The sequence below is a fragment of the Streptomyces blattellae genome (genome assembly GCF_009709555.1).
Lineage (GTDB): Bacteria > Actinomycetota > Actinomycetes > Streptomycetales > Streptomycetaceae > Streptomyces > Streptomyces blattellae.
In genome coordinates, this window is sequence record NZ_WJBG01000183.1 from 1 (window position 1) to 53,245 (window position 53,245).

49 protein-coding genes and 1 pseudogene are annotated in these 53,245 nt (G+C 70.0%); 35 read left to right on the plus strand and 15 right to left on the minus strand.

Annotated elements, in window-relative coordinates; translation table 11 throughout:
* Nucleotides 1-2,316 (minus strand): (Fe-S)-binding protein, encoded by a 2,316-nt coding sequence (locus tag GFH49_RS24095; protein WP_155058171.1) that lies wholly within the window; start codon nucleotides 2,314-2,316, stop codon nucleotides 1-3.
* Nucleotides 2,317-2,512: 196 nt separating this feature from the next.
* On the opposite strand from GFH49_RS24095, the gene GFH49_RS24100 reads away from it, so the two are divergent.
* The 5 genes from GFH49_RS24100 (at nucleotide 2,513) to GFH49_RS24120 (ending at nucleotide 7,797) form a co-directional block, all read left to right on the plus strand.
* The gene (locus GFH49_RS24100) at nucleotides 2,513-3,532 is read left to right on the plus strand and encodes an MraY family glycosyltransferase (protein ID WP_155058172.1); all 1,020 of its coding nucleotides are present in this window, start codon (nucleotides 2,513-2,515) and stop codon (nucleotides 3,530-3,532) included.
* Nucleotides 3,533-3,626: 94 nt separating this feature from the next.
* Complete coding sequence (gene dnaK, locus GFH49_RS24105) at nucleotides 3,627-5,483, plus strand: molecular chaperone DnaK (protein ID WP_155058173.1); 1,857 nt, start codon at nucleotides 3,627-3,629, stop codon at nucleotides 5,481-5,483.
* Nucleotides 5,480-6,124, plus strand: coding sequence for a nucleotide exchange factor GrpE (gene grpE / locus GFH49_RS24110; protein WP_155058174.1), 645 nt, complete (start codon nucleotides 5,480-5,482; stop codon nucleotides 6,122-6,124). Before dnaK ends, grpE begins: the two co-directional genes overlap by 4 nt.
* 33 nt (nucleotides 6,125-6,157) lie before the next feature.
* Entirely contained in the window at nucleotides 6,158-7,345 is a 1,188-nt protein-coding gene (gene dnaJ / locus GFH49_RS24115) for a molecular chaperone DnaJ (RefSeq protein ID WP_155058175.1), read from the plus strand.
* A 5-nt stretch (nucleotides 7,346-7,350) separates the two neighbouring features.
* Entirely contained in the window at nucleotides 7,351-7,797 is a 447-nt protein-coding gene (locus GFH49_RS24120) for a heat shock protein transcriptional repressor HspR (protein ID WP_155058213.1), read from the plus strand.
* Nucleotides 7,798-7,902: 105 nt separating this feature from the next.
* On the opposite strand, the gene GFH49_RS41025 is transcribed toward GFH49_RS24120, so the two are convergent.
* Nucleotides 7,903-9,888, minus strand: coding sequence for a PA14 domain-containing protein (locus GFH49_RS41025; protein WP_155058176.1), 1,986 nt, complete (start codon nucleotides 9,886-9,888; stop codon nucleotides 7,903-7,905).
* Between the two features lie 296 nt (nucleotides 9,889-10,184).
* Here GFH49_RS41025 and GFH49_RS24130 point away from each other — a divergent pair, with 296 nt between their 5' ends.
* A complete protein-coding gene (locus tag GFH49_RS24130; protein WP_196218108.1) occupies nucleotides 10,185-11,291 on the plus strand; it encodes a sugar ABC transporter substrate-binding protein in 1,107 nt (368 codons plus the stop codon).
* Nucleotides 11,292-11,375: 84 nt separating this feature from the next.
* On the opposite strand, the gene GFH49_RS24135 is transcribed toward GFH49_RS24130, so the two are convergent.
* From GFH49_RS24135 to GFH49_RS24150, 4 genes are all read right to left on the minus strand, one after another.
* Nucleotides 11,376-12,218 (minus strand): transglutaminase family protein, encoded by an 843-nt coding sequence (locus GFH49_RS24135; RefSeq protein WP_155058178.1) that lies wholly within the window; start codon nucleotides 12,216-12,218, stop codon nucleotides 11,376-11,378.
* A 2-nt stretch (nucleotides 12,219-12,220) separates the two neighbouring features.
* Entirely contained in the window at nucleotides 12,221-13,153 is a 933-nt protein-coding gene (locus GFH49_RS24140; protein WP_155058179.1) for an alpha-E domain-containing protein, read from the minus strand.
* Entirely contained in the window at nucleotides 13,150-14,694 is a 1,545-nt protein-coding gene (locus tag GFH49_RS24145; protein WP_155058180.1) for a circularly permuted type 2 ATP-grasp protein, read from the minus strand. Before GFH49_RS24145 ends, GFH49_RS24140 begins: the two co-directional genes overlap by 4 nt.
* Nucleotides 14,695-14,849: 155 nt before the next feature.
* Entirely contained in the window at nucleotides 14,850-15,296 is a 447-nt protein-coding gene (locus GFH49_RS24150) for an ATP-binding protein (RefSeq protein WP_155058181.1), read from the minus strand.
* Nucleotides 15,297-15,558: 262 nt separating this feature from the next.
* Between GFH49_RS24150 and GFH49_RS24155 the strand changes: the two genes are divergently transcribed.
* The 3 genes from GFH49_RS24155 (at nucleotide 15,559) to GFH49_RS24165 (ending at nucleotide 18,124) form a co-directional block, all read left to right on the plus strand.
* Nucleotides 15,559-16,446, plus strand: coding sequence for a helix-turn-helix domain-containing protein (locus GFH49_RS24155; protein WP_155058214.1), 888 nt, complete (start codon nucleotides 15,559-15,561; stop codon nucleotides 16,444-16,446).
* Nucleotides 16,447-16,450: 4 nt separating this feature from the next.
* Nucleotides 16,451-16,636, plus strand: a complete 186-nt coding sequence (locus GFH49_RS24160; protein WP_155058182.1) for a DUF397 domain-containing protein — start codon at nucleotides 16,451-16,453, stop codon at nucleotides 16,634-16,636.
* Between the two features lie 465 nt (nucleotides 16,637-17,101).
* On the plus strand, nucleotides 17,102-18,124 hold the full coding sequence (locus GFH49_RS24165) for a helix-turn-helix transcriptional regulator (RefSeq protein ID WP_155058215.1): 1,023 nt from the start codon (nucleotides 17,102-17,104) through the stop codon (nucleotides 18,122-18,124).
* Here the strand turns inward: GFH49_RS24165 and GFH49_RS24170 are convergent.
* Nucleotides 18,087-19,067 (minus strand): helix-turn-helix domain-containing protein, encoded by a 981-nt coding sequence (locus GFH49_RS24170; protein ID WP_155058183.1) that lies wholly within the window; start codon nucleotides 19,065-19,067, stop codon nucleotides 18,087-18,089. The genes GFH49_RS24165 and GFH49_RS24170 overlap by 38 nt on opposite strands.
* A complete protein-coding gene (locus GFH49_RS24175; RefSeq protein WP_155058184.1) occupies nucleotides 19,064-20,035 on the minus strand; it encodes a helix-turn-helix domain-containing protein in 972 nt (323 codons plus the stop codon). Before GFH49_RS24175 ends, GFH49_RS24170 begins: the two co-directional genes overlap by 4 nt.
* 353 nt (nucleotides 20,036-20,388) lie before the next feature.
* Here GFH49_RS24175 and GFH49_RS24185 point away from each other — a divergent pair, with 353 nt between their 5' ends.
* Nucleotides 20,389-20,727, plus strand: a complete 339-nt coding sequence (locus tag GFH49_RS24185; protein WP_155058186.1) for a Rieske (2Fe-2S) protein — start codon at nucleotides 20,389-20,391, stop codon at nucleotides 20,725-20,727.
* 138 nt (nucleotides 20,728-20,865) lie between these two features.
* Here the strand turns inward: GFH49_RS24185 and GFH49_RS24190 are convergent, their stop codons facing one another.
* Entirely contained in the window at nucleotides 20,866-21,282 is a 417-nt protein-coding gene (locus GFH49_RS24190; RefSeq protein WP_155058187.1) for a pyridoxamine 5'-phosphate oxidase family protein, read from the minus strand.
* 120 nt (nucleotides 21,283-21,402) lie between these two features.
* On the opposite strand from GFH49_RS24190, the gene clpB reads away from it, so the two are divergent.
* Both clpB and GFH49_RS24200 read left to right on the plus strand, forming a co-directional pair.
* Nucleotides 21,403-24,051: an ATP-dependent chaperone ClpB gene (gene clpB / locus GFH49_RS24195; protein ID WP_155058188.1), complete on the plus strand. Its 2,649-nt coding sequence runs from the start codon at nucleotides 21,403-21,405 to the stop codon at nucleotides 24,049-24,051.
* 136 nt (nucleotides 24,052-24,187) lie between these two features.
* Nucleotides 24,188-24,715 (plus strand): YbjN domain-containing protein, encoded by a 528-nt coding sequence (locus tag GFH49_RS24200; RefSeq protein ID WP_155058189.1) that lies wholly within the window; start codon nucleotides 24,188-24,190, stop codon nucleotides 24,713-24,715.
* 203 nt (nucleotides 24,716-24,918) lie between these two features.
* Here GFH49_RS24200 and GFH49_RS24205 read toward each other — a convergent pair.
* Nucleotides 24,919-25,357 (minus strand): annotated as a pseudogene (locus GFH49_RS24205) (aminotransferase class I/II-fold pyridoxal phosphate-dependent enzyme); the annotation flags it as partial.
* Nucleotides 25,358-25,530: 173 nt separating this feature from the next.
* On the opposite strand from GFH49_RS24205, the gene GFH49_RS24210 reads away from it, so the two are divergent.
* The 3 genes from GFH49_RS24210 to GFH49_RS24220 all read left to right on the plus strand — a co-directional run bounded on the left by GFH49_RS24210 (nucleotide 25,531) and on the right by GFH49_RS24220 (nucleotide 27,315).
* Nucleotides 25,531-26,085 carry a Uma2 family endonuclease gene (locus GFH49_RS24210; RefSeq protein WP_155058190.1) on the plus strand — a complete coding sequence of 185 codons (555 nt, stop codon included), beginning with the start codon at nucleotides 25,531-25,533 and terminating at the stop codon, nucleotides 26,083-26,085.
* Between the two features lie 73 nt (nucleotides 26,086-26,158).
* Nucleotides 26,159-26,644, plus strand: a complete 486-nt coding sequence (locus GFH49_RS24215; RefSeq protein ID WP_230396462.1) for a hypothetical protein — start codon at nucleotides 26,159-26,161, stop codon at nucleotides 26,642-26,644.
* Nucleotides 26,569-27,315 (plus strand): UPF0158 family protein, encoded by a 747-nt coding sequence (locus tag GFH49_RS24220; protein ID WP_230396463.1) that lies wholly within the window; start codon nucleotides 26,569-26,571, stop codon nucleotides 27,313-27,315. The genes GFH49_RS24215 and GFH49_RS24220 overlap by 76 nt, the downstream gene beginning before the upstream one ends.
* A 220-nt stretch (nucleotides 27,316-27,535) precedes the next feature.
* Here the strand turns inward: GFH49_RS24220 and GFH49_RS24225 are convergent, their stop codons facing one another.
* Nucleotides 27,536-28,726, minus strand: a complete 1,191-nt coding sequence (locus tag GFH49_RS24225; RefSeq protein ID WP_155058191.1) for a pyridoxal phosphate-dependent aminotransferase — start codon at nucleotides 28,724-28,726, stop codon at nucleotides 27,536-27,538.
* Nucleotides 28,727-29,502: 776 nt separating this feature from the next.
* On the opposite strand from GFH49_RS24225, the gene GFH49_RS24230 reads away from it, so the two are divergent.
* The 15 genes from GFH49_RS24230 to GFH49_RS24300 all read left to right on the plus strand — a co-directional run bounded on the left by GFH49_RS24230 (nucleotide 29,503) and on the right by GFH49_RS24300 (nucleotide 44,868).
* Nucleotides 29,503-30,093: a DUF2617 family protein gene (locus tag GFH49_RS24230; RefSeq protein ID WP_155058192.1), complete on the plus strand. Its 591-nt coding sequence runs from the start codon at nucleotides 29,503-29,505 to the stop codon at nucleotides 30,091-30,093.
* Between the two features lie 58 nt (nucleotides 30,094-30,151).
* Nucleotides 30,152-31,789, plus strand: coding sequence for a polyamine aminopropyltransferase (locus GFH49_RS24235; RefSeq protein ID WP_155058193.1), 1,638 nt, complete (start codon nucleotides 30,152-30,154; stop codon nucleotides 31,787-31,789).
* A gap of 392 nt (nucleotides 31,790-32,181) precedes the next feature.
* Nucleotides 32,182-32,985, plus strand: coding sequence for an SRPBCC family protein (locus GFH49_RS24240; protein ID WP_155058194.1), 804 nt, complete (start codon nucleotides 32,182-32,184; stop codon nucleotides 32,983-32,985).
* Between the two features lie 169 nt (nucleotides 32,986-33,154).
* Entirely contained in the window at nucleotides 33,155-33,955 is an 801-nt protein-coding gene (locus GFH49_RS24245) for an aldose epimerase family protein (protein ID WP_155058195.1), read from the plus strand.
* A 10-nt stretch (nucleotides 33,956-33,965) separates the two neighbouring features.
* Nucleotides 33,966-34,517, plus strand: coding sequence for an orotate phosphoribosyltransferase (gene pyrE / locus GFH49_RS24250; protein ID WP_155058196.1), 552 nt, complete (start codon nucleotides 33,966-33,968; stop codon nucleotides 34,515-34,517).
* A gap of 127 nt (nucleotides 34,518-34,644) precedes the next feature.
* The gene (fbaA, locus tag GFH49_RS24255) at nucleotides 34,645-35,676 is read left to right on the plus strand and encodes a class II fructose-bisphosphate aldolase (protein ID WP_155058197.1); all 1,032 of its coding nucleotides are present in this window, start codon (nucleotides 34,645-34,647) and stop codon (nucleotides 35,674-35,676) included.
* Between the two features lie 75 nt (nucleotides 35,677-35,751).
* Nucleotides 35,752-37,218: an MFS transporter gene (locus GFH49_RS24260; RefSeq protein ID WP_155058198.1), complete on the plus strand. Its 1,467-nt coding sequence runs from the start codon at nucleotides 35,752-35,754 to the stop codon at nucleotides 37,216-37,218.
* A 131-nt stretch (nucleotides 37,219-37,349) separates the two neighbouring features.
* Complete coding sequence (locus GFH49_RS24265; protein ID WP_155058199.1) at nucleotides 37,350-37,763, plus strand: DUF3151 domain-containing protein; 414 nt, start codon at nucleotides 37,350-37,352, stop codon at nucleotides 37,761-37,763.
* Between the two features lie 148 nt (nucleotides 37,764-37,911).
* Entirely contained in the window at nucleotides 37,912-38,754 is an 843-nt protein-coding gene (locus GFH49_RS24270) for a tryptophan 2,3-dioxygenase family protein (RefSeq protein WP_155058200.1), read from the plus strand.
* Nucleotides 38,744-39,940 (plus strand): kynureninase, encoded by a 1,197-nt coding sequence (gene kynU / locus GFH49_RS24275; RefSeq protein ID WP_408055950.1) that lies wholly within the window; start codon nucleotides 38,744-38,746, stop codon nucleotides 39,938-39,940. The genes GFH49_RS24270 and kynU overlap by 11 nt, the downstream gene beginning before the upstream one ends.
* A 160-nt stretch (nucleotides 39,941-40,100) precedes the next feature.
* A complete protein-coding gene (locus GFH49_RS24280; RefSeq protein WP_155058201.1) occupies nucleotides 40,101-40,982 on the plus strand; it encodes an alpha/beta hydrolase in 882 nt (293 codons plus the stop codon).
* 133 nt (nucleotides 40,983-41,115) lie between these two features.
* Nucleotides 41,116-42,465, plus strand: a complete 1,350-nt coding sequence (locus GFH49_RS24285) for a sensor histidine kinase (protein WP_155058202.1) — start codon at nucleotides 41,116-41,118, stop codon at nucleotides 42,463-42,465.
* The gene (locus GFH49_RS24290; RefSeq protein WP_155058203.1) at nucleotides 42,462-43,127 is read left to right on the plus strand and encodes a response regulator; all 666 of its coding nucleotides are present in this window, start codon (nucleotides 42,462-42,464) and stop codon (nucleotides 43,125-43,127) included. Before GFH49_RS24285 ends, GFH49_RS24290 begins: the two co-directional genes overlap by 4 nt.
* A gap of 41 nt (nucleotides 43,128-43,168) precedes the next feature.
* Nucleotides 43,169-43,603, plus strand: a complete 435-nt coding sequence (locus GFH49_RS24295) for a VOC family protein (protein WP_155058204.1) — start codon at nucleotides 43,169-43,171, stop codon at nucleotides 43,601-43,603.
* A 44-nt stretch (nucleotides 43,604-43,647) separates the two neighbouring features.
* On the plus strand, nucleotides 43,648-44,868 hold the full coding sequence (locus GFH49_RS24300) for a cytochrome P450 (RefSeq protein WP_155058205.1): 1,221 nt from the start codon (nucleotides 43,648-43,650) through the stop codon (nucleotides 44,866-44,868).
* Between the two features lie 96 nt (nucleotides 44,869-44,964).
* Here the strand turns inward: GFH49_RS24300 and GFH49_RS24305 are convergent, their stop codons facing one another.
* Nucleotides 44,965-46,599, minus strand: coding sequence for an ABC transporter permease (locus GFH49_RS24305; RefSeq protein ID WP_155058206.1), 1,635 nt, complete (start codon nucleotides 46,597-46,599; stop codon nucleotides 44,965-44,967).
* On the minus strand, nucleotides 46,596-47,501 hold the full coding sequence (locus GFH49_RS24310; RefSeq protein ID WP_155058207.1) for an ABC transporter ATP-binding protein: 906 nt from the start codon (nucleotides 47,499-47,501) through the stop codon (nucleotides 46,596-46,598). Before GFH49_RS24310 ends, GFH49_RS24305 begins: the two co-directional genes overlap by 4 nt.
* A 73-nt stretch (nucleotides 47,502-47,574) precedes the next feature.
* On the opposite strand from GFH49_RS24310, the gene GFH49_RS24315 reads away from it, so the two are divergent.
* Nucleotides 47,575-48,069 (plus strand): GbsR/MarR family transcriptional regulator, encoded by a 495-nt coding sequence (locus GFH49_RS24315; protein WP_155058208.1) that lies wholly within the window; start codon nucleotides 47,575-47,577, stop codon nucleotides 48,067-48,069.
* A 92-nt stretch (nucleotides 48,070-48,161) separates the two neighbouring features.
* Nucleotides 48,162-48,797 (plus strand): Uma2 family endonuclease, encoded by a 636-nt coding sequence (locus GFH49_RS24320; RefSeq protein WP_155058209.1) that lies wholly within the window; start codon nucleotides 48,162-48,164, stop codon nucleotides 48,795-48,797.
* Here GFH49_RS24320 and GFH49_RS24325 read toward each other — a convergent pair.
* Nucleotides 48,775-49,635, minus strand: a complete 861-nt coding sequence (locus GFH49_RS24325; protein WP_155058210.1) for a diacylglycerol kinase family protein — start codon at nucleotides 49,633-49,635, stop codon at nucleotides 48,775-48,777. The two genes, GFH49_RS24320 and GFH49_RS24325, sit on opposite strands and share 23 nt — an antisense overlap.
* 186 nt (nucleotides 49,636-49,821) lie before the next feature.
* On the opposite strand from GFH49_RS24325, the gene GFH49_RS24330 reads away from it, so the two are divergent.
* Nucleotides 49,822-51,105, plus strand: coding sequence for an adenylosuccinate synthase (locus GFH49_RS24330; RefSeq protein WP_155058211.1), 1,284 nt, complete (start codon nucleotides 49,822-49,824; stop codon nucleotides 51,103-51,105).
* Nucleotides 51,106-51,173: 68 nt separating this feature from the next.
* On the opposite strand, the gene GFH49_RS41030 is transcribed toward GFH49_RS24330, so the two are convergent.
* Nucleotides 51,174-51,296, minus strand: coding sequence for a hypothetical protein (locus tag GFH49_RS41030; protein ID WP_268867520.1), 123 nt, complete (start codon nucleotides 51,294-51,296; stop codon nucleotides 51,174-51,176).
* Between GFH49_RS41030 and GFH49_RS24335 the strand changes: the two genes are divergently transcribed.
* Nucleotides 51,288-51,512 (plus strand): hypothetical protein, encoded by a 225-nt coding sequence (locus GFH49_RS24335; RefSeq protein WP_155058212.1) that lies wholly within the window; start codon nucleotides 51,288-51,290, stop codon nucleotides 51,510-51,512. The genes GFH49_RS41030 and GFH49_RS24335 overlap by 9 nt on opposite strands.
* 157 nt (nucleotides 51,513-51,669) lie before the next feature.
* The gene (locus GFH49_RS24340; RefSeq protein WP_456243052.1) at nucleotides 51,670-53,097 is read left to right on the plus strand and encodes an IS1182 family transposase; all 1,428 of its coding nucleotides are present in this window, start codon (nucleotides 51,670-51,672) and stop codon (nucleotides 53,095-53,097) included.
* Nucleotides 53,098-53,245 lie beyond the last annotated feature (148 nt).

The window sequence follows — 53,245 nt, forward strand, 5'->3', positions numbered from 1 at the left end:
CTACTTCACCGGCTCCGGCTCCGGCGCGCTCTCCGTCTCGGCCGAGTCCGCCGGGTCCACCGGCGTCTTCACGGAGTCCAGCAGCAGCTGGGCGACGTCGACGACCTGGATGGACTCCTTGGCCTTGCCGTCGTTCTTCCTGCCGTTGACCGAGTCCGTGAGCATCACCAGGCAGAACGGGCAGGCCGTCGACACGATGTCCGGGTTCACCGACAGCGCCTCATCGACACGCTCGTCGTTGATGCGCTTGCCGATCCGCTCCTCCATCCACATCCGCGCACCACCGGCGCCGCAGCAGAAGCCGCGCTCCTTGTGGCGGTGCATCTCCTCGTTCCTGAGGCCCGGCACCTTGGCGATGATCTCGCGCGGCGGCGTGTAGATCTTGTTGTGGCGGCCCAGGTAGCAGGGGTCGTGGTACGTGATGATGCCCTCGACCGGCGTGACCGGGATCAGCTTGCCCTCGTCGACGAGGTGCTGGAGCAGCTGGGTGTGGTGGATGACCTCGTAGTCGCCGCCGATCTGCGGGTACTCGTTGCCGAGGGTGTTGAGGCAGTGCGGGCAGGTGGCGACGATCTTCTTCGCCGACTTCGGCTTCCTGGACTCCGGCGTGACGTTGCCGTCCTCGTCCGTCTCCTCGCCGAACGCCATGTTCAGCGCCGCGACGTTCTCCATGCCGAGCTCCTGGAACAGCGGCTCGTTGCCCAGGCGGCGGGCGGAGTCACCGGTGCACTTCTCGTCGCCGCCCATGATCGCGAACTTGACGCCCGCGATGTGCAGCAGCTCCGCGAAGGCCTTCGTCGTTTTCTTTGCGCGGTCCTCCAGGGCGCCCGCGCAGCCGACCCAGTACAGGTACTCGACCTCGGACAGGTCCTCGATGTCCTTGCCGACGACCGGGACCTCGAAGTCGACCTCCTTGAGCCACTCCAGGCGCTGCTTCTTCGCCAGGCCCCAGGGGTTGCCCTTCTTCTCCAGGTTCTTGAGCATCGTGCCCGCCTCGGACGGGAACGCGGACTCGATCATCACCTGGTAGCGGCGCATGTCGACGATGTGGTCGACGTGCTCGATGTCGACCGGGCACTGCTCCACGCAGGCGCCGCAGGTGGTGCAGGACCACAGGACGTCCGGGTCGACGACGCCGCCCATGGCGAAGCCACTGTCAGATACAGCCTCTCCAGCCTCGACGGTGCCGATGAGGGGGCGCTCGGCCTCCGCGAGGGCGGCGGCGGGCACCGAGGCGAGCTGCTCCTCGGACGCCTTCTCCTCGCCCTCCGTCGTCTTGCCGCCACCGGCCAGCAGATACGGCGCCTTGGCGTGCGCGTGGTCCCGCAGCGACATGATCAGCAGCTTGGGAGAGAGCGGCTTGCCGGTGTTCCAGGCCGGGCACTGCGACTGGCAGCGTCCGCACTCGGTGCAGGTGGAGAAGTCCAGCAGGCCCTTCCAGGAGAACTGCTCGACCTGGGAGACACCGAAGACGTCGTCCTCACCGGGGTCGGTGAAGTCGATCGGCTTGCCGCCGGACGTCATCGGCTGGAGGGCACCGAGGGCCGTCTCGCCGGTGGCGTTGCGCTTGAACCAGATGTTCGGGAAGGCCAGGAAGCGGTGCCAGGCGACGCCCATGTTGGTGTTGAGCGAGACCACGATCATCCAGATGAACGAGGTGCTGATCTTCACCATCGCGACGAGGTAGACCAGGTTCTGCAGCGCGGTCAGGCTGAGGCCCTTGAAGGCCAGCACCAGCGGATACGAGGCGAAGTACGCGGCCTCGTAGTGCTCCACGTGGTGGATCGCGCCCTCCAGGCCGCGCAGCACGTAGATCGCGAGGCCGATGGTGAGGATGACGTACTCGACGAAGTACGCCTGGCCGGACTTGGAGCCGGCGAAACGGGACTTGCGGCCGGCCCGGGACGGCAGGCTCAGCAGGCGGATGACCATCAGCACGGCGATGCCCAGGACCGTCATCACGCCGATGAACTCGATGTACATCTCGAACGGCAGGAACCCGCCGATGACCGGCAGCGTCCAGTCGGCCTGGAAGAGCTGGCCGAAGGCCTGGGCGAGGGTCGGCGGCAGCGTCAGGAAGCCGACCGCCACGAACCAGTGGGCGACGCCGACGATGCCCCACCGGTTCATCCGGGTGTGGCCGAGGAACTCCCGCACCAGCGTCACACTGCGCGCGTAGGGGTTGTCGGTCCGGCTCCCGGCGGGTACAGGCTGGCCCAGCCTGAAGTACCGGACGAACTGGCCGACGGCGCGCGCGGCCAGCGCCACGCCGACCACGGTCAGAACCAGCGACACGATGATCGCGGCGAGCTGCATTTCGGGGCTCCTCGGGCCTGCGAGGGGTTCTTCGAGCGGGATTACTAAGCGGTAACTTATGTGGTCCGTCTGAGACTACCCATATCTTCCGCCGCACTGTAGCCAGGTGCACCGTGATCTGGGTCGCTGAGGGTTGCCTCAGGAGATGACCGTGTTATTCGTACCAAAATAGGCAATTTATGACTAATTTAGGTCTGTGATCTACGGGATCGTCGCAGCCTCCGCCGCCTTCCTCCTCGCCGCCGTCCTCGCCGCACTGCTGCGGATGCCCGCCCAGCGGATCGGGCTGCTCGACCGGCGCTGGCAGCGACCCGTGCCCGTGGTCGGCGGGGTGGCCGTCGTCGTCGCGACCTGTGCGGTGGCCGGCGCGGGGAACTGGACGCGGTACGCGCCCCTGGGGGACGGGGTCGGCCGGCTGGTCGTGGCCGCCGCCGTCGTCGCCGGGATCGGGCTGATCGCCGACTTCAGACGGGTCAAGCTGCGGTTCCTGGTCGGCGGTACGGCGATCGCGGCGGCCTGTGTGGTGCCGTACGGCGAGACCGGGCTCCTCGTCGGAGTGCTCGCCGTCGGGTGGATCGTCTTCGTCGCCGTCGGGTTCCGGGCGCTGGACCACGCGGACGCGCTGGCGGGGACCGTCGGGGTGGTGACCGCCTTCGGGGCCGGGGCCGTCGCCGCGGCCGAGGTCATGGACGGGCTCGCGGTGCTGCTCAGCGTGCTGGCCGCCGCGCTGACCGGGTTCCTCATGCACAACTGGCCGCCCGCGCGCGTGGCGCTCGGCTCGTGCGGGTCGCTGTTCACCGGGTTCCTGCTCGCCTCGACGGCCGTGTTCACGCGGGCCGGCGGCGATCCGGTGTCCGACGCGGGCGTGCTGTTCTCCCTCGCCGCCGTGGCCGCCGCCGACGTCGTCCTCGTACTGCTGTCCCGCCGCTTCGCCGGGCGGCCCCTGCTGCGGCGCGGGCCCGACCATCTCGCGCACCGGCTGCGGCGGCTCGGGCTCACCCCGCAGGGGTCGGTGGTCATCCTCGCCCTCTGCGCCTTCTCGGCGGTGCTCGTCGGGGTGCTGGTGCATGTCGGGTGGGTGGTCGAGTCCGCGGTGGTGTGGGTGGCGGGGGGTGCCGTGGTGGTCGTGGTGGGACTGCTCGGGGTGCCTGTCTACGGACCTCGCCGGTCGGCGTCCCCGCAGGTCACGACCCAGTTGCGTGTAAGGAACGGATAAGAGTTGAGCCTCACGGACTCAGGTCTGTTGACCCATTTCCCGGCTTCGTGCACACTTGAGTCCGTTCCACTCAAGTCAGCTGGAGGAATCAACCATGGCACGTGCGGTCGGCATCGACCTGGGCACGACTAACTCCGTCGTCAGCGTTCTGGAGGGCGGCGAGCCCACCGTCATCACCAACGCCGAGGGCGCCAGGACCACGCCGTCCGTCGTCGCCTTCGCGAAGAACGGTGAGGTGCTCGTCGGCGAGGTGGCCAAGCGCCAGGCGGTCACCAACGTGGACCGGACCATCCGTTCCGTGAAGCGCCACATGGGCACGGACTGGAAGATCCAGCTGGACGGGAAGGACTTCAACCCGCAGCAGATCTCCGCGTTCATCCTGCAGAAGCTGAAGCGCGACGCCGAGTCCTACCTGGGCGAGAAGGTGACGGACGCCGTCATCACCGTACCCGCCTACTTCAACGACTCCGAGCGTCAGGCGACCAAGGAAGCCGGTGAGATCGCCGGTCTCAACGTCCTCCGCATCGTCAACGAGCCCACCGCGGCGGCTCTCGCCTACGGCCTCGACAAGGACGACCAGACGATCCTCGTCTTCGACCTCGGCGGCGGCACCTTCGACGTGTCCCTGCTGGAGATCGGCGACGGCGTCGTCGAGGTGAAGGCCACCAACGGTGACAACCACCTCGGTGGTGACGACTGGGACCAGCGCATCGTCGACTACCTGGTCAAGCAGTTCGCGTCCGGTCACGGAGTGGACCTGGGCAAGGACAAGATGGCCCTGCAGCGCCTCCGCGAGGCCGCCGAGAAGGCCAAGATCGAGCTGTCCTCCTCCACCGAGACCTCGATCAACCTGCCGTACATCACCGCCTCCGCCGAGGGCCCGCTGCACCTGGACGAGAAGCTCACCCGGGCCCAGTTCCAGCAGCTGACGGCCGACCTGCTTGAGCGCTGCAAGACCCCGTTCTTCAACGTGATGAAGGACGCCGGCGTCTCCATCAACGAGATCGACCACGTCGTCCTCGTCGGTGGCTCCACCCGTATGCCCGCCGTCGCCGACCTCGTCCGCGAGCTGACCGGCGGCAAGGACGCCAACAAGGGCGTCAACCCGGACGAGGTCGTCGCCATCGGCGCCGCCCTGCAGGCCGGTGTTCTCAAGGGCGAGGTCAAGGACGTCCTGCTCCTCGACGTGACCCCGCTGTCCCTCGGTATCGAGACCAAGGGCGGCATCATGACGAAGCTCATCGAGCGGAACACGACGATCCCGACCAAGCGGTCCGAGATCTTCACCACCGCCGAGGACAACCAGCCGTCCGTGCAGATCCAGGTCTACCAGGGCGAGCGCGAGATCGCGGCGTACAACAAGAAGCTCGGGATGTTCGAGCTGACCGGTCTGCCGCCGGCCCCGCGCGGTGTCCCGCAGATCGAGGTCGCCTTCGACATCGACGCCAACGGCATCATGCACGTGACCGCGAAGGACCTGGGCACGGGCAAGGAGCAGAAGATGACCGTCACCGGCGGCTCCTCGCTGCCGAAGGACGAGGTCGACCGGATGCGCCAGGAGGCCGAGAAGTACGCGGAGGAGGACCACGCCCGCCGCGAGGCCGCCGAGAGCCGCAACCAGGGCGAGCAGCTCGTCTACCAGACGGAGAAGTTCCTCAAGGACAACGAGGACAAGGTCCCGGGCGAGATCAAGACCGAGGTCGAGGCCTCCGTCGAGGAGCTGAAGGAAGCCCTCAAGGGCGAGGACACCGCCGTCATCCGTACCGCCACCGAGAAGGTCGCGGCCGTCTCGCAGAAGCTCGGCCAGGCCATGTACGCCGACGCGCAGGCCGGGCAGGCCGCCGCGGGCGGTCCCGAGGACGCCACCGGCGGTGGTACCGGTGCCAGGGCGGACGACGACGTGGTGGACGCCGAGATCGTGGACGACGAGCGCAAGGACGGTGCGGCGTGACCGAGGAGACCCCGGGCTTCGAGGAGAAGCCCGACGTCCCCTCCGGCGCGACCCCCGACGACGCCGAGCCGAAGGCCGCTCCCGAGGAGGGGGCGGCCCCGGCCGGGGACGTGGACGAAAGTGCGGGCCTGCTGGCCCAGCTGGACCAGGCGCGTACGGCGCTCGGTGAGCGCACGGCTGACCTCCAGCGGCTCCAGGCCGAGTTCGCGAACTACCGCCGCCGGGTCGAGCGCGACCGGATCGCGGTCAAGGAGATCGCCATCGCGAACCTCCTGACCGAACTCCTGCCGGTGCTCGACGACATCGGCCGCGCCCGGGACCACGGCGAGTTCGTCGGCGGATTCAAGTCCGTCGGGGAGTCGCTGGAGACCGTCGCGGCGAAGATGGGGCTGCAGCAGTTCGGCAAGGAGGGCGAGCCCTTCGACCCGACGATCCACGAGGCGCTGATGCACTCCTACGCGCCCGATGTCACGGAGACGACCTGCGTCGCGATCCTCCAGCCGGGGTATCGCATCGGCGAGCGCACCATCCGCCCCGCGCGGGTGGCCGTCGCCGAACCCCAGCCGGGGGCGCAGACGGTCAAGGCCGAGGACGCGTCCGAGGCCGCCGAGGAGAAGGACAACGGCCCTGAGGAGGGCTGAGGCAGACGCTGAGCGGAAGGAGGGACGTCGAGGATGAGCACCAAGGACTTCATCGAGAAGGACTACTACAAGGTCCTCGGCGTCCCCAAGGACGCCACCGAAGCCGAGATCAAGAAGGCGTACCGCAAGCTCGCCCGCGAGTACCACCCGGACGCCAACAAGGGCAACGCCAAGGCCGAGGAACGCTTCAAGGAGATCTCCGAGGCGAACGACATACTCGGCGACCCCAAGAAGCGCAAGGAGTACGACGAGGCGCGCACCCTCTTCGGGAACGGCGGGTTCCGTCCCGGACCGGGCGCGGGCGGCGGCAACTTCAACTTTGACCTGGGCGACCTCTTCGGCGGCGGCCCCCAGGGCGGCGGGTCGGGTTCCGGCGGCTCGGGAGGCTTCGGCGGCGGAATCGGTGATGTCTTCGGGGGCCTGTTCAACCGCGGCGGCGCCACCACCCGGACCCAGCCGCGACGCGGCCAGGACATCGAGTCCGAGGTCACCCTCAGCTTCACCGAGGCGATCGAGGGCGCGACGGTCCCGCTGCGGATGTCCTCGCAGTCCCCCTGCAAGGCCTGTTCGGGCACCGGCGACGCGAACGGCAACCCGCGGGTCTGCCCGACCTGTGTGGGCACCGGCCAGGTGGCCCGGGGTTCGGGCGGCGGCTTCTCGCTCACCGACCCCTGCCCGGACTGCAAGGGCCGCGGCCTGATCGCGGAGAACCCCTGCGAGATCTGCAAGGGCAGCGGTCGCGCCAAGTCGTCGCGGACGATGCAGGTCCGTATCCCGGCCGGGGTGTCGGACGGCCAGCGCATCCGGCTGCGCGGCAAGGGCGCACCCGGTGAACGGGGCGGCCCGGCAGGCGACTTGTATGTGGTCGTCCACGTCGACGCCCACCCGGTGTTCGGCCGCAAGGACGACAACCTCACCGTCACCGTCCCGGTCACGTTCACCGAGGCCGCCCTCGGCGGCGAGGTCCGGGTCCCCACCCTCGGCGGCCCGCCGGTCACCCTGAAGCTGCCGCCGGGCACGCCCAACGGCCGCACCATGCGGGCGCGGGGCAAGGGCGCGGTCCGCAAGGACGGTACCCGCGGCGACCTGTTGGTCACCGTCGAGGTAAGTGTCCCGAAGGACCTGACGGGGAAGGCTCGTGACGCACTGGAGGCGTATCGCGAGGCGACCGCGGGCGAGGACCCGCGGGCGGAGCTGTTCCAGGCCGCGAAGGGAGCTTGATGGAGATGGACGGCCGTCGGCGCAACCCGTATGAACTGACCGAGGAGACCCCGGTCTACGTCATCTCGGTGGCGGCCCAGCTGTCCGGCCTGCACCCGCAGACCCTGCGTCAGTACGACCGCCTGGGCCTGGTCTCCCCGGACCGCACCGCCGGCCGGGGCCGCCGCTACTCGGCCCGCGACATCGAACTGCTGCGCACCGTGCAGCAGTTGTCGCAGGACGAGGGCATCAACCTGGCCGGCATCAAGCGCATCATCGAACTGGAGAACCAGGTCGCCGCCCTCCAGTCGCGCGTGGCCGAGCTGCAAGCGGCCCTCGACGGGGCCGCCGCGGCGATGCAGCAGCGGGAGGCGGCGGTGCATGCGTCGTACCGCCGTGATCTGGTGCCGTACCAGGAAGTCCAGCAGACGAGCGCGCTGGTGGTGTGGCGGCCGAAGAAGACCAAGGACTGAGCCTGGACTGAGCCTGGACTGAGCGCGTGTGAGGGTGGAAGGGGCCCGGAGGTTCGGTGAGAACCTCCGGGCCCCTTTCGCGTGTCACATGGCGTGAGCGTCGGCTCAGGTGAACATCCAGGTGCCCACCGGCGCCGACTCGGTGCCGTCCGCGTAGACGGCCGTGACCTTGTAGAAGACCGTGCTGTCCGAGGGCGCGGTCGTGTCGGTGAACCGGTAGTAGTCGGTGGCCTGGGTGTCGAACTGCTGGACGTAGGTGTGCGTGGAGTTGTCCCAGCGGTAGACGCGGAGGGCGGTCGCGGTGCCGTATGTGTCCGCGGCCTCGTTGTAGGACAGGTAGATCTCGCCGTACGCACTGTCCGTGGTGAGGATGTCCGAGGTCTCGGCGTAGGTCTGGTCGGGCGTCATGTTGAACTCGTTGACGTCGACGGTGGTCGCCGAGGCGACGTCGAGGGCGTTGCCGTTCGCGTCGACGGCGACGACGGCGTAGCGCAGGTTCTCGTCGTCGGGCAGGTTCGGATCCCGGTTGGCGGACTGCGACGAGCCGAACGGCAGACTGTCGGTGATGTTCGTGTACGCCGTCCAGACGCCGTCGGTGTTCTGGCTCCGGTAGACCTCGTAGTGGTCGAAGTCGGCGGCGGTGCTGTCGTCCCAGTCGAGGAGGATGCCGTTCTCGGCGGACGTCGCGGTCAGCCCGGTCACCGTGCCGGGGGGCGTGCGGTCGCCCAGGTGCTCGACGGTGACGGAGGCCGAGGCGGGGCCCAGGTTGCCGTCGTCGTCCTCGGCCCGGACGTGGTAGGTGTACGTCGTGCCGGGTTCGACGTCGTGGTCCACGAACTCACCGCTGGCATCGCCGATGTAGGCACCGTCGCGGTAGACCCGGAAGGTCTCCAGGTCGGCGTCCTGATCCCGGTTCCAGGACCAGGTCAGGGTGACGTCGTGCTCGTTGGAGGTGGCCGCCAGGTCGGTCGGGACGAAGGCCGGCGCGGTGGTGTCGTACGTCTCGAACTCGGCGGTGCCGGAGACGGCCGACTCGTTGCCGTGCGTGTCGACGGCGGTGACGACGTAGTAGTACCAGTCGCCGGTCTGGGGCGGAGTGTCCTGGAAGGCGGCGCTGGACGGGGTGCCGACCAGGTTCTCGGCGGTCGGCGCGACGGGCTTGGACGTCGAGCGGTACACCCGGTAACCGGCGATGTCGGACTCGCTGTTGCCGTCCCAGTACAGCTTCACCGAGGTGACCATGCCGATGGCCCAGTTGTCCTCCACGCCGGTGGGTGCGGCGGGGGCGGAGGTGTCGACGGTGGTGACGGCCCGGTCGGCCGAGCCGGCGGACTGGTTGCCCGCCTTGTCGTGGGCGCGGACCTCGTAGTAGTAGGTCGCTCCGTTCTTGGGGAGGGTCGTGTCGGTGTAGGAGGTGGCCGTGGTGGTGGTCAGTCTCGTCCAGGTGCCGTTCAGCCGGCGGTAGACCTTGTAGCCCGCGAGGTCCATCTCCTTGTTCTTGGCCCAGGTGAGCTTGGCCTTGCCGGTCGCCTTGTCGTACGACACCGAAGTGCCCGTCGGGGCAAGGGGCTTGACCTTGTCGACGCTCGCCGACGTCCTCGGTGTGTACGTGAACTTGACCTTGGCGGCGCCGGTCCAGTTGACGTAGTCGATCCGCAGGGAGTGCTTGCCCTTGGGGATGGTGAGGTTGACGGTCTTGGAACGCGAACTCGTCGTGTTCGACCAGAGGTTGATCTTCCGGACGCCGTCCAGGTAGACGCGGATCCCGTCCGTGCCCGAGACGCCCAGCGCGAAGGGACCGCCGGAGCCGAAGTCACGGGTGACGGTCCAGCGGACGCCGAAGTTGTTGCTCGGCAGACCCGCGGCGGGGGCGCCGCTCCAGCTCTGGTCGATCGCGTTGTCGCAGTCGGTCTTCTTCGGGGTGCCGGAGAAGCCGGTGTTCGCGAAGAACTGGCGCTTGAAGACGGGGGAGGTGCAGGTGACGGCGGCGGAGGCAGGGGCGACGGCAGCGGTGAGCAGGCTGCCGGCGGTGGCGAGCACGACGGCGGTCGCGGTCGCGGCCGCGGCGGTCGTGCGTCTGGCTGGGTTCATTCAGTCCTCGGGTCGGGATCGGAACGACGTAAAGAAGCTGCCGTGATCACGACTCGCGAGGAATGGAGTTGGTTGTACGGATCTCCGCTCCTTTCTTGAAGGGTGTCGAATGGAGGGGTCGTAAAGGTGACTTGAAGGCGAATCTCCTGCGTCTTCACAAGTAAGCGGAGGGTGATGTTGCCATCTCGTTAAGTGGTTCCGCTTGACGTCGACGGGCGCGTACGCGTTGGCTTTTTCAGCCACCTGGGTCGCAATGCCGCGCCCACGTCCGCAAGACATCAGAAGTGAGCACCTCCATGCGTCGTACCGCCATAGCTCTGGTCGCGTCCACGGTGACCCTGTCACTCGCCTCCTGTGGCGTACTCAACGCATCCAGCGAGGCCGGTGACGCGAGCCCGACCAAGGGCAACGACATCACCGTGGGGCTGCTGCTGCCGGAGAAGGCGAACTCCCGCTACGAGAGCTTCGACTACCCGATCATCAAGAAGAAGGTCGAGTCGCTCACCAAGAACCAGGGCGACGTCGACTACGCCAACGCCGATGCGAGCGCCGACAAGCAGGCGGCCCAGATGCAGCAGATGATCGACGACGGGATCGATGTGATCCTGCTGGACGCCGTCGACTCCCACGCCATCGCGGACGGCGTGCGGAAGGCCAAGGACGCCGGTATCCCGGTCATCGCCTACGACAGGCTGGCCGAGGGCCCGATCGACGCGTACATCTCCTTCGACAACTCGCTGGTCGGCGAGGTCCAGGGCCGCTCCCTCGTCGAGGCGCTGGGCAACGGCGACGACCCCTCGAAGAAGATCGTCATGATGAACGGCTCGCCCACCGACCCGAACGCCAAGCAGTTCAAGGCGGGCGCGCTCGACGAGCTGACCGGCAAGGTGACGATCGCCGAGTCGTACGACACCAAGGACTGGAAGCCGGAGAACGCCGAGGCCAACATGGAAGAGGCCATCGACAAGATCGGCGCGGACGACATCGCCGGTGTCTACTCCGCCAACGACGGCATGGCCGGCGGCATCATCGACGCGCTGAAGGCGGCGGGAGTCACCGAGCTGCCGCCGGTGACCGGGCAGGACGCCGAGCTGGCCGCCGTGCAGCGGATCATCACCGGCGAGCAGTACATGAGCGTCTACAAGTCGTACCCGCAGGAGGCCGAGGCCGCGGCGGAGATGGCGGTGGCCAAGGTCCAGGGCAGGGACATCCAGTTCGACGCCCTCACCCGTGACCAGGTCGACAGCCCGACGGCGAAGGACATCCCCTCTCAGCTCGTCCCTGTCGTCGCCCTGACGAAGAACAACATCAAGGACACGGTCATCGCCGACGACATCTACCAGCTGTCGGACATCTGCACGAGCAAGCTGCGGAGCGCGTGCGACGAGATCAACCTGGGCTAGGCGCTCCGCTGGAGAAGGCGGTGCGTCATCCGCGGGGTCGTCGTGGCTGGTCGCGCAGTTCCCCGCGCCCCTTGGGGGCGTTCCTCATCCCACCCTGGTGAACTCCACCGACACCTCGGGCGGACCGCCCGCCACGCCCCGGTAGATGCCCTTGTGCGGGGTCACGTCGTCGTAGTCGCGGCCCCGGCCGACGACCACGTGGGACTCGTCGGCCCTGGCGCGGTTCGTGGGGTCGTAGCCGCACCAGTCCCCCGCCCAGTACTCGATCCAGGCGTGGCTCTGCCCGGCCACCGGGCGGTGGAGTTCGGCCTCGCGTTCGGGGTGGAGGTAGCCGGAGACATAGCGGGTGGGCAGGCCGACGGCGCGCAGGAGGGCGATGGTGAGGTGGGCGATGTCCTGGCAGACGCCCGCGCCCTGCTCCCAGGCCTCGGCGGCGGAGGTGTTCACGCCGGTGGCGCCGGGGAGGTAGGTGACCCGGTCGGCGACCAGCGCGGACACCGCGATCGCCGTCCGGTGCGGGTCGAGCCCGGCGCAGGCCTCCCTCGCCCGCTCCACCAGCTCCGCCGGGACCGTCGTACGACCTGTTGCGTTCGCGAATTCCAGCAGGCGGGAGTCCGCTGTGCGGGCCGCTATCTCGGGCCACTCGGGGGCGTCGGGCAAGGGCGGTGCCGGGGCCGTCTCGACCAGGCTCGACGCCGTGATCGTGAGGTCGGCGTGCGGGTCCATGAGATCGAAGCCGGTCACCTGGGTGCCCCAGTAGTCCCAGTACGACCAGGTCGCCGTCGCCGGGGCGATGCTGACCCGGGCGTCCAGCGTGATCTGGCCGGGCAGCGTCAGCGGGGTCATGCGGACCTCGTTGTGGGACGAGGCGGCCGGCTGGGCGTACGAGACCTTGGTGATGTGCTTGATGCGGAGGCGGCGGGTCATGCTCACGCTCCTTCCTGGGCCCACTCGACGGGCCCCTGGTATGGGAAGAACCGCTCCGCCACCGCCTCGGCGGAGGCCATGCAGGACTGCTGCAAGTCGCTCAGCAACAGGGGAAGTTGCTCTTCCATGGCATGGGAGTCCAGGTACTCCAGACGGGTGCGCATCCGGCCGATCGGGCGGCGCGCGGGGTCCTGGCGGGGGCGGCCCAGCGCCGTCAGGCACTCCTCGGCCGTCGTCAGCGCGTGCAGCGCCGAGCGCGGGAAGGACCGGTCCAGGAGCAGGAATTCGGCGACCCTCGGGCTGTCGCCGAAACCGCTGTACACGCGCGCGTACGCTTCGTCCGCGCCGCTGGCGCTCAGCAGCGTCGGCCAGTCCGGGGCATGCGCGGCGTCCAGCACCCGCACGGACAGCAGCCGTACCGTCATGTCCACCCGCTCCAGGCTCCGGCCCAGCACGACGAAACGCCAGCTGTCGTCCCGGCTCATGGTGGAGTCCGCGAGGCCGAAGAACAGGGCGGCCCGGCTGCGGACCAGCTCCAGATAGGCGTACGGGCCGGTACGGCGGGCCGCGCGCCGCTGTTCGCCGAGCGCGTGCCAGGTCGCGTTGAGGCACTCCCACATCTCGGAGGACACCGCCTCACGGGCGCTGCGCGCGTTCAGCCGGGCCGCGCCCAGCGCGCCCTCGATGGCGCAGGTCGAGTGGGCGTCGAACGCCAGCTGGTCGAGGACCTGCTGCATGTCGACGCGCTCGGCGCCCGCGTCGACGCCGAGGATCGCGTACAGCGACCGGCAGGCCGCGTCCTCGTCGCGCCAGGGGTCCTCCAGCATGCGGTGCAGATACGCGTCGAGGATGCGTCCCGTGGCGTCCGCCCGCTCCACATAGCGGCCGGTCCAGGTCAGCGCCTCGGCTATCCGGGAGAGGATCACGTCGTTCACTGCTGCTGGGCCCCTTCCTGTACGACGGTGGGGGTGCCGTCGGGTCCGAGCTGGCGGGGCGCGACGTCCGGGAGGCCCGCGGCGGGGGCCGGGGCGGGCCCGTCGGCGGGCCCCTCGGCCAGCACCCAGGTGTCCTTGGAGCCGCCGCCCTGGCTGGAGTTGACGATCAGGTTGCCCTCCTGGAGGGCGACCCGGGTGAGGCCGCCGGGCAGCACCCAGACATCGGTGCCGTCGTTGACGGCGAAGGGGCGCAGGTCGATATGGCGGGGCGCCATCCGCTCGCCCGCGAGGGTGGGGGAGGTGGACAGGGCGACCGGCCGCTGGGCTATCCAGCCGCGGGGGTCGGCGGCGACGGCCTTCCGGGTCCGCTCCAGGGTCTCGGGGTCGGCCTTCGGCCCGATGACGATGCCCTGCCCGCCGGCCCCGTCGACCGGCTTCACCACCAGCTGCCCGATCTGGTCGAGGACCGCCTCCAACTGGCCCGGTTCGTCGGGCCGGTAGGACTCCACGTTGGGCAGAATCGGTTCCTCGGCGAGGTAGTAGCGGATCAGGTCCGGGACGTAGGTGTAGAGCAGCTTGTCGTCCGCGATGCCGTTGCCCACGGCGTTCGCGAGTGTGACGTTGCCCGCCGTGGCGGCGCTCAGGATGCCGGGGCAGCCGATCACCGAGTCGGGCCGGAAGTGCAGCGGATCGAGGAAGTCGTCGTCGAGCCGCCGGTATACGACATGGACGGGCACCTCACCGCGCGTGGTCCGCATCCAGACCCGGTTGCCGCGGCAGACCAGATCGTGTCCCTCGACGAGTTGCACACCCATCAGCCGGGCGAGCAGCGCGTGCTCGAAGTAGGCGGCGTTGCTGGGCCCGGGGGTGAGGACGACGACCCGTGCGTCCTGGGTGCCGTCCGGCGCGGCGGCCCGCAGCGCGGCGAGCAGCCGCTGTGCGTACCCGTCGACGGGCAGCACGTGCTGCTCCGTGAAGAGCGAGGGAAAGATCCTGGTCATCGCCCTGCGGTTCTCGATGACGTACGACACCCCGCTCGGGACCCGCACATTGTCCTCAAGCACCCGGAAGTCCCCGGCCTCGTCCCGTACGAGGTCGATGCCGGCGACGTGGATGCGCACCCCGCCGGGTGGTTCGACCCCGTGGGCGGCCCGGTGGAAATGGGCCGAGCTGAGCAGCAGCCGCCAGGGCACGACGCCGTCCTCGAAGGCGCGGGCGTGCCCGTAGGCGTCGGAGAGGTAGGCCTCCAGGGCCCGCACCCGCTGACTGACCCCCCGTTGGATGAGATCCCATTCCAGGGCGTCGAGGATCCTCGGCACGAGATCCAGCGGCCAGGGCCGCTCCTCACCAGCGAAGGCGTAGGTCACACCGCGGTCGGTGAACGCCCGCGCCATCTGGTCCGCCCGGAACCGCAACTCACTCGGCTCGATCGGCTGCAGCGCCGCCAGCACCGGCTCATAGGCGGTCCTGACCTCACCCGGCCGCACAAACATCTCGTCCCACGCGTCGGCCAACGCGTACGCGTCAAATATGTCCGCCATGGGGGGACGTTAAGCGCGGTACGTAACACGACGATCAACCGGTGATTTCCGGGAGGTCGCACGGTGCTGGGGAATCCCTGTGCCACCTGGCCGAGGGCGACGAGAGGGCCGCCCCGTCACCTCTTGCGGCGGGGCAGACGGTGTACTTCAACAGGCTACGCGTCCACCGCTCCCCGAATGTCCAACTCCGCCCATACCGTCTTGCCCACGGTGAGCTTCTCCACGGACCAGCGGGCGGCGAGCGTGCGGACGATGAGCAGGCCCCGGCCGAACTGGTCATCGGTGGTGGAGGGGCGGGAGTACGGGAGCCGCTCGCCTCGCGGGTCGGTCACGGCGACGCGCAGCGCAGTGCTGGTGAGGGACGTCTCCACCCGGAACAGACGGTCCCGCAGACACCCGTGCAGCAGGGCATTCGTGCACAACTCGCTCGCCAGCAGCGCCGCGTCACCGGCGACGCCGGGATGCCCCCAGTCCACGGCGAGTTGGGCGACGTGCCTGCGGGCGAGGGGGATGTTGCGGACGAACGGGGTGTAGCTGACGGCGTCGTGACGGTCGTATGGCGTGGGGTCTTTGAGGTGGTGGGGAGAACAGGAATCGGTCATGGAGAGCACCTCCTTGTGCGGGGCCGGAGTGCCCGGGCGGACGCCAGGTGAGTGGGGGGAGGTGGCTCCGCCATGCGGCCCTGGTGTGGGCAGCACGGTGCACTTCCGCCAACTGGTGTCGCTGGGTGGGCTATTGAGTACTGACAGTAGTTCTTGCGTCGTGATGCCAGCAAGCTGGTTGCCAGAAATATGTCTTCGAACTGGCTTGCTTGCACTAAGGTGCCGCCACAGGATGTGGCCGACTCAGTGGCAGGGGAGACGGATGACAGACAGAGACCGGGATCCTGATCGCGGCAAGACTGTGTCGACGGTGCTGGCACGCAGACTGGGAGGTGAGCTGCTGCGTATGCGCGAGGCGAGCGGGATGCGCCAACCCCATGCGGCCGAGGTGCTTTCGGCGTCCGTGTCCAAAGTCGCCAAGATGGAACGCGGTGGGGTGCCGATGCGCGACCCGGACATCCGAGCCCTGTGCCACTTGTACGGCGAGACCGATGAAGCGGTGGTCGAGAGGCTGTTGAAGCTGGCCCGGACGGACCGGGAGAGGCGCAAAGCCAAGGGGTGGTGGAACCAGTACCCACAGCTCTCCGCGATGGTCGAGTACGTTGCGCTGGAGGACATCGCCACGAGCATCCGCAACTGGGAACTCGCCTTCATCCCTGGGCTGTTGCAGACGCCGGACTATGCACGTGCCGTCGCGGTCGGTGCCGGGTCGTGGGAGGACCCGAGTGAGATCGAGCCCTTCGTCGAAGCGAGGTTGACCCGGCAGGCGCGGCTGCAGTCGGAACGTCCTCTGGCGTTGTGGGCCGTGATCCACGAGGGAGCGCTGCGTCAACTCGTCGGTGGCCGTGATGTGATGAGGGAGCAACTGGGGCATCTGCTCGATGTGGCTGCCTTGGACACGGTCCAGTTGCAGGTGGTGCCCTTCCTGGCGGGGGCCAGCCCCGGCATGATCGGTGCGTTCAGTATTGTCTCCTTCGCCGAGGCGGGGGCGCTGGATGTCGTACACATGGACGTACCGTCTTCCACGCTCTGGTTGGAAAGCGAGGAGGACGCCGCCCGGCACGGCCGGATCTTCGATCGCATCGCGCGGGTCGGGCTGGCGGAACGCAAGGCCCTTGACCTGATCGACGCCATTCGCAAGGAGACGTAGGCCGGTGACCGAGTTCGAGTTCGTCAAGTCCACTTACAGTGGCGGAGATGCCGGACAGCAGTGCGTCGAAGTCGCCCGCAACATACCCGGCACGGTCGCCGTCCGGGACTCCAAGGATCCGGACGGCCGGATACTCCGGCTCGCGGCGGGGGCGTGGGGGGAGTTCGCCGCGTATGCAGGGAGGCGCTAGCGCGTCGTCAAGCCCGCCTGCCCATTGGCACATCCAGGTATCGTTCTCGCCCGCTGAACCGGCATGGCAAAACCACCGGCTGTATTCTGTCGCGTCGAGTCCGTCGTCTACCGGTCTCTGAACAATCGACGCCGCCCACGCCCTGGCCTGGCACGATACCGATCACCCCGGCGACTGGACGCCCGTTGAGTGCCGCTTCCGCGACCGGTGAGCGCGGTGCGTGACACGCCGGTCGCCCGGTGATTTCCGGCAGCTCACGCGGTGCTCGGGAATTCCTGGACACAGGCCGTCTCCGGCTTGGGCCACACCACCATCAGCTTGCTGCAATTCGCCGGACGGAGGCGCGGAGATACCGGGCAAAGAGGCCGAATATCGCCGCTCTGAGAGGACGAGCCGTGTTGCGGAGCAGGTCCGGTCCCTTCATAGTTGCGCTTCGAAGACGCCGACTCGGGGGTGGGATGGGCGATGGCCGGGCACGGGACGGACGAGCATCCACACGGTGCTGACCGACTGTGCGAGGCCGGGGATCGCGTGTATTCCCGGGCCGTACGGCGGGGCCGCGTGCGGCGTCAGGACGCCGAGTCGGTGCAGTGCCTGCTCGAACTCGCCCTGCTGCACCCGGACCCCGACGACATGGACTGGCTGGTCCCCACCTCCCCGCAGGAGGTCATGACCCGGCTTTTGCGCGGGGTGTACGACGAGGTCAGCGCGAGCCAGCGACGGGTCGGGTCGGCGGTCGCGGCCGTCGAGCGGTTCGCCGGACTCGGCCCGCGGCAGTCGTCGCCGTCCGCAGAGGGAACGTCGATCCGGGTCCTCGACGGACTGTCCCGGATCCAGGCCGCGATGGACGAGGCGACGGACGCGTGCACGACCGAGGTGCTGACCGTGCAGCCGGGCGGCATCCGCCCCGAGCACGAGCTGACCGAGGGCCTCCACCGCGCTCTGTCCCTGCGCGGCCGGGGCGTGCGTATGCGGGACCTGTACACGCATGTGGCCCGGCACGGCCAGGGCCTGCTCAACTACCTGGAGCTGATGGGCGACGCGGTGCAGGCGCGGACGCTCGACGAGGTCATCGACCGGCTCATCCTCTTCGATCGCGCGGTCGCCTTCATCCCGGCGAACGCGGACCGCACGCTCGCGCTGGAACTGCGTCATCCGGCGCTGGTCGAGTACCTGGTCACCGTCTTCGAGCGGTTGTGGCGCCTCGCGATCCCGGTGACGGCCCCGCTCCCGGACACCGGCATCGAGGGCATCTCACACCGCGAGCAGTCCATCGCCGCGTTGCTCGCCGAGGGTCATCAGGACGCGGTGATCGCGGAGCGGCTGGGGATAAGCGTCCGTACGTGCCGCGCCCACATCGCGCGCCTTTCGGAGACCCTGGGCGCGGCCAGCCGCACCCAACTCGGCGTCCGCATCGCCCAGGTCGGGCTCAACAGCCCGTCCCACTCCCTCACTCTTCCAGGTCAAGAATCCCGGACCGTCCGATGAGGTAGCCGAGTTGGGCGCGGCTCTCGCTGCCGAGGGTGGCGGCGAGTTTGGCGATGTGGACGCGGGCGGTGCGGATGTTCATGCCGAGGCGCTGGGCTATGACCGCGTCGGTGTGGCCTTCGACGAGGAGGGCGGCGATGGCGTGTTGGCGGGGGGTGATGCCGTTGAGGGTGGGTTGTTGCACGGCCTGGGGGTGCATGGGGGTGGCGAGGCGCCAGAGGCGGTCGAAGGTGGTGGCGAGGAAGTCGACGATCGCGGGATGGCGGATTTCGAGGGCGAGGGTGCGGTCCTTGTTGGCGGGGATGAAGGCCACCTCGCGGTCGACGACGATCAGTCGCTGGGTGACTTCGTCGAGGGTGCGGGCCTCCACGTCGCCCTGAAGGCGTTCGTAGCGGGCCAGGATGCTGGGCGCGTGGCGGAGGGTGTGCTGGTAGAGGGTGCGGATACAACCGCCGCGATCGAGCAGCGCCTGATCGCGTGCGAAGGCATCGGCGTGGAGCTGGGCCGGAGAGTGGGTGTGGTTGGTGTGGGGCTGGATGGCGAGGACCTCGCCCGAGGTGTCCGCCATGGCCTGCTGAATGGCTCTGCCGATGCGGTCGAGACCGGTGAGGGCACTGATCGTCGGAGTTTCGGCGACGGCGGTGTGCCGGCCGACGATCGTCATGAGCGGGTCGAACATCGCCGCCAGCCGCTCCTCGCGCCGGCGCTCGTCCGCGATGCGGTCCTCGACGGCCCGCAGCAAGCGGTGGAGGGCGAAGGCCGGGGCGACGGGCCGCATGCGTCGCAGATCCTCGACGTCCGGTTGCAGCAGACCCAGGTCGACCAGACATGGTGCCGCGTCCACCTGCTCGGCACGCACCCACCCTTCACGCAGCGCGCGGGTGTACAGGTTCAGGCCCGCGTCGCACAGCTCCTCCGGTCCGTGCGCGTGCGCCCCCGTCATGTGTGGCTGTCTCCTCCTGCTGCCGGTTGGTCCTGTTTCAGGATCCCTGACTGGGCTATGAGGTAGCCGAGTTGGGCGCGGCTGCCACTGCCGAGCGCGTTGGCGAGTTTGGCGATGTGGGCCCGGCAGGTGCGTACGTTCATGCCGAGGCGGCGGGCGATGGCCTCGTCGACGTGGCCCTCGACCAGGAGTTTGGCGATGGAGTGCTGGATGTCGGTGATGCCGTCGGAGGCTGCCTCGTACGGGGTGCCGACGCTCAGGGGGACGGACCGGTCCCACAGGTACTCGAAGAGTTTGATCAGATAGCGGATGAGGCCGGGGTGGCGCAGCTCCAGGGCAACCTGTTGATCGTCGCGGGCGGGGATGAAGGCCACCGCCTCGTCACAGATGATCAGGCGTTCTACCAGCTCGTCGATGGTGCGGTACTCCGCCTTGCCGTCGGAGAGCCGGGCTGCGTAGGCCAGTTGCTCGGGGTTGTACCGGGCCGTGTGCTGGTAGAGGGTGCGAATCCGCACCCCGCGCTCGATCAGCGGCTGGTCGCGCTCGAGCCCCCGCTCCAGGCTGCGCTCGGACATGCGGTCGCTCGGCTGGACCGTGAGCATTTCGGTCTGGCACTGGGCCGTGGCCATGTTCAGTGCGGCGTTTATCCGCTCACCACCCTCCAGCACCGTGATCGAGTCACTGGTCGCGGCCGATTGGGTACTCAGGGCCATGAAGGGCCGGAAGACCGCGGACAGTTCGACTGCCTGCCGGCGGCGTTCGGCAATCTCGTGTTCCAGCGGGTTGAGCTGCTGGGACAGAGCGATCACCGGCGGGACGGGGTGCAGCCAGTTCGGGTCGTCGGGATCGGGGTGGAGCAGAGCGAACTCCACCAGACAAGGGGCAGGCTCGACATCCGTTCGGGCGATGCGTCCGGTGCGCAGAGCGGCGGCATACAGACGGCCGCCCTCCTCGCACCACTCGGTCATCGAATGGGGATGTGTCGCCTTTGTCTGATTCGTCACTAATCTCCACCCCCCAGGGTCCTGAACATGCAGGAACATGATGCATCGATTGTGTGGCCATGACGTGCCTGAATGAGCCATCGTCTTACCTGACGGGGGAAAAGGGGACCTTCAAGTGAGGACGAAGCTGACTATGCGTAACAGAATGCTTCGCTCGCTGCTTGTCGCCGCCTTCTCCGCCGTTGTGGCCCTCGGTGCACTGAGTGGCCTCTCCAATGTGAAGGACGAGGTTCGGGCGAACAGCAGCTGGCCGAGTGTGGCCGTGAATGCCGAAGCCGGCAACACCAACCCTGCGACAGATGGAGCCGGGAGCTGACGTGACCACCCCACCCGACGACCGCTCCTTCCGCCGCGAGATGGCCACCGCCTACCGTTCCGGCTGGCACTTCATCGACCTGGTCACCGCCATCCCCCACAGCGGTGACTCGCTGATGGTGACCGTCTTCGGTGAACCGGTCGTCGTCACGCGGGACGAGGACGACGACGTTCGGGCGTACCGGTGTCTGCGGCGTCCTCGGGGGGCGCCGCAGCCGGTGAGGTGTGCCATCCGGTATGGAATGATCTTTGTGAACCTCGACCGGCGTGACCACCAGCTGGCCGAACCCGAGGCCCCGGCCGCCCCACAGGCCGTCCCAGCCACCCCCCGCAGTGCCTGACGCGATTCCCCCGTCGCAACAGATCGCTCAGGTGCTTCCCCCCGCAGCGGCGTCACCGTGACCTGAACACGGTGACGCCGCTGCAGTTTGGCGGGATATTTCGGCATATCGACCCATCCGGTGTGTGGCTGGAAATCATCAGCCCCGCCCCATCGCCCGCGTCACCTCGATCTCGATCACCACGCGTGACGGATTGGGCCGCGGCACCCGCTCATAGCGCTCGGCGTAGCGCCGCTCGGCCTCCGCGACCGACGCCGGGTCGGCTCGTACGTACGCCCGCCCCTCCAGCGTCGCCCACCGCGCCCCGGCCACCTGGCACACCGCAACGCGCGCCCCCTCCGCCCCGGCCGCCAGCACATGCCTCACCTTCGCGCTCGCCTTGTCCGCGATCACGCGAGCCAGTCGCGCTCCGGGGTCGTATGTGACGCCGACGGGGACGACGTGCGGGGTGCCGTCCGGGCGGAGGGTCGTCAGGGTGCACAGGTGACGTTCCCGCCAGAAGGTGAGGTACGACGGGTCGGGATCGCCCGGGTCCACGGAGTATGTCGTCGTCATGAGGCGGAACTTAGCCGCCGCCCCTCCCGGACACCTACTTGAGTGGAATAGACTCAACTTTGTGTACGTTGCTCACATCAGCGCGTGTGGACGACTGACGCCTAGGAGGAGAACGGATACGTGGACGCCGAGCTGACCAACCGGAGCCGGGACGCGATCAACGCGGCCAGTAATCGGGCCGTGCAGGACGGGCACCCCGATCTCACCCCGGCACACCTGCTGCTCGCGCTGCTCGCGGGGCAAGGACCGCGTCAGGACATCGCGAACATCACCGACCTGCTCGCCGCCGTCGACGCCGACCAGGCCGCCGTACGGGCCGGCGCGGAGAAGATCCTCGCCGGGCTGCCCAGCGTGACCGGGTCCACCGTCGCGCCGCCGCAGCCCAACCGTGAGCTGCTGGCGGTGATCGCGGAGGCGCAGGCCAAGGCCGAGGAGCTGGGGGACGAGTACCTCTCCACCGAGCATCTCCTCATCGGTATCGCCGCGAAGGGGGGTCAGGCCGGCGACGTACTCTCCCAGCAGGGCGCCAGCGCGAAGAAGCTGCTGGAGGCGTTCCAGAAGAGCAGGGGAGGGCGACGGGTGACGACACCCGACCCCGAGGGCCAGTACAAGGCGCTTGAGAAGTTCGGCACGGACTTCACCGCCGCGGCGCGGGAGGGCAAGCTCGACCCGGTCATCGGGCGGGACCAGGAGATCCGGCGGGTCGTGCAGGTGCTCAGCCGCCGTACGAAGAACAACCCCGTCCTCATCGGTGAGCCCGGCGTCGGCAAGACCGCCGTCGTCGAGGGGCTCGCCCAGCGGATCGTCAAGGGGGACGTGCCCGAGTCCCTCAAGGACAAGCGGCTGGTCGCACTCGACCTCGGGGCCATGGTCGCCGGCGCCAAGTACCGCGGTGAGTTCGAGGAGCGGCTGAAGACCGTCCTCGCCGAGATCAAGGACTCGGACGGGCAGATCATCACCTTCATCGACGAGCTGCACACCGTCGTGGGAGCCGGTGCCGGCGGTGACTCCGCCATGGACGCCGGGAACATGCTCAAGCCCATGCTCGCCCGCGGTGAGCTGCGCATGGTCGGTGCCACCACCCTCGACGAGTACCGGGAGCGGATCGAGAAGGACCCGGCGCTGGAGCGGCGCTTCCAGCAGGTGCTGGTCGCCGAGCCGAGCGTCGAGGACACCATCGCGATCCTGCGCGGGCTGAAGGGGCGGTACGAGGCCCACCACAAGGTGCAGATCGCCGACAGCGCGCTGGTCGCGGCGGCCACCCTCTCCGACCGGTACATCACCTCCCGCTTCCTGCCCGACAAGGCCATCGACCTCGTCGACGAGGCCGCCTCACGGCTGCGTATGGAGATCGACTCCTCGCCCGTCGAGATCGACGAACTCCAGCGTGTCGTCGACCGGATGAAGATGGAGGAGCTGGCGATCGGCAAGGAGACCGACCCGGCCTCCCGCGACCGCCTGGAGAAGCTGCGCCGCGACCTCGCCGACAAGGAGGAGGAGCTGCGCGGCCTGACCGCCCGCTGGGAGAAGGAGAAGCAGTCCCTCAACCGGGTCGGTGAGCTGAAGGAGAAGCTCGACGAACTGCGCGGGCAGGCGGAGCGGGCCCAGCGCGAGGGCGACTTCGACTCCGCGTCCAAGCTGCTGTACGGCGAAATCCCCGCCGTGGAACGGGACTTGGAGGCGGCCTCCGAAGCCGAGGAGGCGTTGACATCTTCCGCCTCCGGCGGGGGCGCCAAGGACACCATGGTGAAGGAGGAGGTCGGCCCGGACGACATCGCCGATGTCGTCGGCTCCTGGACCGGCATCCCCGCGGGCCGCCTTCTGGAGGGCGAGACGCAGAAACTCCTGCGGATGGAGGAGGAGTTGGGCCGCCGCCTGATCGGGCAGGCCGAGGCGGTGCAGGCGGTGTCGGACGCCGTACGGCGCACCCGCGCCGGAATCGCCGACCCCGACCGCCCCACCGGGTCCTTCCTCTTCCTCGGTCCCACCGGGGTCGGCAAGACCGAACTCGCCAAGGCGCTCGCCGACTTCCTCTTCGACGACGAGCGGGCCATGGTCCGGATCGACATGTCGGAGTACGGCGAGAAGCACAGCGTGGCCCGGCTGGTCGGGGCGCCGCCCGGCTACGTCGGCTACGAGGAGGGCGGTCAGCTCACCGAAGCGGTGCGACGGCGGCCGTACAGCGTCGTACTGCTCGACGAAGTCGAGAAGGCGCACCCCGAGGTGTTCGACGTCCTGCTCCAGGTGCTGGACGACGGCCGTCTGACGGACGGTCAGGGGCGGACGGTCGACTTCCGCAACACCATCCTGATCCTCACCTCGAACCTCGGCAGCCAGTTCTTGAGTGGACACAGCCTGGTGGAGCCGCTGACGAGCGAGGAGGAGAAGAAGCGGCAGGTGCTGGAGGTGGTCCGGGCGTCCTTCAAGCCGGAGTTCCTCAACCGGCTGGACGACCTGGTCGTCTTCTCCGCGCTGAACAAGGAGGAGCTGGAGCGCATCGCCGGCCTTCAGATCAACCGGCTCGCGAGGCGGCTCGCCGAGCGGCGGCTCATCCTGGAGGTGACGCCCGAGGCGCTGGCCTGGCTGGCCGACGAGGGCAACGACCCGGCGTACGGTGCACGCCCGCTGCGCCGACTGGTCCAGACCGCGATCGGCGACCGGCTCGCCAAGGAGATCCTCGCGGGCGAGGTCAAGGACGGCGACACGGTCCGGGTGGACTCCTTCGGAGAGGGGTTGATCGTGGGCCCGGCCACCGGGAAAACCCTGTGACCGGCATGTGAAAAGGGCGGCGGACACGCTCTGAGCTGAATTCCGCCAACCGGAGGTGAACCGTCCGGGGCAGGGGTTGCCACCCCCCGCCCCGCATGGGAGAGGATGGCGGAATCCGTACGAAGGGAAATTCACGGTGACCATCGACCCGTCCTCGATTCCGAACTTCGGGGGCCAGCCCGAGCCGAAGCCCCAAGGACCGGCGGGCCCCGTCGTCCCGGATCAGGACCTCGTTAAGCAGCTCCTCGACCAGATGGAGCTGAAGCACCTCGTGGACGAGGAGGGTGACCTCGTCGCGCCGTGGGAGCAGTTCCGTACGTACTTCATGTTCCGCGGCGAGGGTGACCAGCAGGTCTTCTCGGTGCGGACGTTCTACGACCGGCCCCACGGGATCGACGAGAAGCCGCAGCTGCTGGAGTCCATCGACGACTGGAACCGGCGCACGCTGTGGCCCAAGGTCTACAGCCACACGCACGACGACGGCACCGTCCGCCTGATCGGCGAGGCCCAGATGCTGATCGGCACGGGCGTGAGCCTGGAGCACTTCGTCTCGTCCACGGTCAGCTGGGTGCGGGCCGCGATCGAGTTCGACAAGTGGCTCGTGGAGCAGCTCGGCCTTGAGCAGGAGATCAACGACGCGGAGAAGCCCAAGGACGACGAGTAGGTCCTGGTCCTCAGCGGAGCCCGGCCAGGGCACGGGCCAGTGCGGCCACGTGCCGGGCCGGGCTCTTGTCGTCCACAGCCTGTGGAAACCACGCTGATCCCGCTGATCCCGCTGATCCCGCTGATCCCGCTGATCCCGCTGATCCCGCTGATCCCGCTGATCCCGCTGATCCCGCTGATCCACGGTCCCGCCCGGCGTGCCCCTCAGCCCGCCAGCGCCTTCAGCCGCTTCACCGCCTCCTCCAGCACGGCCGTCTGCTTGCAGAACGCGAACCGCACGAAGGGGGCGCCCGCGTCCCTGTGGTCGTAGAAGACCGCATTGGGGATGGCGACGACACCCGCCCGCTCCGGCAGGGCCCGGCAGAAGGCGAATCCGTCCGTCTCGCCCAGCGGGCGGATGTCGGTCGTGATGAAGTACGTGCCGCCCGGCTTGAACACCTTGAAGCCCGCCTCCGTCAGACCGGCCGCCAGCAGATCCCGCTTGGCCAGCATGTCCTCGCGGAAGGCGGCGAAGTAGCTGTCGGGCAGTGACAGGGCCTCGGCGACCGCGTACTGGAACGGACCTCCTAATGACGTACGTCAGGAACTGCTTCGCCGACCGCACCGCCGTGACCAGCTCCGGCGTCGAGGTCACCGGGCCGACACCTCGCTGGCCTACCTATTCCTACGTCGTGCGACAGGCCCCGCTGTGGATCTCCGGCATCGGCGGTGAGCGGGCCGCACAACCTGTCCGGACCGGTCTGCCGGCCGTACCGACGGGCTCGGTGACGCGGCACTGTCCGTCGTATCCTGACCACACACGGGAAGGAGCCGTCCATGAGCGTCGACGCGATCGTGCACACCGAGTTCCCCAAGGGGTACACGGTCCTGTTCGGGGCCGACGGAAAGGTGATCATGACCCCGCAGAGCGAAGAGCACTCCAGCACCATCAGGTCGATGCAGATCGACTCCGCTCTTGCCCTCGGCCGTCACGCGAAGGTCACCTCCGACGTCTACATCGACTTCCCCGCCGATGAGAACTCCGCGCCCGATCTGGCGATCCTGCGCGAGGACGCCCGCCGGGAGGGCAAGCGCTACGGCTTCGAGGACGTCCTGCTGATCTCCGAGGTCGTCTCGACCTCCTCCGCACGCAAGGACTACGACGACTGCACCGCGAAGTATGGCCGCTACGGAATCCCGATCTACCTGGTCGTGGACCCGTACGCCCAGGAGGTCGTCCTCCACACCCAGCCGACCGCCACCGGTTACATCGCCGCACACACCCACCGGTACGGCACGGGCAAGCTCCCCATCCCCCTGGCCGACGGCCGCACCTTCACCCTCGACCTCGACGAACTCCCGCGCCCGGAGCCCGAGGCAGACGCCCGCTGACGAGGCACTCCCCGCTGGCCAGGCCCGTGCCGTCGGCACCGCCGTCGCCGGACGTGGGCACATCCTGGACGACGTGCTGAACACGCTCTACAGCCTGCCGTACCCGATGCCCTGGCCGCGGCTGCGTGACACCGTACACCTGGCCTATCGGACCTCCTTCCAGCTCGACGCCGGGTTGGACCTTCAACACCGGATGTGGTTCGAGCACGCCGACCGGGACCTGCGCGCGGTGCTCGACCTGCTGGACGACCTGGGCGTGATCGAGCGTGACCGTGGGATGGCCGATCCGGTGTTCCTCGACATCGACCTCTCCGATGCCGGTCCCGAGCTGCTCGCGCACATGCCGCCGGAGCTCGCGGAGCTGCTGGGCGTCGCGGGGGCGGCAACGGACCCGGCGGCGCGGGAGCGTGCCGATGCCCGGCGAGAGGAGCTGACCGCCGGGCCGGCGTCGTACGCCCTCGGTGGCGCGTTACCGTCGGGGTCGTGGCTGAGGGATGGGGCGAGGACGGACTGCGAGCCCTGCGTGGCGCGCTCTACGCGCAGAACGGACTGGCGTTGATTGCGGCGTTGCGTCGTGGACCCGTGCGTGAGGTGCTGCAGCTGGCCGGCGACGGTGTGGCCGGGGCCGCGGCGCAGGGCCTGCCGGGGGCTGCGGAGACGGCGGCCTTGTTTCTCGGCGCCCTCCAGGAGCGAGGCTTCCGGGGTGATGAGGAGCTGGCGGACCGGTTGCGCGCGGCCACGGGAGACGCGGCGATCCCCCTCCTGCGCCCGCTCGCTGCCGATCTGGAGATGCTCGCCATGCTGCTGGAGGGCGACCCGGCCGAGTCCGGTGGCCGGATCGATCTGTCCACAGGTGGGTGCTGGCCTGCGTTCACCGATGAGCTGGGGCCTGGGCCCGGGGCCGAGGAGGACGACGATCCCGAGGGATGGCTGTACGTGCCGGCTCTGGGGTCCCGGGCCGGTTACCGGGACATGGAGCTGTTCATCGAAGAGGTCGAGGACGCCGCCCTTGCCGACAGGCTGCGGATCGCCATCGGTGGGCGGGGCGCCTTCCGGCGCTTCAAGGCCGTCCTCGCCGGTGACGGGCGCTCCTGGAGCCGGTACCACCGGTTCCGCGATGAGCGACAGCGCGGCCGGGCCCGCGCCTGGCTGGCCGAGGAGGGCTACTTCCCGCACATCACCTTCTTCGTGGAGCCCGGCTCGGGTTCGTATTCTTCGGGGCCCGCATGACTCTTTGCTGCCCCTGTCCTGCATGGTCCGGGGGCGCTGTCACCGGGCCCAGCGGCGCCGGTTGATCGCTGATGGAAGCGTGTCCGCCGACAGGCGGGCTGCGTGAGATGACTGCCGATCACCGGTGTCCGGGTCGACCAGGCGGCAATCGAGTGCGGGTGCGCGGCGGCTCGGAGCAACCAGGCCGTGTGGCCGGCACATCTGGGTACGTCTGTGGCTGTCAGGCGGCCAGCGTCTTGAGTCGGGAGGCCGCCTCCTCCAGCACGCCCGTCCGCTTGCAGAACGCGAAGCGGACAAAGGGTGCGCCCTGCTCGCGGTGGTCATAAAAGACCGCGTTGGGGATCGCGACCACCCCGCAGCGCTCCGGCAGCGCACGGCAGAAGGTGAAACCGTCGCTCTCACCAAGGGGCCGGATATCGGTGGTGATGAAGTACGTGCCGGCCGGGCGGAAGACCTTGAAGCCCGCCTGCTCCAGGCCGCCCGCGAGCAGGTCCCGTTTGGCCAGCATGTCCGCGCGGAAGTCCGCGAAGTAGGAGTCGGGCAGGCGCAGGGCCTCGGCCACGGCGTATTGGAAGGGCCCGGAGGCGACATACGTCAGGAACTGCTTGGCCGAGCGGACGGCGGCGACGAGATCGGGGGCGCCGGTAACCCAGCCGACCTTCCAGCCCGTGAAGGAGAACGACTTCCCGGCCGAGCCGATGGTGACCGTCCGTTCGCGCATCCCCGGGAACGTGGCCAGGGGCAGGTGCTCGGCGTCGTCGAAGACCAGGTGCTCGTACACCTCGTCCGTGACCACCAGCAGATCCCGCTCGACCGCCAGCTCGGCGATCGCGGTCAGCTCCTCGCGGGTGAGGACGGTGCCGGTCGGGTTGTGCGGGCTGTTGATCAGCAGGAGGCGGGTGCGGTCGGTCACCGCGTCGCGCAGCTCGTCGAGGTTGAGGCGGAAGCCATCGTCGTCCGGGCGCAGTGTCACCGGCACGCGCGTGCCGCCCGCCATGGCGATACAGGCCGCGTAGGAGTCGTAGTACGGCTCGAAGGCGATCACTTCGTCGCCGGGTTCGAGCAGGGCCAGGAGGGAGGCGGCGATCGCCTCGGTCGCGCCCGCCGTCACCAGGACTTCACGGTCCGGGTCGTACGACAGCCCGTACCGCCGCCGCTGATGTGCCGCGACGGCGCCACGCAGCTCGGGGATGCCGGGACCCGGCGGGTACTGGTTGCCGTGGCCGTCGCGCAGGGCGCGCACCGCGGCCTCCCTGACTTCGTCGGGCCCGTCGGTGTCGGGGAAGCCCTGACCGAGGTTGATCGACCCGGTCTGCAGGGCGAGCGCGGACATCTCGGCGAAGATCGTCGTCCCGAACTCGGCGAGTCGGCGGTTGAGGAGCGGGCGTGCGCTGGAGGTCATGCCGGTCATCCTGCGCCCAAGCTCTGGACTTCCTCAACTCTGCTTTGACGGCCGGGCGGGCCGGGCATCCCCAGGTCACGCAAGACAGCGAGGCGCCCACGGGGGGTCGCTTCGGGGGAAACGGAAGGAGGGTGACGCCATGGTCATCGGCATCATCCTGGCTGTTCTGGTTGTTCTGGTCGTCTTCTTCGTCGGCGCGATCGTCAGGCGGAACAGTTCCACGAGGCGGCGGGTGCGGTCCCACAGCCGCGGCAGCAGTGCCGGATCCGGCGGCAGCTGGTGGTCCGGCGGGGGAGACACCGGCACGTCCTGCGGGAGCGGCTCCTCCTGTGGGGGTGGCTCGTCCTGCGGCGGCGGATGCGGTGGAGGCAGCTGACACGGGGCAGCTGAGCTCCGGAAGGGGGATCCGCATCCGGACCACGGGGCCCGCGCTTTCCGCGCGGGCCCCGTTCTCGGCTGGACCGGTGCCCTCACCGGCCCGGAGGAAACGAACCGCGCGTCCAGCGGAGCGCAACGCTCCGGCGCACGCCACACGCGCTGGGGCGTACGCCGTAGTTGAACAGTTGAGCTGTAGAGCCCACTGAGGGATGGAAACCCTACGAAGTTGGGTAAAAACGCTGTGGATACGCCTCATTTCATGATTCCCTCTAAATCACCAAAGCGGCCCCTCGGACGTCCCGCGGACACCTGTTCCCGACCGGGCTGACCGGGCTGATCCCCCGGCGTGGACCGGAACTGCCGGACCCGCCCCTCCCTTTTTCTTTGCGTGCTAGCGGAGCCGACCCATGCTCACGACCCTGAACACCTCGTACACCGACACGCGCGCGGCCGACCTCGCCTGGGCCCTGGGGCGTGAGCCGCTGCCCGCACTGGCCACCCTCGACCTCGAACTGGCCGGGACAAAGCTCCAGTTGAGACTGCTCGGCGCATCCCACCAGGTGCTCCTGGAGGAGGGGCAGGGCGTCTGCTCGGAGACGGTGGCGTGCATTCCGGGCAGCAGCACACCGCTGCCGCTCGGCGTCGCCAAGCGGGTGGGCGACTGGGAGTACGAGTTCGCGGCACGCGTCGAGATGCTCTCCCCGGGCTCCTTCGCGGGCCGCGCCCAGGAGTTGCTGGCCCTCGTCTCCGACCACCCGCACGGCCTCGCCGGAGTCTTCCCCGGCAGCCCGCACGCCTTCACCGCGCTGCTGGCCCAGCGGCACGAGGGGCAGGTGCACTGGCGGACCTGGCACGCGTACCCGCAGGACGGGCAGTTGGTGGCGACGCGGACCCGGGTCGGGGTGCGGGTGCCGACCGCCCGGCCGAGTCCGGTGCCGGTGTCCTCCCGCCCGGGTGCGGGGGAGTTCGCGGCCCAAACCGGTAACCGCCGACCGTAAACAGAGTCCACACGTGTGGGTGACGAAGCGTGCCCGCGGTGTGACGTAACGTCGCAACGTGATCGAACCGCACGCGCCCGCCCCACCCGGCACACCGCCGCCCTGGGGCGGCCCCGGGCGGCTGCCCGTCCGGCCCGGCGTCGGCCGGTTCCTGGTCCTCGCGGGCGTGTTCGTCTGCGCCGCCTGCGGACTCGTGTACGAACTCGAACTCGTCGCCCTCGCCTCGTACTTGATCGGCGACTCGGTCACCCAGGCGTCCGTCGTGCTGTCCGTGATGGTCTTCGCGATGGGCATCGGCTCACTCGCCGCGAAACGGTTGTGCAGCCTCGCCGCGGCCGGCTTCGGCGCGATCGAGGCGACGCTCGCGCTGGTCGGCGGCTGCAGCGCGATGGCCCTGTACGCCGTCTTCGCCTGGAACGGCGACTGGTGTGGCCTGTGGGGACACGGCCCCCGGGTCCTGCTCGTCACCTTCTCCCTCGCCATCGGCCTGCTGATCGGCGCCGAAGTCCCGCTGCTGATGGAGCTGATCCAGCGCATCCGGCGCCAGGACGCGGGCGGCGCCGTCGCCGACCTGTTCGCGGCGGACTACGTCGGCGCGCTCGTCGGCGGCCTCGCCTTCCCCTTCGTACTCCTGCCGCAACTGGGCCAGTTGACCGGCGCGCTGATCACGGGCGCGGTCAACGCGGTGGTCGGCGGCGCGCTGGTGCTGGGCCTGTTCCGCAGCGATCTCACCGCGCGTGGCAGGTGGTTGCTGGTGCTGGCCAACCTCACCGTCCTCGGCATCCTCGCGACCGCCGCCGTCCACGTCGACGACTTCGAACGGGCGGCCCGGCAGGCCGTGTACGGCAGGGACGTACGGGTGGCCGTACAGACCGACGTCCAGGAGATCGTCCTCACCGGCGGCACCGACGGCCGCCCCCTCAACCTCTACCTCGACGGCCGGCTCCGCGTCGGCGGCCACGACGAGCGCCGCTACCACGAGGCGCTGGTCCACCCCGCGATGAACGGCCCGCACGCGCGCGTGGTGATCCTCGGCGGCGGCGACGGGCTGGCCGCACGCGAAGTCCTGCGCCACCCCGGCGTCCACCGTGTCGACATCGTCGAACGCGACCCGGAAGTGGCCCGCCTGGCCCGCCGGGACCCCGCCCTCTCCGCACTCAACGGCCATGCCTACGACGACCCCCGCGTCCATGTGAGCACGGCGGACGCCTTCGCCTGGCTGCGGTCGGCGCCCAGGTCGGCGTACGACGTGGTCATCTCCGACCTGCCGGACCCCGGGATCACAGCGAGCACCAAGCTGTACTCGCAGGAGTTCTACGGCCTGGCGCGGCGCGTGCTGGATCCGGCAGGCCGTCTGGCGGTGCACGCCGGGCCCGTGTCCTCGCGCCCGGAGGCGTTCTGGACGGTCGACACGACCGTGTGCTCCGCGTCCCTGCACACCTCCCCCTACCGCCTCGCCGGCCGCGAAGCGGGCCACCCCGCCGGCCCCGACCGCTCGACCGGCCGCACGAGAGACGTCCCCCACGACTGGGGCTTCGTCCTGGCGGCGCGCGAGGGAAGACCACCACTGAGACTGGCGCCGCTGCCGGCTCTCCGGACGTTGACTCAACGGGATTTGACGAGGGGGGCGGAGGTGCTTGAGGGGATGCGGGTGAGGGACTTGGAGGCTTCGACGCTGGTGCATCCGCGGTATTGAGGGGGTGGGGCGGTGGTGGGGTGGCTTGGGGGGACGCGGGTGAGGGGGTGGGGTGGCTTGGGGGGACGCGGGTGAGGGGGTGGGGTGGCTTGGGGGGATGCGGGTGAGGGGGTGGGGTGGCTTGGGGGGAGCGGCGGGGGCGGTATTGAGGGGTTGGAGTGGCTTGGGGGGAGCGGGCGGTATTGAGTAAGCGGGGGCGGCCATGCGGGGTCGGGGCGGCGATGCGGGAGTGGGGCGGCCATGCGGGGTCGGGGCGGCGATGCGGGAGTGGGGCGGCGCTCAGGGGGTCGGGGCGGCGGCCTTACGTCCGCCGGTCGACGTCCGCACAAAGGCGCGGCGACTTGCGGCCAACGAGGGCGTACGACCGGCCGCCGCGGGTAGGCTCGGCCAACATGGAGCATGAGGTGTTCGTTCCGGTTCCGGCCGAGCGGCTGAGGGAGGCGTTGGCCGACCCCGCACGGATCGCCCGGGCGGTTCCCGGACTCCAGCAGGACGCCGGTGCCGAGCCCGTCACCGGCAGGCTGAAGGTACGCGTCGGCGGCCACACCATCACCTACCGCGGCTCCGCCCGGCTCTCCGGGCAGGACGACGGCTCGTACGGCATCGAGTGCGACGCGACCGAGGCCCGCGGCAGCGGCTCCGTCAAGCTCGCCCTCACGCTTCGCCTCCGCGACACGGACGACGGCACGACGCTCACCTTCGACGGGACGGCCACGGCGGACGGGCGGGTCGCGGAGCTGGCGGAGGACGCCGTTGCCTCGGCGGTGACGCGGCTGCTGAACCGTTTCGCGGAGAATCTGGGGGCTGTGGCGGAGGAGGCGACGGGGGAGGCAGCGCCGGCGGAAGCGGGGGAGGCGGCGGCGGGAGGCGGGACGGAGGAGCCCGAGGATGCCGTCGCCGAGATGCCGGAGGAGCCCTCCGTATTCGATGCGGAGGTGCCCGCACCGACGCTCGATGCGCATGCCGACGCCGATGCCGATGCACCGGCCCCCGCCGAGGCTGCCCACGCACGGCGGACGATGATCGGCCGCAGCGCGGAGGAGGTCGACCATGCGCCGCCGCGGGGGCGCTACGCACCCGTTCCGGCGCCGCAGACGGTTGCCCCTCACTCGGCGCTTCGCTGGGCGGCTCCGGCTGCGGCGCTGGTGCTGGGGTCGGCGATCGTGGTCGGCAGGGTGCTGCGCAAGCGGCGCTGAGCCCGGGTTGTTCACGCCCCCGCCGCCCCTGCCCGTCCCGTCCCTGGGGGCTGCGCCCCCGGACCCCGCTTCGGCCTGAACGGCCTCGTCCTCAAACGCCGGACGGGCTGAAATACCCGGACCGGCGCCGAGAAGTGAGCCCTCTTGATCTCCCCAGTAGGGTCGTGCCGTGAGTAACGAAGACATCACACTGACCGCGGGTGACGCGGAGGTGATCGTCGCGCCGGGTAACGGTGGGCGAGTGGCCGGTCTGCGGATCGGCGGGGTCGAACTGCTCCGGCAGGGCAACCGCTTCGGATGCTTTCCGATGGTGCCCTGGTGCGGGCGGATCCGGGACGGACGGTTCCGGGACGGGGCCACGGTCCACCAGATGCCGCTCAACTCCCCGCCGCACGCCATCCACGGCACCGCCCGCGACGGCGCCTGGCGCACCGCCCGCAGGACGGCGAACGAGGCCGTCATCACGTACGACCTCGTCGACCCCTGGCCCTACCCCGGCCGGATCACCCAGGTCGTCGCCCTCGCCGAGGACGCCCTCACGCTCACCATGTCCGTGGAGACGTACGAGTCGTCCTTCCCTGCGCAGATCGGCTGGCATCCGTGGTTCAACCGGACGCTCGGCGAGAGCGCGGACGTTGTCATCGGCCTGGCACCCGCGTGGCAGGAAGAGCGCGGCGACGATCATCTGCCGACCGGCAATCGGATCGAGCCGAAGCCCGGCCCCTGGGACGACTGCTTCGGCATGCCGGACGGCGTCGACGTCACCCTCACCTGGCCGCAGCTGCTGGAGCTGACGGTCAGGAGCAGCGAGGAGTGGGTCGTCGTGTACGACGAGCAGGACGCCGCCGTGTGTGTCGAGCCGCAGACCGGGCCGCCGGACGGGCTGAACAGCCTGCCCCGGCTCGTCACGCCCCTGGAGCCGCTGGAGGCCGCGACCACCTGGACCTGGCGCAGTCTGCGAGCTGTCTAAGCTGACAGACATGACGACGGACGTACGCGGCGCGCTGCTGCAGCAGATCAAGGACAAGGCCGTGGTGCACGGCAAGGTGACCCTCTCCTCCGGTATCGAGGCCGACTACTACGTCGACCTGCGCCGGATCACCCTCGACGGCGAGGCCGCACCGCTGGTCGGGCAGGTGCTGCTGGACCTGACCGGCGATCTGGACTTCGACGCGGTCGGCGGGCTGACCATGGGCGCCGACCCGGTCGCCGCGGCCATGCTGCACGCCGCCGCCGCGCACGGCCGGAAGCTGGACGCCTTCGTCGTACGCAAGGCCGCCAAGGCGCACGGCCTGCAGCGGCGGGTCGAGGGCCCGGACATCGCCGGCCGCCGTGTGCTCGTCGTCGAGGACACCTCCACCACCGGCGGCTCCCCGCTCACGGCCGTCGAGGCGGTGCGGGAGGCCGGTGCCGAGGTCGTCGCCGTCGCCACCATCGTCGACCGGGCGACCGGCGCCGCCGAGAAGATCCAGGAGGGCGCGGGGGTGCCGTACCGCTATGCGTACTCGAAGGACGAGCTGGGACTGGACTGACGGGGACCGACGCGGCGTCCCGATCATCCGGTGCTGTCTGGAAAGATGGCCGCGACGACGACGTCGACCCCCTAGGTCAGGGCCGTAAACCGGCAGAACGCAACCCGCACAGTCAAGGAGCGGACAGATGCCCATCGCAACCCCCGAGGTCTACAACGAGATGCTCGACCGGGCGAAGGCAGGCAAGTTCGCCTACCCGGCCATCAACGTGACCTCCTCCCAGACCCTGCACGCGGCCCTGCGCGGTTTCGCGGAGGCGGAGAGCGACGGCATCATCCAGATCTCCACGGGTGGCGCCGAGTTCCTGGGCGGCCAGCACAGCAAGGACATGGTGACCGGTGCGGTGGCCCTGGCCGAGTTCGCGCACATCGTCGCCAAGAAGTACGACATCACCGTCGCCCTGCACACCGACCACTGCCCGAAGGACAAGCTCGACGGGTACGTCCGTCCGCTGCTCGCGGTGTCCGAGGAGCGCGTCAAGGCCGGGCAGAACCCGCTGTTCCAGTCCCACATGTGGGACGGCTCCGCGGAGACCCTCGCCGACAACCTCTCCATCGCCCAGGAACTCCTGGAGCGCGCCCGCGCCGCGAAGATCATCCTTGAGGTGGAGATCACCCCGACCGGCGGTGAGGAGGACGGCGTCTCGCACGAGATCAACGACTCCCTCTACACCACCGTCGAGGACGCCCTGCGTACGGCCGAGGCGCTCGGCCTCGGCGACAAGGGCCGCTACCTGCTCGCCGCCTCCTTCGGCAACGTCCACGGCGTGTACAAGCCGGGCAACGTCGTGCTCCGCCCCGAGCTGCTGAAGGAGCTGAACGACGGCGTGGCCGCGAAGTACGGTCAGCCGGCCGGCTCCCAGCCCTTCGACTTCGTCTTCCACGGCGGCTCCGGCTCCACCGAGCAGGAGATCGCGACCGCGCTGGAGAACGGCGTCGTCAAGATGAACATCGACACGGACACGCAGTACGCCTTCACGCGTCCCGTCGCCGACCACATGTTCAAGAACTACGACGGCGTCCTCAAGGTCGACGGCGAGGTCGGCTCCAAGAAGACCTACGACCCGCGCACCTGGGGCAAGCTGGCCGAGGCGAGCATGGCCAAGCGCGTCGTCGAGGCCTGCGGCAACCTGCGCTCCGCCGGCACGAAGATCAAGTAGCCGTACCCCCTCAGCCGTACCCCCTGCTGAGCCCGGCGCCTGTCTACGGCGCCGGGCTCGCTGTATATCTGGGGCATGCCCGACGTCCGGATCGCCTCCCCGCAGGGCAGGTGGATCCTGCTCACCACCGTCCTCGGCTCCAGCATGGCCCTGCTGGACTCGACCGTCGTCAACGTCGCCCTCCCCCGGATCGGCGACGACCTCGACACGAACCTGTCCGCCCTGCAGTGGACGGTCAACGCGTACATGCTCACGCTCGCCGGACTGATCCTCCTCGGCGGCTCCCTCGGCGACCGGTACGGCCGCCGCAGGATCTTCGTCATCGGCGTCATCTGGTTCGCCGTGGCCTCGCTGCTGTGCGGGCTCGCCCCCGACGCAGGCGTCCTCATCGCCGCCAGGGCCCTCCAGGGCATCGGCGGCGCGCTCCTGACACCCGGCTCCCTCGCCCTCATCCAGGCCTCCTTCCACCCCGACGACCGGGGCCGGGCGGTGGGCCTGTGGTCCGGCTTCGGCGGCATCGGCGCGGCCGTCGGCCCCTTCCTCGGCGGCTGGCTGGTGGACGGCCCCGGCTGGCGCTGGGTCTTCCTGCTCAACGTCCCGCTGGCACTGCTGTGCGTCCCCGCCGCCCTGCGGCACGTCCCCGAGTCGGGGGACGGCCGCACACACGGCCGCTTCGACGTCCTCGGCGCGGCCCTCGGCGCGCTGGCCCTCGCGCTGGTGACGTACGCGCTGATCGAGGCCCGCTCGGGCTCCCCGGCCGTCGCCGTCACCGCGATCGCCGGCGTCGTCGCGGGGATCGTCTTCGTGTACGTCGAGAAACGACGGCCCGACCCGATGATGCCGCTCGGGATCTTCGCGTCCCGCCAGTTCACCGCGGTCAACCTGGTCACCCTGTGCGTGTACGCGGCCCTCGGCGGCTTCTTCTTCCTGACCGTCCTCCAGCTCCAGGTCGTCGCCGGCTACTCGGCCCTCGCCGCCGGTACGGCCCTGCTGCCCACGACCGTCCTGATGCTGCTGCTCTCCGCCCGCTCCGGCGAACTGGGCGAGCGCATCGGCCCCCGCGTCCCGCTCACCGCCGGCCCCCTGGTGTGCGCCGCCGGCCTGCTGCTGATGCTGCGCGTCGGCCCGGACGCCCCTTACGCCGCCGACGTCCTGCCCGGCGTGCTCGTCTTCGGCCTCGGCCTGGTCACCCTGGTCGCGCCCCTGACGGCCACCGTCCTCGGCTCCGTGGACGCCTCCCGGGCAGGCCTGGCCAGCGGCATCAACAACGCGGCGGCCCGCGCGGCCGGCCTCATCGCGGTGGCGGCACTGCCGCTGCTCGCCGGGATGGAGGAGGACGCCTACCGCTCGCCGAGCGCTTTCGACGACGCCTTCGGCCGCGCGATGATCATCTGCGCGGCCGTGCTGGTGGCGGGCTCGGTCCTCGCCTTCACGACCGTACGCCGCCTGCCACCGGACTGCCGCCGCCCGGAATGCCGTACGCACGGCTCGATCACGGCGCCGCCGCTGGAGGGGGAGCGGGTGAAGAAGCGGATCTCGTAGCGCCCCAAGGGGGCGTGGGGCTGTGCCGATATGCGGCTCCGCCACGTGTCCGCGACCAGCCACGACGGAGCCGCAGACGACAGACAACCCGGCGCCGCACCCAGCGGAGCGTCATGTACCAGACTGGAACCATGACGATTCACGAAAACCTCCTCGGGGGCCCGCCCCCGACGCACCTCCCCGACGACCCGGAGCCGCGCGAGCTGCTCGCGAACGGCACCGCGCCCGCGGACGTCGCCGCGAAGTACCCCACCTCCTCCCTGGCCTGGGCCCAGCTCGCCGACGAGGCGTTCGAGCGGGGCAGCGTCGTGGAGTCGTACGCCTATGCCCGTACGGGCTACCACCGCGGCCTGGACTCCCTGCGCCGAAGCGGCTGGAAGGGGCACGGCCCGGTGCCTTGGGAGCACGAACCGAACCGCGGCTTCCTGCGCGCCCTGCACGCCCTCGCCCGCGCCGCGCAGGCGATCGGCGAGGAGGAGGAGTACGAGCGCTGCAGCCAGTTCCTGAAGGACTCCTCGCCGACGGCGGCCCAGACGCTGGGCTAGGCGGCACGTCGAGTGCGGGTCCGGCTGTGATCCGGTCGGGCCTTGCACTTCCCCGGGAAGACCCCCGAGGATTCGGGTGGGGACCGGGGCCCCCGTGTCGGTAACGGCAGGGGCGGACCGCTACCCGGAGTTACAACAGGAGACAGCGATGTCCCAAGAGGCTCAGGACACTCAGGAGCCCGAGGCCCCGCATCTCGACTTCGCCGGCACGACGCCGTACGAGGACTACGTCAGGGCGGACGTGCTCACCCACCTCCAGCACATCCTCTCCGACGATCCCGGAGAGATGGTCTTCCTGGTCACCACCCAGGTGATGGAGCTGTGGTTCACCGTCATCGTCCATGAGTGGGAGACCGCCGCGCACGCCCTGCGCGAGGACCGGGTGCCGGTGGCGATCGACGCGCTGAAGCGTTCGGTGCGGGAACTGGAGGCGCTGAACGCCTCCTGGAAGCCGCTCGGACAGCTCACACCGGCCCAGTTCAACTCGTACCGAAGCGCTCTCGGCGAGGGCTCCGGCTTCCAGTCGGCCATGTACCGCCGGATGGAGTTCCTGCTCGGTGAGAAGTCCGCGTCCATGCTGGTCCCGCACCGCGGTGCGCCCCGTGTCCACGCCGAGCTGGAGAAGGCGCTGCACGAGCCGAGCCTGTACGACGAGGTCCTGCGGTTCCTCGCGCGGCGCGGGCACGCGATTCCGTCGTCCGTCGTGCAGCGTGACGTCTCGCTGCGGTACGAGCCGTCGGCGGAGGTGGAGGCCGCCTGGACGGCCGTCTACTCGGGCGATCCGGGTGATGAAGCGGCCCGGCTGGGCGAGGCGTTGACCGATGTCGCCGAGTTGGTGTGGCGCTGGCGCAACGATCATCTGGTGGCCACCCGCAGGGCCATGGGCGCCAAGGCCGGCACGGGCGGTTCCGCCGGGGTCGCCTGGCTGGAGAAGCGTGCCCGGAAGAACGTGTTTCCCGAGTTGTGGACGGCGAGGTCCCATGTTGTCTGAGCAACAGATGCGCGCCGAGAAGCTCGACTCCGCCGATGAACTGGCCGGGGCGCGTTCGCGGTTCGTGCTCGACGACGTGGTGTACCTGGACGGCAACTCGCTGGGCGCGCTGCCCGCGAACGTCCCCGGCCGGGTCGAGGACGTCGTCCGGCGGCAGTGGGGTGAGCTGCGCATCCGTTCCTGGGAGGAGAGCGGCTGGTGGAGCGCGCCCGAGCGGATCGGTGACCGGATCGCTGAGCTGGTCGGGGCGGCGGCGGGGCAGATCGTGGTCGGCGACTCGACAAGTGTCAATGTCTTCAAGGCACTTGTGGCGGCGGTGCGGATGGCGGGTGCGGGCCGGGACGAGATCGTCGTCGACGCGACGACGTTCCCCACGGACGGCTATATCGCGCAGTCGGCGGCACGGCTGACGGGCTGCACGCTGCGGCCGGTGGCGCCGGCGGATGTGCCGGGGGTCCTGGGGAGCCGTACGGCGGCGGTCCTGCTGAACCACGTGGACTACCGCACGGGCCGCCTGCACGATCTGCCCGTGCTGACGGCGGCGGTCCACGCGGCGGGCGCCCTGGCCGTCTGGGACCTGTGCCACAGCGCGGGCGCCCTGCCGGTCGGGCTCGACGAGCACGGGGTCGACCTGGCGGTCGGCTGTACGTACAAGTACCTGAACGGGGGCCCGGGTTCACCGGCGTACCTGTATGTGCGGCGGGAGCTCCAGGACGTCTTCGACTCCCCGCTGCCCGGCTGGAACTCCCATGTGGAGCCCTTCGGCATGCGGCCGTCGTACGAACCGGCGGCGGGTGCGCTGCGGGGCCGGGTCGGGACGCCGGACATCCTGTCGATGCTGGCGCTGGAGGCGGCGCTGGAGGTCTGGGACGGTGTCTCGATCGACGCGGTCCGCGCCAAGTCCCTCGCCCTGACGGACTTCTTCCTGGAGTGCGTGGCGGCGTACGTACCCGAGGGCAGGGTCGAGTGCCTGACGCCGGTCGCGCATGAGGAGCGGGGCAGCCAGGTCGCGCTGAGGTGCGACGGCGCCGGGGACGTCATGAAGCGGCTCATCGAGCGCGGCGTCGTCGGTGACTTCCGCGCGCCTGACGTGCTGCGGTTCGGTTTCACGCCGCTGTACGTCGGGTTCGCGGAGGTGGAGCGGGCGGCGCGGGTGCTGGGGGAGACGGTCGGCGGAGCCGGGTGACGGAGGGGTCGGGTCGGTGCGTCGGCGCTGCGGAGCCGTTCTGCCTCACCGAGCGTGACATCCGCGTGTCGTCGCACGTCACCGGCCTGGTACCGTCCCCGCCAACGGCCGAATTCTCACCTGGTCCGCCAATTCCGTTCTGTAGCTGAGAGGTTGGAGCATGCCGGACGCCGTCGCAGCACGAGCCGCCGCCGAAGAGGAGTCGGCCTTCTCGCACCCGCCCGTCGACCCCGACGCCACGGCGGCCTACGGCGACCACCCGGACCAGGTGATCGACTTCTACGCCCCGCGCACGCCCGAACCGGCCGCCCCGGGCGCCCTCGCACCGCTGGTCGTCGTCCTGCACGGCGGCGCCTGGCGCAGGCCGTACGACCGCCGTCACATGACCCCGTTCGCGGATTACCTGGCCCGTCGCGGCTTCGCCGTGGCCAATGTCGAGTACCGGCGCGGAGGGGAGGAGAGCGGGGAGTCCGATCCGGTCGCGGGGCGTTGGCCGGAGACCTTCGACGACGTGGCGGCCGCGCTGGACGCGCTTCCCGCACTCGTACGGGAGACGCTCCCGCAGGCCGATCCGCGCCGCATGGTGATCACCGGGCACTCGGCGGGCGGACACCTGGCGCTGTGGGTGGCCGCCCGCCACCTGCTGCCGGCCGACGCCCCCTGGTACACGGCCCGTCCCGCGCCCCTGCGCGGTGTGGTCGCCCTCGCCCCGATCGCCGACTTCACGGTCGCCGGGAAGCTGGACGTCTGCGGCGGCGCGGTACGTCAACTCCTGGGCGGCGACGAGGAGTTCGCCGACCGTCAGGCGTACGCCGACCCGGCGCTGCTGCTGCCCACCGGCATCGCCACCACCCTCGTCCAGGGCCGCACCGACATCGACGTCCCCCAGGTGGTCGCCGAGTCCTACGCGGACGCGGCGGCGAAGGCGGGCGAGGTGGCGGGCCTGACGCTCCTGGAGGACGTCGGCCACTTTCCCCTGATAGATCCGGCGGCGGACGCGTGCGCGGTGGTGGCGGAGGAGATCGCGCAACTGGCCTGGTGACGACCGCTGCCCGGGGTACTGAAGGGCGTCCGTGAGCCGTTCCCGGTGCTGCCCGTAGTACCTGAGACGGACCCCGAAGGACCCCTCTCGCTGGTGACGACCGTGTCCCCCGTCGGCCTCTACCGTCTTCTACGTGACCGAGACGACCCAGACGCCGACGCCGCCGGGCGGCGAGTTCGACCCCTACAAGCCGCGCAGCCCCGAGTTCCGGCTGGCCCTCGACGCCCTGCGCCGGCTGCGACAGGACCTGTTCCATGACGCGTTCGCCTACCGGCCGCTGCCTCATATGAGCGTCGACGGCCCGATCACGCGCCGGCTGACGGGCCGCCTGCGGGACTACGCGGCGTGGACCCCGCATGCGGTGATCACAGGGTGCGGGCTCTTCGCGCAGCTGATCGCCGTCACCGCGAGCGACGGCGGGAGCCAGGGGCTGGCGCTCGGCCTGTTCGTACTGGCGCCGGTCCTGATGACCATGTTCCGGCCGGTCGCCGCGTTCTGGATGTCTCTCGCCGCCACGTTCTCCACCGGCCTGCTCGGCAGTTCCTGGGACGGCTGGCCGTGGCTGCCCGGCAGTCTGGTCTCCCACCTGCTGGTGCTGACGATCGTCGCGGTGCGCACCCGGCCGCGGACGGCGGCGTGGATGTGGGTGCTGACGGGCGCCTACGGCATCTTCGTCGAGAGTGTCTACGGCTGGGGACACGGCGCGACCAACACGGGGCCCATGGTCGTCATCTCCGCGCTCATCCTGCTCGTCGTCACGGTCTGGCACATCCGCCGCGAGGCCCGGCAGGTGGTGACCGCCCAGCAGACGGTCACGGCACACGAGCGTTCCAAGCGCACCCTGCTGGAGGAGCGCACGACGATCGCCCGCGAACTGCACGACGTGGTCGCCCACCACATGTCGGTCGTCGCCATCCAGGCGGAGGCCGCCCCCTACCGGGTGGAGAACCCGCCGCCGGAGCTGGAGCGTGCCTTCGCCACCATCAGGGAGAACGCGGTGGCGGCCCTCACCGAACTCCGCCGCGTCCTGGGCGTCGTGCGCGCGGAGGGCTACGAGGCCCCGGACGCCCCGCAGCCCACCCTCGCCGACCTGGACGCGCTGCTGGCCAATGTGCGGGAGGCGGGCCTGAGCGTCGACAAGGCGGTCACCGGCGCGGTGCGGGAACTGCCGCAGGGCGTGGAGCTGTCGGCGTACCGGATAGTCCAGGAGGCGCTGAGCAACACCCTCAGACACGCGCCCGGCGCGACCGCCCGCGTGGAGATCGGTTACGTCCTCGGCGGCCTCGGCCTGCGCATAGTCAACGGCCCGCCGCCTGCCCCGGCACTGGTGAAGCCCTCGCCGGGGGCAGGCCACGGCATCACCGGCATGCGGGAGCGCGTCTCCATGCTCAACGGCGAGATGACGGCGGCCCGCACGGACGACGGCGGCTATGAGGTGGCGGTGTTCCTGCCGGTCACCGCGGTGATCGAAGGTGGGGCATGACCATCCGCGTCCTGATCGCGGACGACCAGATGATGGTCCGCGAGGGCTTCTCGGTCCTGCTGAACGCGATGCCGGACATCGAGGTCGTCGGCGAGGCCGTCAACGGGCGGGAGGCGGTGGACCGCGTCCGCGAACTCGCCCCCGACGTCGTGCTGATGGACATCCGCATGCCCGAGCTGAACGGCATCGAGGCGACGCGGGAGATCGTCGCGGCCGACGGCGCGGCGAAGGTACTGGTGCTGACCACCTTCGACCTCGACGAGTACGTCTACCAGGCGCTGCGCGCAGGAGCCTCCGGCTTCCTCCTCAAGGATGCCTCGGCCCGCCAACTCGCCGACGGCGTACGGGTGGTGGCGTCCGGCGAGGCCCTCCTCGCCCCTTCCGTCACCAAGCGCCTGATCACCGAGTTCTCGAAGCTGTCCGACGCCCCGCGCGCCATGTCCACCGCCCACGCGGCGTACGGCGAACTGACCGAACGTGAGACGGAGGTCCTGGTCCTGATCGCCCAGGGCCTGTCGAACGCGGAGATCGCCGAGCGCCTGGTGGTGGCGGAGTCGACCATCAAGACCCACGTCAGCCGGGTCCTGGTGAAGCTGGGGCTGCGCGACCGCACGCAGGCGGCGGTGTTCGCGTACGAGGCGCGGCTGGTGACACCGGGCTGAGCCGCGCGGCCGGGGGGACACGGCGGGAGTACGGTGCGGACATGGAGCAGCGCATCACTCTCGTCACGCTGGGTGTGTCCGATCTCGCCCGGGCCAAGGCCTTCTACGAGGCCCTGGGCTGGCGTGGGCAGGAGGTCGAGGAGACCGTGTTCTTCCAGGCGGGCGGGCTCGGTCTGGTGCTGTGGGGCCGCGGCGAACTCGCGGCGGACTGCGGCCTGGAGCCCGGCCCGGCCGCCGGGTTCGGCGGGATCGTGCTGGCCCACAACGTCCGGTCCGAGGAGGAGGTCGACGTACTCCTCGCCGCCGTGGAACGAGCCGGCGGGACCGTCACCAAGCCCGCGGCCGTCAACGCCATCGGGTTCTACTCCAGCGCCTTCACCGATCCGGACGGCCACGCCTGGGAGGTCGCCCACAATCCGGGGTTCCCGCTGGCCGAGGACGGCTCGCTCACCCTCCCCGACTTCGGCGGTCAGTGAGACACCCCTGGTCAGCGGGGGGCCTGCCGGACTAGCGTCCGTTCATGGCAGCTGCTTTCGACCTCGCTTTCGACCCGTGGGACCCGGCGTTCCTCGCCGACCCGTACCCCGCCTACGCCGAGCTGCGTGCGAGGGGCCGGGTGATCCGTTACGAGCCCACCGACCAGTGGCTGATCCCGCACCACGCGGACGTCTCGGCGCTGCTGCGGGACCGGCGCCTGGGCCGGACGTATCAGCACCGCTTCACGCACGAGGACTTCGGACGGACGGCGCCACCGCCGGAGCACGAGCCGTTCCACACGCTCAACGACCACGGGATGCTGGACCTCGAACCCCCGGACCACACGAGGATCCGGCGGTTGGTGTCGAAGGCGTTCACCCCGCGTACGGTCGAGCGGCTGGGGCCGTATGTGGACGGCCTCGCCGGAAAGCTGGTCGACGGACTGGTGGAGCGCGGCGGCGGTGATCTGCTCGCGGACGTGGCCGAGCCGCTCCCCGTGGCGGTCATCGCCGAGATGCTGGGCATCCCGGAGTCGGACCGGGCCCCGCTGCGCCCGTGGTCGGCGGAGATCTGCGGGATGTACGAGCTGAACCCGTCGCAGGAGACGGCTGAGAACGCGGTGCGCGCGTCGGTCGAGTTCACGGAGTATCTGCGGGAGCTGATCGCGGTCCGCCGCAAGGAGCCCGGCGACGACCTCATCTCCGGCCTGATCGAGGCCCACGACGAGGGCGACCGCCTCACCGAACAGGAGATGATCTCGACCGCCGTCCTCCTGCTGAACGCCGGCCACGAAGCGACGGTGAACGCCACGGTCAACGGCTGGTGGGCCCTGTTCCGCAACCCCGGCCGGCTGGCGGCCCTGCGCGCCGACCACTCCCTCGTCCCGACCGCCGTCGAGGAACTGATGCGCTACGACACCCCGCTCCAGCTCTTCGAGCGCTGGGTCCTGGACGAGATCGAGATCGACGGCACGACGATCCCGCGGGGCGCCGAGATCGCCATGCTCTTCGGCTCCGCCAACCACGACCCCGAGGTGTTCCAGGACCCCGGGCGTCTCGACCTCACCCGCAAGGACAACCCCCACATCTCCTTCAGCGCCGGCATCCACTACTGCATCGGCGCCCCCCTGGCCCGCATCGAGCTGGCCGCGTCCATGAGGGCCCTGCTGCAGAGGGCTCCGACGCTGAGCCTGGCGGCGGAGCCGAAGCGGAAGCCGAACTTCGTGATCCGGGGGTTGGAGGGGCTGCGCGTGGAGGTGCGGTGATCACCGGTTCGGCTGGCCGGAGGGCGGCCGACCGGGGGACTCAAGCAGTATGTCGATCGAGTACGTCGACCGAGTACGTCGACCGAGCGGCCCCCCTCAGCTCGTCATGTCCCGCCTCCGCACCCCCGCCAGCCCCCCGGCCACCAGCACCCCCGCGATCCCCGCAAGGACGCCCACCGGTCCCCAGGCCATCTCCCCGCCCGGCAGCTTCGGCAGATGGCCGAACGGCGAGATGTCCAGCACGGCCTGCGGCAGATCCAGGGCGGGTCCGATCCAGCCCAGGAAGAGGATCAGTCCCGCCGCACCCCACGCGGCCGGAGCCGCCTGCGGGGACAGCCCGTACAGCAGGACCGCCAGTCCGCCCAGTGCCCAGATGGCCGGTACCTGGATCAGGCAGGCTCCGAGGATCGGGCCGGATTCGGCGCCGTAGCCGAGGCTCAGGCCCACTCCGGCCAGCAGCATCAGCAGCACCGTGCCGCCGAGCGCGACGACGAGGTGCCCGGCGGCCCACCGCAGCCGTCCGACCGCGCACGCCAGCACCGGCTCGGCCCGCTGGGAGGTTTCCTCGCCGTGCAGCCGGAGCACGGAGGAGACGATGTAGAGCGCGGCGACCAGGCCGAACAGGCCGACCATCGTGGCCAGGAACGCGTCCGTGATGCCGGACTGGCCGCCCATCCGCTCGATGATCTCGCGGGCGTTGTCGTTGTCGCCGACCAGGTCCGCCGCGCCCTTGGTGACCCCGCCGAACGCGGCGCCGCCCGCGAGGAACCCGAGCCCCCAGCCGAGCAGGCCGCCCCGCTGCAGCCGCCAGGCCAGCGCGCCCGCCGTGCCCAGCCGCCCCTGGGCCGGTCCGGGCCGGGTCGGTACGAAGCCGCCGCCGATGTCACGCCGCCCGGCGAGCTCGTACGCCACCGCCCCCTGGATCACCGCCGCGGCGACGAACAGCGGCAGCACCCACCACCGTTCGCCGGCGAAGGGCCGCAGGTTCTCCAGCCAGCCGATCGGGGAGATCCAGGTGAGCACCGAGGATCCTCCCCCAGTGCTAAACGCCTGGGAGGTGCCCCCAGTCGTGGCCGAGTCGCCCGCCGCCCGCAGCACGAACGCCGCCCCGATCAGCCCGCCCGTCAGCCCCTTCGCGAGCCGTCCGCTCTCGGTGAGCTGCGCGACGATCGCGGCCATCGTGGCGAACACCATCCCGACGCCCGCGATGCCGAGCCCGAAGGCCAGTGCACCGGGCGTGCCCTGTCCGGCGAGGCTGACGGCGACCAGCAGCGCGACCACGCCATTGGCGACGAGCGCGGTCAGCAGGGCCGCCGTCAGCGGAGCACGCCGGCCCACCATCGCCGACGAGACCAGTTCCTGGCGCCCGCTCTCCTCCTCGTCACGGGTGTGCCGTACGACGATGACCAGGCTCATGATCCCGGCGAGTACGGCCGCGTAGACGCCGATGCGCCAGGCGGTGAGGCCGCCGAGGGAGTCGTCGAACACGGGGCCGTACATGGCGCGCAGCGAGTTGTTCGTCAGCATCTGCCGGGCGATGTCGGCGCGTTCGGCGGGCGTGGCGTAGACGGTCCTGAGCGAGTTCGTCGTGGAGACGACCATCAGGGCCGTCACGGCCACCCAGACCGGGACCGTGACCCGGTCGCGCCGCAGGTTGAACCGCAACAGGGTTGCCGTGCCCGCGAGTTGGCGTGAGCCGACCGGCCGTACGTCGAAAGCCGCGGCGGTCATCGGGTGACCGCCTCGTCCTGGTAGTGGCGCAGGAACAACTCCTCCAGCGTCGGCGGCGTCGACGTCAGCGACCGCACGCCCGACTCGCTCAGCGAGCGCAGTACGGCGTCCAGCTGGTCGGTGTCGACCTGGAGCCGCACCCGGTGCCCCCGCACGTCGAGGTCATGGACGCCGGGCAGACGCGTCAACCCGTTGGGCGGGCCCGCGAGTTCGGCCGTCACGCTGGTCCGCGTCAGGTGCCGCAGGTCTGCGAGCGAGCCGCTCTCCACGGTCTGCCCCCTGCGGATGATGCTCACCCGGTCACACAGCTCCTCGACCTCGCTCAGGATGTGCGAGGACAGCAGGACGGTCCGCCCCCGCTCCCGCTCCTCCTCGACGCACCGCTGGAAGACCTCCTCCATCAGCGGGTCCAGGCCGGACGTCGGCTCGTCCAGGATCAGCAGGTCGACGTCCGAGGCGAACGCGGCGACCAGGGCGACCTTCTGCCGATTGCCTTTCGAATACGTCCGTCCCTTCTTCGTCGGGTCGAGTTCGAACCGCTCGACGAGGTCGGCCCGCCGCCGCTTGTCGAGGCCTCCGCGCAGCCGTCCGTACAGGTCGATGACCTCGCCGCCGGAGAGGTTGCGCCACAGCGTCACGTCACCCGGCACGTACGCGATCCGGCGGTGCACCTCCACCGCGTCCGCCCATGGATCACGGCCGAGCACCCGCGCGGCGCCCGCGTCGGCGCGCAGCAGGCCGAGCAGGACGCGGATGGTGGTGGACTTGCCGGAGCCGTTCGGGCCGAGGAAGCCGTGCACCTCACCGGTCTCGACGTCCAGGTCGAGGCCGTCGAGCGCATGCGTCTTGCCGAACGACTTGTGCAGTCCGGATACCTCAATGGCGGGGTTTGCCTTCGTCATGCTTCAGAACGTACGCTGTCTTCAGAAATTTGTGAAGTTAAGGAAACACATGAAGCCCGGATAGGGTGGGCCCATGACGCAAGCATCTGGCGGCGGGCGGGACGCCGAGTCCGTGTCGAAGTTCGTCGAGTCCTTCGCGGCGCAGCTCGTCGAGGCCGGGATGCAGCGCATGGCCGCCCGGGTCTTCGCCGCGCTGCTCGCCTCCGACAAGGGCGTGCTGACCTCCGCCGAACTGGGCGAGCAGCTGCGGATCAGCCCCGCGGCGGTCTCCGGCGCGGTGCGCTACCTGGCCCAGACCCACATGGTGTCCCGCGAGCGGGAGCCCGGCTCACGCCGCGAGCGCTACCGGGTGCACGGCGACCAGTGGTACGAGGCCCTGACCAACCGCGAGGCCGTCCTCAAGCGCTGGGAGGCGGCACTGCGCGAAGGCGTCGACAGCCTCGGCCCCGACACCCCGGCAGGTCGCCGGCTGGCCGAGACGCTGGCCTTCTTCGAGTTCATGGAGGGGGAGGTCGCGGCGATGATGGAGCGGTGGCGGGTGCACCGGGAGAAGACGTTCGGTATGTGACGCCCCGCGCTGTCTGCGGAGATCGGCTACGAAACTGTATGCGAGTCGCTACTCTGGGTTGCGGTTGGTCCGCATCAAGGGGAGGGCGCATCATGACACTCATGGCAGAGCGACCGGTGATAAGCGGCACCAAGCCCGGAGGCAGCTTCGAGGAGATGCTCGACGTCCTCGAAGAGCTGCATGTGCCCGACGGCTACAAGGCCGAGATCATCAGCGGGAACATCGTCGTGTCGCCGTGGTCGAAGGGCTACTACAACCGTGTGATGAAGCTGGTGTGCAAACAGCTGGAACCGCATCTCCCCAAGGGGCACGAGATCGACCGGGCGCCGACGTTGTTCGTCTTCCCGGGGGACGAGTGTGCGTACGGGCCGGACATCCACGCGGCGCACGAGCAAGTCCTTGAGACGGAGAGCAACCACCTGGACGGCGAAGGCCTCTGCTTCGTCGCCGAGCTGACTTCTCGCTCCACTCGGACAGATGACCTGACCGACAAGGTCGAGGTCTACGCCAAGGCGGGCGTCCCGGTGTATCTGATCCTCGACATGCAGGAGGAGCGGGCCATCGTGTACGGGTCCCCTTCTGCAAAGGGATATGAGGATCGTTCCACCAAGCCTTTCGGCGAGAAGATCCACATCCCGGCCCCGTTTGACTGCATGCTCGACATGACCGGGTTCCACCGGCCCAAGAAGAACGACGAGAGCCGGCTCACCCCACCGCCGGCACCGTAAGCCCCCAAGCCCCCTCCCGGACCACCCACGTCCGCGTCCGCACCGGCCCCGACACCTCCGCGTCCGCCCGGTACCGGAAGTGCGCCCCCGACACGGTCACCGTCCGCCCCTCGGCCAGCAGCGGCGACGCCTCCGCGCCCACCGACGCGGGCCGCACCTCCACCGCGGCCACCCCGGCGCCCCCGGGCGCGACCCACACCCTCTCCACCGGCTGGTCCAGATCCACCAGCGTCGTCCCGTCGACCTCGACCCGCAGCCGTGAAGGGCCGGGCAGGGTGGAGGACGTACCCCGGGCCGGCACCAGTGTCCGTATGAGCGACTGGCAGGTCCGCAGCCACGGCCGCCCGGCGCCCGGCCCCACCGCGGTCGCACCGTTCGGCGCGGCGGGCTCCCGCACCGGCGGGATCCGCAACGCGCCCAGCACCACCCCGTCGCTGTCGTCCACGAGGAGATCCAGCCGCCGCTCCACCCCTTCCAGCACGGCGCGGGCCGCCGCCACCGCCCCCGTCGGCACCCCTAGGGATCCGGCCAGCGACAGCGCACCCCCGACCGGCACCACCGACAGCACACATCCGGCCAGCTCCCGCTGCCGGTGCAGCAGGGACACCGCTCGCAGCAGCGCCCGGTCGTCGCCGACGACCACGGGCCGCCGCGACCCCCGCCGAGCCAGCGCCCGGGCGAATTCCTCCGGCCCCTCCGGCAGGCACACCTTGGTCGCGGCACCCGCGCTGAGCACGTCTTTCGCGATCCGTACGGACTCTCCGTCCGTCCGACGGGCGACCGGGTCGACCACCACCAGCAGCTGTTCGGACGTGGGAGAAGTCGCCACCTCGGTCATGCCTCGCTTCCTCGGGTAGCATCTTTGTGCAAGAGCCCCTTGCGCTATTGCGCCAGGGGCTTCGTCTATTCCGGGGCATCCGGTCCGACGGGTTGCGGCCAACGACGGTCGCCGGTGTACCAGACACAGCAGTGTCGCGTACGCCTCTGACCTTGGACATGCCCCGCCCGGAAGGGGTGTACGCGCGTGCCCGCACTTGTGCTGCTCGGTGCTCAGTGGGGTGACGAAGGCAAGGGAAAGGCGACGGACCTGCTAGGCGGGTCGGTCGACTACGTAGTGCGCTACCAGGGCGGCAACAACGCCGGCCACACGGTAGTCGTGGGCGACCAGAAGTACGCCCTCCACCTCCTTCCTTCCGGAATCCTGTCCCCGGGGTGCACCCCGGTCATCGGCAACGGCGTCGTCGTCGACCCGTCGGTCCTGCTCTCCGAGCTGAGCGGGCTGAACGAGCGAGGCGTCGACACGTCCAAGCTCCTGATCAGCGGAAACGCTCACATCATCACGTCGTACAACGTCACCGTCGACAAGGTGACGGAACGCTTCCTCGGTAAGCGGAAGATCGGCACGACGGGCCGCGGCATCGGCCCCGCCTACGCGGACAAGATCAACCGCGTCGGCATCCGCGTCCAGGACCTCTACGACGAGTCGATCCTTCAGCAGAAGGTCGAAGCGGCCCTCGACGTCAAGAACCAGATCCTCACCAAGCTGTACAACCGGCGCGCGATCGCCGTCGAGCAGGTGGTCGGGGAACTGCTGGGCTACGCGGAGCAGCTCAAGCCGTACGTCGCCGACACGGTCCTGATCCTCAACCAGGCCCTGGAGGACGACAAGGTCGTCCTCTTCGAGGGCGGCCAGGGCACGCTGCTGGACATCGACCACGGCACGTACCCCTTCGTCACCTCCTCGAACCCGACGGCGGGCGGCGCCTGCACGGGCGCCGGCGTCGGCCCGACGAAGATCAGCCGCGTCATCGGCATCCTCAAGGCGTACACGACCCGCGTCGGCGCGGGCCCGTTCCCGACCGAGCTCTTCGACGAGGACGGCGAGGCGCTGCGCCGCATCGGCGGCGAGCGGGGCGTGACGACCGGCCGCGACCGCCGCTGCGGCTGGTTCGACGCGGTGATCGCCCGGTACGCGACCCGCGTGAACGGCCTGACCGACTTCTTCCTCACCAAGCTGGACGTCCTGACCGGCTGGGAGGAGATCCCGGTCTGTGTGGCGTACGAGATCGACGGCAAGCGCGTCGAGGAACTCCCGTACTCGCAGTCGGACTTCCACCACGCGAAGCCGGTCTACGAGATGCTCCCCGGCTGGTCCGAGGACATCTCGAAGGCCAAGACCTTCGCCGACCTCCCGAAGAACGCGCAGGACTACGTCAAGGCCCTGGAGGAGATGTCCGGCGCCCCGATCTCGGCGATCGGCGTGGGGCCGGGCCGCGAGGAGACGATCGAGATCAACTCGTTCCTCTAGTACGCCGGTCAGCCCCGCGCGCCTTGTCCTGTCCCCGGTCGGGTCTGTCCGGCCGGGGACTGCGGCCGTCACACCTCGGGGATGCCTTCCAGGACCTCGTCGATCGACGCCAGTGACTGGGTGCCGCTGGGAGAGCCGTCCTGGAGCCGTTCGAAGCGCTCATCCGAAAGCGGCGATCTGACATGTGTCACTCCGTCGCCACGCTGCGCCTGACACAGGCGCTGCGACTGCTGCCCGTCCTGCTTGTCGTCGTGCTCTCCACGCCCGCATGGCTCGTCTGGCCTTTCCCGCCGGGCAAGCGGCAGAAGTTCGTCCTGAACATGGTCCGGGCACTGACCGCTTGGACATACGGCCCCACCAGGGCCGAACTGCCGGACACCGATACCGCATCCGATGCCGGAAAGTAGGGGGTGCAGGGTACGGCTAGGAGCGTGTCTCAGTAACGGGCAACCCGCCTATGGTTCGTGATCATTGGTGCGGGATGATCACGGTATGCATGGTGGGGATGGGCTGTTCGAGGTCGAGCCGGTCGAGAAGAAGCGGCCGATGGGTCCTGCGGTGGCGGTGGACAAGACGTTCCGGGCGTTCGACCCGCATCAGGTCCTGCTGCTGCCGCCGTCGCTGGATGACTGGCTGCCCGAGGACCACCCGGCCCGGTTCGTCGCCGACCTGGTCGACGAGGTGCTCGACCTCGGACCGGTCCTGGCGGACTACACCGAAAAGCGCGGCTACCCGCCCTACGACCCCCGGCTGATGGTGCGGCTGCTGATCTACGGCTACACCACCGGGGTGCGCTCCTCCCGGGCGATCGAGCGCCGCATGGCCGACGACGTCGCGTTCCGGTTCCTGGCCGCCGGCCAGGCCCCCGACTTCCGCTCGATCGCCCGGTTCCGCCGCCGCCACCTGGACGCACTGGCCGGTCTGTTCACCCAGTCGCTGCACCTGGCCATGCGACTCGGCCTGGTCAAGATGGGCCGCGTCGCGCTGGACGGCACCAAGCTGGAGGCCAGTGCCTCCAAGCACAAGGCGATGAGCTACGGCCGCCTGGTCGACAAGGAAGAGCGGATCGAGGCCGAGATCGCCCAGCTGGAAGCGAAGGCCCAGGCACTGCTGGCCGACGCGGAGGCCGCCGACGAAGCCGAGGACCAGGTCTTCGGCGTGGACGGCAAGGAGGTGGACCTGCCCGCCGAACTGGACCGGCGTGAAAAGCGCCTGGCGAAGCTGCAGGCCGCCCGCGCGCAGATCGAGGCCGAGGCCGCCGACAAGGCCCGCAAGCATGCCGAGGACAAGGAACGCCGCCGTCAGCAGCGCGCCGGCACCAGTGATGAGCAGGCCGTCACCGACGCCGGCGAGGCGACCGCCGCCAGGGCCCGGCCCAAGCCCAAGGCGCAGGCCAACTTCACCGATCCCGACTCGCGGATCATGAAGAACAGCGACGGCGCCTACATCCAGGCCTACAACGCGCAGGCCGTAGTCGACGAGGAACACCAGGTCATCACCGCCGCCGACGTGACGTGCAACCCCTCGGACGCGCTGAACTACACCCTGATGCTTGACCAGTCCGCGGCGAACACCGGCGCCCACCCCAAGCAGGCGCTGGTCGACGCCGGATACTGCTCGGAAGCCAACCTCGAAGCCGCCAAGGACCGCCAACTGGCCTGCGGCACCGACACGTTCATGGCCACCGGCCGACTGGCCCACGACGAGCAGGTTCCGCCCGCTCCACGCGGACGCATCCCCAAGGACGCCACGCTGAAGGAGCGCATGGCCCGCAAGCTGCGGACCAAGCCCGGCCGGGCCGCCTACGCCCGCCGCAAGGCCATCGTCGAACCCGTCTTCGGACAGATCATGACCTGCCACAACGGCCGCCGGCTCCTCCTGCGCGGCGAAGACGGCGCCCGCGGCGAGTGGCGACTGCTTGCCGCCTGCCACAACCTCCGCAAGATCTTCCGCCACGCCGGACCGACCGGCCTCGCCGCCGCGGCCGACTGACCAACCGGGCCGCCCCGGCCACCGCGGGCCGAAATCCCGGCCCGACCGACCCGCCCGTCGGCCCCACAGGCGCTGACCGGACCACCGCGACCGATCCCGCCGATCACGACCTCCCGGCCAGTTGCCCGTTACTGAGACACGCTCCTAG

Excerpts from the sequence above, each read along its gene's own strand:
- GFH49_RS24095 (WP_155058171.1), bottom strand. The coding sequence starts at position 2,316 with ATGCAGCTCGCCGCGATCATCGTGTCGCTGGTTCTGACCGTGGTCGGC.
- dnaK (WP_155058173.1), top strand. The coding sequence starts at position 3,627 with ATGGCACGTGCGGTCGGCATCGACCTGGGCACGACTAACTCCGTCGTC.
- dnaJ (WP_155058175.1), top strand. The coding sequence starts at position 6,158 with ATGAGCACCAAGGACTTCATCGAGAAGGACTACTACAAGGTCCTCGGC.
- GFH49_RS24120 (WP_155058213.1), top strand. The coding sequence starts at position 7,351 with ATGGACGGCCGTCGGCGCAACCCGTATGAACTGACCGAGGAGACCCCG.
- GFH49_RS41025 (WP_155058176.1), bottom strand. The coding sequence starts at position 9,888 with ATGAACCCAGCCAGACGCACGACCGCCGCGGCCGCGACCGCGACCGCC.
- GFH49_RS24130 (WP_196218108.1), top strand. The coding sequence starts at position 10,185 with ATGCGTCGTACCGCCATAGCTCTGGTCGCGTCCACGGTGACCCTGTCA.
- GFH49_RS24135 (WP_155058178.1), bottom strand. The coding sequence starts at position 12,218 with ATGACCCGCCGCCTCCGCATCAAGCACATCACCAAGGTCTCGTACGCC.
- GFH49_RS24145 (WP_155058180.1), bottom strand. The coding sequence starts at position 14,694 with ATGGCGGACATATTTGACGCGTACGCGTTGGCCGACGCGTGGGACGAG.
- GFH49_RS24150 (WP_155058181.1), bottom strand. The coding sequence starts at position 15,296 with ATGACCGATTCCTGTTCTCCCCACCACCTCAAAGACCCCACGCCATAC.
- GFH49_RS24155 (WP_155058214.1), top strand. The coding sequence starts at position 15,559 with ATGACAGACAGAGACCGGGATCCTGATCGCGGCAAGACTGTGTCGACG.
- GFH49_RS24165 (WP_155058215.1), top strand. The coding sequence starts at position 17,102 with ATGGCCGGGCACGGGACGGACGAGCATCCACACGGTGCTGACCGACTG.
- GFH49_RS24170 (WP_155058183.1), bottom strand. The coding sequence starts at position 19,067 with ATGACGGGGGCGCACGCGCACGGACCGGAGGAGCTGTGCGACGCGGGC.
- GFH49_RS24175 (WP_155058184.1), bottom strand. The coding sequence starts at position 20,035 with ATGACCGAGTGGTGCGAGGAGGGCGGCCGTCTGTATGCCGCCGCTCTG.
- GFH49_RS24190 (WP_155058187.1), bottom strand. The coding sequence starts at position 21,282 with ATGACGACGACATACTCCGTGGACCCGGGCGATCCCGACCCGTCGTAC.
- GFH49_RS24210 (WP_155058190.1), top strand. The coding sequence starts at position 25,531 with ATGAGCGTCGACGCGATCGTGCACACCGAGTTCCCCAAGGGGTACACG.
- GFH49_RS24225 (WP_155058191.1), bottom strand. The coding sequence starts at position 28,726 with ATGACCGGCATGACCTCCAGCGCACGCCCGCTCCTCAACCGCCGACTC.
- GFH49_RS24230 (WP_155058192.1), top strand. The coding sequence starts at position 29,503 with ATGCTCACGACCCTGAACACCTCGTACACCGACACGCGCGCGGCCGAC.
- GFH49_RS24240 (WP_155058194.1), top strand. The coding sequence starts at position 32,182 with ATGGAGCATGAGGTGTTCGTTCCGGTTCCGGCCGAGCGGCTGAGGGAG.
- pyrE (WP_155058196.1), top strand. The coding sequence starts at position 33,966 with ATGACGACGGACGTACGCGGCGCGCTGCTGCAGCAGATCAAGGACAAG.
- fbaA (WP_155058197.1), top strand. The coding sequence starts at position 34,645 with ATGCCCATCGCAACCCCCGAGGTCTACAACGAGATGCTCGACCGGGCG.
- GFH49_RS24260 (WP_155058198.1), top strand. The coding sequence starts at position 35,752 with ATGCCCGACGTCCGGATCGCCTCCCCGCAGGGCAGGTGGATCCTGCTC.
- GFH49_RS24265 (WP_155058199.1), top strand. The coding sequence starts at position 37,350 with ATGACGATTCACGAAAACCTCCTCGGGGGCCCGCCCCCGACGCACCTC.
- GFH49_RS24270 (WP_155058200.1), top strand. The coding sequence starts at position 37,912 with ATGTCCCAAGAGGCTCAGGACACTCAGGAGCCCGAGGCCCCGCATCTC.
- kynU (WP_408055950.1), top strand. The coding sequence starts at position 38,744 with ATGTTGTCTGAGCAACAGATGCGCGCCGAGAAGCTCGACTCCGCCGAT.
- GFH49_RS24280 (WP_155058201.1), top strand. The coding sequence starts at position 40,101 with ATGCCGGACGCCGTCGCAGCACGAGCCGCCGCCGAAGAGGAGTCGGCC.
- GFH49_RS24290 (WP_155058203.1), top strand. The coding sequence starts at position 42,462 with ATGACCATCCGCGTCCTGATCGCGGACGACCAGATGATGGTCCGCGAG.
- GFH49_RS24295 (WP_155058204.1), top strand. The coding sequence starts at position 43,169 with ATGGAGCAGCGCATCACTCTCGTCACGCTGGGTGTGTCCGATCTCGCC.
- GFH49_RS24300 (WP_155058205.1), top strand. The coding sequence starts at position 43,648 with ATGGCAGCTGCTTTCGACCTCGCTTTCGACCCGTGGGACCCGGCGTTC.
- GFH49_RS24305 (WP_155058206.1), bottom strand. The coding sequence starts at position 46,599 with ATGACCGCCGCGGCTTTCGACGTACGGCCGGTCGGCTCACGCCAACTC.
- GFH49_RS24310 (WP_155058207.1), bottom strand. The coding sequence starts at position 47,501 with ATGACGAAGGCAAACCCCGCCATTGAGGTATCCGGACTGCACAAGTCG.
- GFH49_RS24315 (WP_155058208.1), top strand. The coding sequence starts at position 47,575 with ATGACGCAAGCATCTGGCGGCGGGCGGGACGCCGAGTCCGTGTCGAAG.
- GFH49_RS24320 (WP_155058209.1), top strand. The coding sequence starts at position 48,162 with ATGACACTCATGGCAGAGCGACCGGTGATAAGCGGCACCAAGCCCGGA.
- GFH49_RS24325 (WP_155058210.1), bottom strand. The coding sequence starts at position 49,635 with ATGACCGAGGTGGCGACTTCTCCCACGTCCGAACAGCTGCTGGTGGTG.
- GFH49_RS24335 (WP_155058212.1), top strand. The coding sequence starts at position 51,288 with ATGTGTCACTCCGTCGCCACGCTGCGCCTGACACAGGCGCTGCGACTG.